This window comes from Ruegeria sp. N7 (assembly GCF_056531345.1).
Genome location: NZ_JBQFLR010000002.1, coordinates 1 through 56,122, shown reverse-complemented (window position 1 = coordinate 56,122; position 56,122 = coordinate 1). Strand labels below are relative to the sequence as shown.

The window sequence follows — 56,122 nt, the reverse complement described above, 5'->3', positions numbered from 1 at the left end:
GGCGATCAGGAATGGCTGGGCAAGGCCGCTATCATGGGCGCGTTGAACCTGTACCTAGACTTCATCAACCTGTTCATGTTCCTGCTGCAATTCTTGGGTAACCGCGAGTAACTGCAAACCAACGTAAGGGAAAGGCCGGTCATCAGACCGGCCTTTTTTCGTTTAGAACCAACTGATGATCGCGCTTGCCCGGTACATGAATCCTGGCGGACAAGGCGACGACGTCCGCGTACCCCGCAAAGAAAAAGCCCCCGCTAGATCAGCGAGGGCTTGATACATCAGAAGGTGTAAGACTTAGCTGCAATTCAACGGTACAGCAAAGCCCGAACTACGCTCGGACGTGCCTTTGCGGAACACATCACCGGCAGGCAGACACCCGGTGAAACGCTCAGCCTCTTGCGCGAAACCAACGCCGACCGAGTTGTCGACCTTTACGCTGTTCGTCGGCGTGCGAAGGACACCATACAAGGTTCCGTTGACGCTGACGGTGCTCAGGAACAGATTCGTATCGCTGCCCTGTAGCTGCACCGCATTGTCCGGCGTCCGCCCGCCATTGTCGATAGCAACGGCTGCCACCTTGGAGGGGTCCACTTCATCAGCCAAGAGAGTAACGGTCTGAAGTTCTGCCAGCTCGGCCGGGACATTCGTTTCAGGCGGCAGAAATGCGACGGCTCCGGGAACGTCGGAAATCGTGCGGGGTTCGCCATCGATTCCGGTAAACCCAACACCTTTGCGGTTAAACGGGTCTTCACAGGCCGCCAAAGTCAGAACGGCAATTGTGGATAACAAGATTTTTTTCATGGCGGTCAACATTTTGTGGCGGTTTGCTCAAGCGTACTTGCAGGTCGGCACAAAAAGCAAGCCACAGGCCATGCGATTGCATCGGTGGCTGATGCGCTCCTGCAACGGCCCCAGGTGGGCATGCTGACATTCTTGGCAACAAACCACCGGAACTCAACACAAAAAAAGGCTCTGCCAAGCAGAGCCCTTTTGGAAAGTCCAAATGGAACGGCAAGATTACTTGATCTTGCCTTCCTTGTACTCGACATGCTTGCGAACGACCGGATCGTATTTACGAATGGTCATTTTCTCGGTCATGGTGCGTGCGTTCTTTTTGGTCACGTAGAAGTGGCCCGTGCCCGCGGTCGAGTTCAGACGGATCTTGATTGTCGTCGGCTTCGCCATGGTTATCTCCTGCGTCCGGAAAGGCAGGGGCCTTTCGGTTGAATTCCTATGAGCGTGCGCTTTTACGCGCTACGCCGTGCATGTCAAGGCCAATCGGACGATCCCGGCCTAGGAATCGGGCACAGGTTCAACCCGGTAACGTTGGCGCACCCATATAGCTGTGAATCTGGTCCCTTTCACTGTCCGAAAGACCCAGCGCAGTGGACAATTGCCGCAAATATGCGGCCTCACGATCATTGTCCAACCGTATTGCCGCCAGAGATGTCGCATAAATCTGCGTTCTGAGCGGTGCCCCAGAATCAGCTGCCAGACCCATGACGTCGACAGGTGCGTTCAGTTGTTCCTGCACGAATGCGCGTTCCTCGTCACTGATGTCATCGCCCAACTCTCCGAGGATCGTTTCTTTCTCGTGCTCGTCCAGCTCGCCGTCTGCCTTTGCCGCCTGGATCATCGCCCGCAACATGAGCTTGGCCTGAGCTTCCATGGCAGCCCCGGCTGGTGTTCCGCCAAACACCGTCTCCATCATGTCGGTGGTCTGCTGGCTGCCAGTTCTGGCCGCCCCCTGCATCGCATTCAAAAGCCCGCCAAGACCGGCGGCACCTGCGGCACCTGCGGCACTGCCACCCAGCCCCATCTTACCCATCATGTCCTGAAGGCCTGTCGCACCTCCGGGAAGGCCGAACTGTTCGGCCATTTTGCCAAGCTGATCCATACCAAGGCCGCCGCCTGCGCCTTGCATCATGTCCTGCAAGCCAGCCATTCCGCCCATTTTCTGGTATTTCTCCATCCCCTTCGCAGCCGCGAAACCAACTGCAACGGACGCAAGTGTCTTCATAAAGCTCATGACAATCCTCCCGGTTTTTCAAAATACGCCCCAGTTCTATCAAAGGAATGCAAAGGCGAATACCACGTTCAACCCCCACGGGATTCCGGACTGAATTTCCAAGCCGATGAGGACCAAAAGACAGTGAGTAAGTTTGTACATATCACGATATCGTGATAGGTTTGCCGCAACTGATACGTCCAAGAGGCCAACTTCAGGCTCGACGACCAAGGCAGTGTGAACAGGTAATGCCCGCGCGGAGCAGTGTTGTTTTACGCAGCTTTTCTTGGGGGGCTATCATGACAGAATGGGTTATTCAGGGCGAAGAACTGGCCAATTGTAATTGCAATTTCGGCTGTCCCTGCCAATTCAGCGTTCTTCCATCACACGGAAATTGCGAGGCTGTTGTCGTTTTCGACATCGAAAGCGGGCATTATGGCGATACTGATCTGGCCGGTTTGCGGGCAGCAGGTGTTTATCACTGGCCGGGACCGATCCACGAAGGCAATGGTCAGATGCAACTGATCATTGACGAAAGTGCTACAGCCGAACAGCGCGCAGCATTGCAGGCCATCATGACCGGCGAAGACACCGATGAAATGGCGACCATGTGGTACGTTTACAGTGCGATGGCCCCGACGAAATATGATACGCTTTTTGTCCCAATCGAATTGAACTGGAACCGCGATGATCGTAGCGGCTACGCCAATGTTCCGGGGGTCTTCGACGTCGAGGTCAGCCCGATTCCACATATCGTATCGGGCGCCGCGCACAGGGCATCGATCCAGTTGCCGAACGGCTTTGAGTACCGCCACGCAGAGGCTGCCTCGGGGTCGGCCAAAACAACGGGCGGCGAAATCAGCCTTACCTTTGATGCCACGCACGCCCATCTCGCACATCTGAACCTCTCGGGTCACGGTGTTCAGGGCGCGTAGCCGGAGACTCTTTCATGACCAGACAGAGTGCGACAGCCCCTGCCGGGGCGATTGAGCGGCTGTTGAAGCAGGACAATGCAATCGTGTTGGGCAGCGTCCTTCTGATCATTCTTGCTGCCACCTGGTACACAGTTGCCGGCGTCGGGATGAAAATGTCTGCGGTCGAAATGACCCGCATGGCAGGGCCGGTTGGGGAGCCCATGCAGATGGGTTCCGCAACCGCCTGGAGCTTCGGTTACACTCTGCTCATCTTCCTGATGTGGTGGATCATGATGATTGCCATGATGACCCCAAGTGCCGCGCCAGCCGTGCTTTTGTTTGCAGCGACAAAGCGCATGGGCCCTGAGAAAGACCGCGCCGCAACGTTCAGCCTGTGTTTCCTGTTGGGCTATCTGGTGACCTGGGGTGCGTTCAGCCTGACTGCAACGGCATTGCAGTGGGGACTGGAACATATCGGGCTGTCGAGCGGGCCGATGATGACAATCCGCTCTGGCCCCTTCGCGGGAAGTGTTCTGCTGGCTGCCGGGTTCTATCAGTTTTCAAGTTTGAAGAATGCGTGCCTTCGTTACTGCCAAAGCCCCGCAAGGTTTCTGGCCGGTCACAACCGGCCCGGACCCTTCGGCGCGCTCAGAACCGGAGCCCTGCACGGCACGTATTGCCTGGGATGCTGCTGGGCGTTGATGCTGCTGCTGTTCGTCGGAGGGATCATGAACCTCTACTGGATCGTTGGCATTGCCGCCTATGTCGCGCTGGAAAAGCTTCTGCCGACAGCCCGGTGGCTGGCGCCGGTGTCAGGTGTGGCGCTTATCGGAGCAGGTCTTTGGCACATCGCGGCACCGTTGATCTCCGGTATCTGACGCAAGACGGCCCCCGGGGCGGCTGACTGAAAGGCCCTGTGATTTCTCGTTAAAAAGGAGGTACCAATGCCTGTTTTCATTACCTACGCAACTTATTCGCACGCTGGTGTCAAAGGCATGCTGCAAAAGCCCGAGAACCGTACCGGCCCAGTGAAAGCATTGCTGGAGAAAGTCGGCGGTCGACTGCTATCCTTCTACATGACAACCGGCAGCAACGACGTGGTCGTGATCAGCGAAGCGCCGGACGGAACAGATGCTGTGGCGGTCGGCATGGCGGTCGCGGCATCGGGTGCGGTCACGAACATAGAAACGGTTCGGGCCTGGACTGCGGACGAGTTCGTTTCGGTCACTGAGAAAGCCGCAAGATTGGCGGGGACCTACACGCCGCCCGGAGGATAAGTAGATACGCGCGGAGGGCCTGTAAGCCGGATCTTGTTCCGGGGTTGCCCCCTTCGATGACCATTCCTCTAGGCCGTGCATTGCTGCACGGCTCAAGCTGCCAACCCGGTCCCTCTCGGCCAAGACGCGCTTAGCGGCGGTATCGGCTTGCGCCGACCGGCCCGCGCGGGGACCCTATTTGGCATTGCTCCCGGTGGGGCTTGCCGTGCCGCCACTGTTGCCAGCGGCGCGGTGGGCTCTTACCCCACCGTTTCACCCTTACCCGCGGCCGAGGCTCTGGGCGGTCTGATTTCTGTGGCGCTTTCCGTCGGGTTGCCCCGCCCGGGCGTTACCCGGCACCGTTGTCTTGTGGAGTCCGGACTTTCCTCTCGGGCATACGCCCCAGCGGCCATCCGGCCCTCCGCGCCCGGGCTGGGTAAGCTTTGCGGTCTGCGGCGTCAAGAGCTGACAGACCCGAGAAGGGGCCAGCCCCTTCTTGGCCTGCGGCCAATTCAACCCCGGGATATTTTTGGCCAGATGAAGAGCGGATCAGGTTGTTGTGTCCGACGGGGTGACCGCATTCATATCCGCCATGTCCAGCGGACCTTTCGCCCAGGGGCGAAATCGCAACCGGACAGCGGCCAGCAGTTTTGCATCGTCCACGGGGGCGGTGAAACCTGCCATCCGAGCAGAGGCGCGAAATGCTTCTGCATCGGGTGACATCGGATCAACTCCTGTGCCGCGCGGTTTGGCCAGCGCTTGCTTTTCGAGCCTGTTCCAGTCGAAGCGCGGCCCAGGATCGCATTTACGGCCGGGCGCCATATCGGAATGCCCAATGACCCCGGACGACGCAATGGACCAGCGGGTCATGATCAGGGGCAACAACTGTTCCAGCACCGCCATTTGCGGCTGCGAGAACGGATGTTTGCCGGTGTTATCCAGTTCAATCCCAACCGAGCGCGAGTTGATGTCGTCCTTGCCGTCCCATTCCCCTGCGCCGGCATGCCAGGCGCGATCTTCTTCACGCACCATTTGCCACAGGGTGCCATCACCCCCGATCAGGTAATGAGCCGAAACTTCGGAAGCCGGGTCGCATAGGCGATCCAGAGCCGCCTGCGCACCGTCCATGGCCGTATAGTGGATCACGATCAAGGATGGCACCATCCCGCCCCGGCGCTTGCCGAAATTCGGAGACGGATGCCAGATCGGCGTTAAGGCGTCAGTTGTTAACGGCACTGCGGAACGGGCTGGGGTCCCAGCCACAGGCATAGCCGTCGCCATCCGGGTCCAGACCCTTGCGGTCACGTTGCGGACCGCCATTGGACAGGAATTCGATCTGAGCCTGATCCGGTGACGGGAATTGCGCGCAGTTCCGCTGTGACTTGGCTTGCAGGTTGAAACCGGAACGGCTGTAGAGTTGTGTGCCCACCGGATTGGAGGTGCTCAGCGCATATTGTACGATATTCGGTTGGCCGCTCGCCGTGCGCTCAGGCACGGCGGTTGGAGCGACGACTTTGTAGGTCTGGCGGTTTTGCTCAATCCGGGCGGCATCGGATTGGATGCTGCGCCTCTCGGACACGGCTGCGAAGTCCTGCTCGTCAGAGATTGCGCTGCTGTTGGAGCCGGAAGACGGCGACGCGGAGACCGAGGATTGCCCGGACGTGCTGGCCAACGCTGCGGCGGTCTGGTTGGCGATGTCCGCATTCTCACCTGTTGCAAAGGTCGATGATCCCGGTGTGCCCAGTGGTTGCTGGGAAACATCGACCGGAGCCAGCAGCGGATTGACCGCCCCGCCCTGGCCCGCCAATTGAGCCTCGCGCTGCGCCTGATATTCAGGCGTGTTGAAACCCGTGCTGGTCAACGGCGCGACATTGGTGCAGGCCGCAGCCAGTGTCAGGGCCGGGACCAAAAGCAAAACACGCATTGTTTGGCTCCGTCTTCAGTAATTCACTTGCCCGAAGGCTTACCACCATTTGCCGGGCTTGGCCACAAAACCGGCTGCGGTTTCCAGCGCATAAGCGGTGTTGAGCAAGTCACCTTCTTCCCACGGGCGCCCGATCAGCTGCAACCCCAAGGGAAGACCTTGTGCATCCAGCCCTGCGGGGACCGAGATACCGGGCAAGCCAGCGAGGTTCACGGTAACCGTAAAGACGTCGTTCAAATACATTTGAACAGGGTCCGCCTCGGTCATTTCCCCCAGACCGAAAGCCGCCGAAGGGGTTGCCGGTGTCAGAATGGCATCGATGCCTGCGGCGAACACGTCTTCGAAGTCTTTCTTGATCAGGGTCCGGACCCGGCGCGCGCGATTGTAATAGGCGTCATAGAAACCTGCGGACAGCACATATGTGCCGACCATCACGCGGCGCTGCACCTCGGGGCCAAAACCTTCGGCGCGGGTCTTTTCGTACATCTCGGTGATGCCATCGCCCTGCGCGAGCTGTGCACGGCGACCATAGCGAACACCGTCATAGCGGGCGAGGTTCGAAGATGCCTCGGCCGGGGCAATCACGTAATAGGCGGGCAGCGCGTATTTGGTGTGCGGAAGCGAGATATCGACAATCTCGGCCCCCGCGGCTTTCAGCATCGCAGCGCCATCGGCCCAGAGTTTTTCGATCTCGGCGGGCATACCCTCCATACGGTACTCTTTCGGGATACCGATCTTCTTGCCCTTGATGTCACCGGTCAGCATGGCCTCGAAATTTGGGACCGCCAGTTCGGCACTGGTCGAATCCTTGGGGTCATGCCCGCACATGGTTTCCAGCATGATCGCTGCATCACGCACGTTCTTGGTCATTGGTCCTGCCTGATCCAGCGAGGACGCAAAGGCGACGATACCCCACCGCGAGCAACGACCATAGGTGGGTTTGATGCCCGTGATGCCAACGAAGGCCGCAGGCTGGCGGATCGAGCCTCCGGTGTCGGTACCTGTCGCAGCCAGGCACAAATCAGCAGCCACGGCAGACGCAGACCCGCCAGACGAGCCGCCCGGTGTCAGTTGCGCATCATCGTTGCCACGGCGCCACGGGCTGACCGCATTGCCATAGGTCGATGTTTCATTGGACGATCCCATGGCGAATTCGTCCATGTTCAGTTTTCCCAGCATCACCGCGCCTGCGTCGGCCAGTTGCTGAGAAACGGTGGATTCGTATTCCGGCTTGAACCCTTCCAGGATTTTCGACGCCGCCTGCGACGGCACACCCTTGGTGCAAAACAGATCCTTGATGCCGATCGGCAGGCCACACATCGACGGTGCGTCGCCACGCTGGATCCGCTCATCCGCAGCCTTGGCGCGCTCCATTGCAAGTTCGGGTGTCTTGTGGACAAAGGCGTTCAGCGCATCTGCCTCGTCAATGGCTTTCAGGCAGGCGTCGGTCAGCTCGACAGAAGTGACGTCACCTGAGCGCAGCGCATCGCGCGCCTCGGCCAGACCCAGTTTGTTCAGCTCGCTCATGTCTTACTCCACCACTTTGGGAACTGCGAAGAACCCTTCGCGGGCGTCAGGGGCGTTGGCCAGCACCTTGCCCTGCTGGTTGCCGTCGGTTACCTCGTCCTTACGGCGTTTCAGCCGCATCGGCGTGACCGAGACCATCGGCTCGACACCTTCGACATCCACTTCGTTCAGCTGTTCGATGAACCCGAGGATGGTGTTGAACTCGGATGCCAGCGCCGGCAGCGCGTCATCCTCGACCTTGATCCGGGCCAGTTTGGCCACTTTGGCGGCGGTGCTTTGGTCAATCGACATCGGCTTCCCTCATCTACGTTATGGGGCGTTTACCTGTCTGTTGCGGCAGTCGCAAGACCACTGCGCCATGGGCCGTCCCGAGTTTGAGATCCACCGCATGACACCCGCCATTCAAAACTGAATGAGTGGTATGCAAAAAAGTAAACTAATTAGTTCAATATTGTCCTTGAAAACTGAACTGTACTGTTCATTTCTAGTTGTGCGACACAACGCAAACCGGAGAAAAACATGAAACCCCTGATGATTGCCGCAGTCTTGTCCGCCACCTTTTTGGCCGCACCGGCCATGGCCTTGGGTATCGACACAAGCAACCTGACACGCACTTTGACCTTCCCCTCGCCCGTGACGGAACCGGTCACTCAGGACAAGGTTAAACCTGCAAAGTGATGCGCAGGTTCCGGCTGGGTCGGATTTCCCCTCTCCGACCCGGCCAAAACGCATATTCGAGGGTGCACAGCCCAAAGCGAGTCGTTAGCATTGCTGCAAATACCAAAAGGGAACTGCATAAGGCACTTGCGGTTCTGACAAGCAAGTGGAGCAGCTGATGAACACGCAAAAACAAGCGGTCCTGGATGCCATCGATGCGGCGAATGCAAATGACCCCAACCGCGATGATGGCCGCCCCGAAGCGCAGCTTTACGGCGAGCGCATGAGCGCAGAGCTTGACCGCCTGTTTCCGGGCGCGTCCGACGCCTTGCAGATTGCGGCGCGTGGTCAACATGTGGAGCGGTGGAAACTTGCCCGCAATGAATTCCCGGAAGGTCGGGCGGGTTATCTGGCCTGGCGCAAGGCGCAAGGTGTACACCACGCGGACGTGGTGATGAGTTTGATGACCCAAGAAGGCTATGACACTGAGCAGGCCGAAGCCGCGGGTCGCATGTTGCGCAAGCAAGGCATCAAACGCGATGCAGAGGTGCAGGCGCTGGAAGATGTGATCTGCTTTGTGTTTCTGAAATGGTATTTCCAGCCCTTTGCGGCGAAACACTCAGCCGAGAAAATCCAGAGCATTGTTGAAAAGACTGCCCGCAAGATGTCGCCCGAGGGCCGCGCACGGGTTTTAAGCGAATTCGACCTGCCGGATCATCTGGCCGCAGCCTTTCAAGACTGAGAAAAGGCCAACGCCGTTTCATCGACCGAATAATAAACCTGAAGGATGGTCACGACAGGCCTCCGTGCCATATGCTCATGATCCACGAGTTTGGGTGACGCGGCCCCTGATGAGAGCCGCACGATACACTTCGATCATCCAGCCCAGCATAATGGCATTCAGGATATGCCACATGAAATGTGTCCCCACCGGCCATTGGCCGCAGAAACGCATATCGAGGGCACGGAAGGTAATCGACAAGATCAGGATCAACGCCCCGATTATCAGTCCTTTGGCCAGAATCGGATCACGGCCGCGCAAAAGAACAGCATAGATCAGGATCAGCAAAGGGACCGGCGCATAAACCGCCGACCCTCCAAGCCCCGGAACCTGTTGGAACAGTGGGACAGCAGCCGTCGCATAGGGAAGAAAAAGAAGCATTCCCCCGAGCGCCACCCCCAAAGGCATCCTCCAGATGTCTTTATTCACCGCGAAAATATAGACCAATATGAACAACAGTATGGGCGCGACATCCGCCAAAGCCGCCCATACCTGCGCATGCGTGTGGAACAGGTAACTGCCAAACCCGATGATCGCCAGAAGCGCCACCAAAACCTTGGCCAGCGGCATGTTCTGATTGCGCACCCGCCGCCACATGACCCATGCGCAAATCAGAAAAGCAGCGTTTGTGACCGCGTTAACGGGCTCGGCCCAGTAGGCTGGAGACAGCCGCTCGCAGTACCCGTCTATTTCACGAAACCAATCCATGGAAATTTACTTATCCGATGTTAGGCTGCCGCCAACAGAATGATTGGGAGGAAATAATTATGAACATTATCTGGTTGGGCCATGGAAGTTTCCGTATCGAAACCCAGGGACAGGTGCTGCTAATCGACCCCTGGCTGACCGGCAACCCGGTCTTGCCCGAGGAACAGCATGACGCCGCCGTTGATGGCGCCACCCACATCCTTCTGACCCATACGCATTTTGACCATGTCGTCGACGTTCTGCCTTTGGCCAAACACCTGAAGATTCCGGTTGTGGGACAATATGACCTGATGGGGTACTGGGCCGAAGCCGAAAGCATCGAGACCATTGGTTTCAACAAGGGCGGCACGGTCAACCTGAACGGGGTCAAGGTAACAATGGTCCCGGCCTCTCACAGCTCGACCTTTTCGACACCGGACGGCCTGCGCACAGGCGGCAGCGAGGTCGGCTTCATGATCAGTGCCGAGGGGCGCATGCTTTATGTTTCAGGTGATACCGACATCATGGCCGACATGGACTGGATGGGGGATTACTACAAACCCGATATTGGAATCCTGTCAGCGGGCGGGCATTTCACCATGGATATGAAAGCTGCCGCCTACGCCGCCAAAAGATACTTCAACTTCAAGACGGTAATTCCCTGCCACTACAAGACCTTCCCGATTCTTGAGCAATCCGCTCAGGCGCTGGCAGGTGCTTTGCCGGGTGTAGACGTCATCGAACCGCAAGTTATGCAGGCGATAAAGCTGTAGGGATGATATGACCAGCGACATTGTCCCTTCACCGGAACTGATCGCAGTTGTACGGCGATGGAATCAGGCCGTTCATGACAAGGATCGGGCTGCGCTGGTCAATATGCTGTCATCCTCGGAACACCTGCGGTATCAGGGCTCGGCGGATGAAGAGGCATGGTCCGGGCAGGTGTTTCGGCGTGGCTTCGCCGATCACACCAACGAAATCCCGGACTATGACTGGCAGGAACATTCGCTGGAAGCGTTTGAATGTGGGGATGTAGGCTGGGCATTTTGCGAAGCGACGCTGACCTTTCATTCGAACGGCAATTCAGCCTGGCACCGCTTTACATTTGTTCTGCATCTGGAAGACGGCGTCTGGAAAATGGTGCAGCTGCATGTGTCTAACCCGACCTCGAACATGGAAAAGATCGGCATCGAGCATTCGGTGTTGAATGCACTGATCGAAGCCGCAAAACAGGAGTTCACACAGGATCAGACCGAGGGAACCGCTTCGGTCATGTTCACTGACATTGTCGGGTCGTCAGATATCACCTGGCACTTGGGTGACAAAAAATGGGCCCAGCTTATTTCCGGCCATTTTGATCTGGCTGAACACCTTATCCAAACCCATCAGGGACGGCTGGTCAAATCCCTTGGGGATGGCACGATGTCGATCTTCCCGACGGTCCAGGATGCGATTCAGGCAGCAATCGAGCTGCAAAGAAAGAACGCATTGGCAAATTCCGAAACACCTCTGGGTCTGCGGATTGGAATTCATACCGGCGACGTCATACAGAAAGATGAGGATTTCTTCGGGTCCGTCGTCAATAAGGCCGCGCGCGTGACAGACGTAAGTGGCCCGAATGAAATTCATGTCACCGACGTGACCAGATTGCTGGTCAGCCCGGAGGGCGGTCTGAGGTTCAGCTCGCCAAAATCGGTCGCACTGAAAGGGTTCGGCGGGCAGCAGACAGTGTATCGCCTGGACTGGAACTGACAGTGGCCGTCCTGTCAGATCACGGTCATTTTTCTATTCGTTTTTCCGCGAAAAAATCCAGCAGCAGGTTTTCACATTCTTTGGCGGCTATGCCGTCATAGACCTCGGGCTTGTGATGTGCTTGCGGGTGGGAAAAAACCCGCGCGCCATGGGCCACGCCGCCGGATTTGGGATCGGACGCCCCATAGTAAACGCGCCGGATGCGCGCGGCCGCCAGTGCCGCTGCACACATGGCGCAGGGTTCCAGTGTCACATAGATATCATATCCGGGCAGTCTTTCAGATCCGGCATAGGCACAGGCCGCGCGCAAAGCCAAGATTTCTGCATGCGCAGTAGGATCGTTCAACTCACGCGTCCGGTTTCCTGCCTGCGCCACAACAGAGCCATCCGGCCCGACAATGACCGCGCCAACGGGCACTTCGCCGCGATCCGCTGCTGCGCGCGCCTCACGCAGCGCCTGTTCCATATGCGATTTGAATACCATGCCCCTGACTGCATCAGAAACCTGCCTTTCGCAAGCGCGCGGGATAGGGTATGGCCCAGACATGAACAAGACCCCTCCTCCCGGCGACCGGATCGCCAAAGTCCTGGCCCGCGCTGGCGTCGCGTCGCGGCGCGAGGCCGAGCGCATGATCGAAGCTGGCCGCGTGGCTGTGAATGGCAAGACCATCGACAGCCCCGCCCTGAACGTGACGGCAAAAGACAAGATCATTGTCGACGGCAAACCGGTCTCGGAACCGGAACCCTCGCGTTTGTGGCTGTATCACAAGCCTGCTGGGCTGGTTACGACAACCCGCGACGAAAAAGGGCGCGATACGATTTTCGACAAGCTGCCCGAAGACATGCCGCGGGTGATGAGTGTTGGTCGGCTTGACCTGAATTCCGAAGGTCTGCTGCTGCTGACTAATGACGGTGCTATCAAGCGCAAGCTCGAACTGCCCGCGACCGGCTGGTTGCGCAAATACCGTGTGCGGGTAAACGGCCGCCCGAAAGACGAAGATTTCGAACCGCTGCGCAAAGGGCTGGTGATTGAGGGAGAGCGGTTCCAGCCGATGACCGTCACGCTGGATCGCCAGCAAGGGGCCAATGCCTGGCTGACCATCGGTCTGCGCGAAGGAAAGAACCGAGAAATCCGTCGGGCCATGGAAGATATCGGTTTTAATGTGAACCGTTTGTTGCGGGTTTCTTACGGCCCGTTCCAATTGGGCAATCTGAAGCCGGGAGAAGTCGAAGAAATCCGCCGCCGCGTTATGCGCGATCAACTTGGGCTGGATTCGGATGCCAAACCCGAAGCGCCCCCCAAACGCCCGACGCGACCACAAAGAAAACGCCCGCCCATCGGCAAGAATCCCCGCAAGTGATGCAGGTTCAGCAACCTTCCCCCTAGCGCCAAGCCTGCGTATCCCCTAAATTTTCTGTGATTGCTGCTAATTGGGGAGCGTGATGTCCGGAAGCGGAGTGCAAAAATTCGCCTACGCCGTATTGCTGGTGCTCTTGTTTGGCGTGTGCACAGGCGTGCTTGGGGGCTTGTAACGCATGGCAAAGCGATTTGGCGGCAAATACAGCCCTCAGGATGATACGTCCGGCGACACTCTTCAGCCCCGTGGGCAATTCGATGGCGCGCGGGCCGAACCTGCGGGCGCGCGTGCCAATGTCCTGTTCATACCGGCCATCCCATTGGTGTTTCTGTCGCTGAACGACGGCGCGATAGGCATGACCATTGGTCTGATCGCAGCTGGCCTGCTGACGGCAGCTGCGTTTTTGCTGCGGGAAGGTCTGCGGGCCGAAGCCGCGTTTAACGCCCGTAAGGCTGCCCGCCGGCCTGCGTTTCCCCGTAAAATCTTTGCCAGCCTTCTGACAGGTCTGGGCGCCGCTCTTGCGTCCTACCGGACAGAGTTTCTGAATGCGGAAACGGCATCGCAAGTAAGCCTGCTTGCCCCTGTCTTGTTCGGCGCTGCAGCAACCGTGCTGCATTCGGCCTCCTTCGGGTTTGACCCGATGAAGGACAAGGGCATGGAAGGAATTGACACCTTTCAGCAGGATCGCGTTGCCCGGGTCGTTGAAGATGCGGAAAACCGTCTTTCCGAGATGACGGACGCCATCAAACGCGCGGGTGATCGCCGGATCGAGGCCCGTTTGGAACGGTTTCAGGACACCGCACGTGACCTTTTCCGAACGGTCGAGGAAGACCCCCGCGATCTGGCGGGCGCGCGGAAATACATGACGGTTTATCTTCAGGGCGCGCGTGATGCGACCGTCAAGTTCGCCGATGTCTATGCCCGGACCCGCGATGCGCAGGCGATGACAGACTACATCGCGCTACTGGATGATCTGGAACAGAATTTCTCCGCGCGTACGCGGAAAATGCTATTGGATGACCGCAGTGATCTGACGGTCGAAATCGACGTGCTGCGCGAAAGGCTGCAGCGCGAAGGCGTACGGTTGGACTGACCGGCCATTATTTGAGCGAGGAACATCCCCATGTCCGATGAGATCAAGAACAAGGCGGCTCAGGCCGAAACACTGGTGCAGGAAGTCACCGCAGTTGCCCTGCCCGAACCAAAGGCCGAGGTAATCTCGCTTGAAGAAGCCGATGAACCCGTGAGTGCCGAGATCCGCAAGCGCATGGACGAGATCGACATGGGCAACACCAATTCGATTGTTGCTTTCGGGTCTTCCGCTCAGGCCGAATTGCAGGAAATCAGTCAGGCCATGCTGGCGGATGTGCGCAACAAGGATGTTGGCCCGGCAGGTGACAGCCTGCGCAATATCGTGACCACGATCCGCGGATTTTCGGTCAGTGAGCTGGACGTGCGCCGCGAGCGTAGCTGGTGGGAAAGGCTGCTGGGCAGGGCCGCGCCATTTGCGAAATTTACCGCTCAGTTCGAAGAAGTTCAGGGGCAGATCGACCGCATTACTGACGATCTTCTAGGACATGAACATACACTGCTCAAGGACATCAAATCGCTGGACTTGCTGTACGAGAAAACTCTGGGTTTCTACGATGAACTGGCGCTGTATATCGCGGCGGGTGAAGAAAAGCTGACCGAGTTGGACAGCCATGACATCCCCGAAAGGGAAGCCGCCGTTCAGGCCGCGCCAGAAGAAGAACAGGTGATGAAAGCGCAGGAACTGCGTGACATGCGCGCCGCGCGTGACGATCTGGAGCGCCGCGTGCATGATCTGAAACTGACGCGTCAGGTCACGATGCAGTCGCTGCCGTCGATCCGGCTGGTGCAGGAGAACGACAAGTCGCTGGTCACAAAGATCAACTCGACGCTGGTGAACACCGTGCCGCTATGGGAAACGCAACTGGCACAGGCCGTCACCATTCAGCGCAGCGCCGAAGCTGCCGCCGCGGTGCGCGACGCCAACGATTTGACCAACGAGCTTTTGACTTCGAATGCTGCCAATCTGCGCCAGTCGAACAAGATGATCCGCGAGGAAATGGAACGCGGCGTGTTCGATATCGAAGCTGTCAAAAAGGCCAACGCAGACCTGATCGGCACCATCAACGAAAGCCTTGCCATTGCGGATGAAGGAAAAGCCAAACGTGCTGCCGCCGAGGCCGAGTTGCAGAAGATGGAAGCGGAACTGCGCGACACTCTGGCGTCCGCCAAGGCGCGACGAGACGGGACCGGCGACAACGCTGGAACCGCTGTCCCCGGCTGAGGCTGAACTGGGCGTGCGGGATATTACATATCTGAAACTGGGGTTGGGGATGGCGGCGTTTTTGGCTTTGGCCAATTGCGAAGAAACACTGACATCCTCGATTGCACCACAAGCGCGCCCGGCGCCTGTTTCTGTTGCGGCGAATGCCTATGTACCGCCATCTGCCGCAAGTCAGGATCTGGCGCGGTTTTACCAGCGTGTCGAACGCGACCTTCTGGTCCGGGGGTTATTGCGGACAGACGGGGGCGGCCCCGATACGCCTTATGACGCCCAGGATCTGGCGCGAAATTTCGAAGCGATTGCGTTCTACAGCGAATATCCGACCCAAAACGTTTCCATCGGGTCCCGCCAGACAGACGGGCAACTCAGCCGGTGGTCGGGGCCGGTGCGCATCCAGACTGAGTTTGGGCCTTCCGTGCTGCCCGCTGTTCGGGAACAGGATGCGGAACGGGTTCAATCCTTTGCCACGCGCCTGGCGAGGCTGACGGATCATCCGATTTCCGTGGTCTCCCGAAACGCTAACTTCCACGTCTTTTTCGCGGGCAAGGACGACAGCACCTATGTCGTGTCACGACTGAAACAGCTGATCCCGAATATCAGTCAGGCTTCGCTTGATTTGGTCGCAAATCCGAGATCGAATTTCGATTGTTTTGTTTTTGCCTCGGCGACAACGGCGTCTCCGTACAAATATGTGCGCGCCGTTGCGTTGATCCGGGCCGAGCTGACCGATCTGGTCCGCCGCAGCTGTATCCACGAAGAAATCGCACAGGGGCTGGGATTGTCGAACGACAGCCCGGCAGCGCGCCCATCGATCTTCAATGATGATGACGAGTTTGCCCTGCTGACGAGCCATGACGAAAAACTGCTGACAATGCTTTATGACAAGCGGTTGGAGCCCGGCGTGACAGTCGATCAGGCCCGTCCCATCGTGCATGTCATTGCCCGGGAAATGATGGGGCAACCGCTCTGACACCAAGGACAGGAGAACCCAAATGGGAATATTCGATTTTCTGACCGGAGAATTCATTGACGTCATCCATTGGGTTGACGACACTCGCGACACCATGGTCTGGCGGTTCGAGCGTGAAGGCCATGAAATCAAATACGGTGCCAAGCTGACGGTGCGCGAAGGTCAGGCGGCTGTATTTGTGCACGAAGGGCAATTGGCAGATGTGTTCACGCCAGGTCTCTATATGCTTGAGACCAACAACATGCCGATCCTGACCACATTGCAGCACTGGGATCATGGCTTTCAGTCGCCGTTCAAGTCCGAGATCTACTTCGTCAACACGACCCGGTTCAACGACCTGAAATGGGGGACCAAGAACCCGATCATGCTGCGCGACCCCGAGTTCGGGCCGACCCGCATACGCGCCTATGGTACCTATACCGTTCGGGTCAAAGACCCGGCCAGATTCCTTGTGGAAATCGTCGGAACTGACGGCGAATTCACCATGAGCGAGATCAGCTTTCAGGTGCGCAACATCATTGTGCAGGAGTTCAGCCGCGTTATTTCGGGATCTGGCATTCCTGTATTGGACATGGCAGCGAACACGGCTGATCTGGGCAAATTGATCGCGGCCGAAGTTTCCCCAGTGCTGGATGCTTATGGGCTGGAGATGCCGGAATTCTACATCGAGAATATTTCGCTTCCGCCGGCGGTCGAGGCCGCATTGGACAAGCGGACCTCGATGGGATTGGCCGGAGATCTGGGCAAGTTCACACAGTATTCCGCAGCAGAGGCAATGACGGCTGCGGCCAGCAACCCCAGCCAAGGCGGTGGCATGGGCGCAGGTCTTGGCATGGGAATGGGCATGGCGATGGCACAGCAGATGTCAAACATGGCAGCGGGCCAGCCAAGCGGCCCGTGGGGATCGCCCGCCCCCGCTGCCCCACGACCGTCAACTCATGCGGCCCCGCCGCCGCCGCCGGTCGAGCATGTTTGGCATATCGCCGTGGATGGGCAGACCAGCGGCCCATACTCCAAAGCCAGGATGGGCCGAATGGCCAGCGAGGGCGATCTGACGCGCGACACTTATGTCTGGACCGCGGGCCAGGACGGCTGGAAAAAGGCCGGTGACGTGCAGGAACTGGCGCAACTGTTCACCATTCTGCCGCCACCGCCGCCGGGGGCCTGACCGAAACGCGATACTCCTCCATCTGACCTGACACTATTGGGTAACGTATGACACACGCCCCTGACCTTGCAGAGCACCGCTTTCCCTGCCAGCAATGCGGTGCGGATTATCGGTTCAGCCCTAGCAATGGTACGCTGACATGTGATCATTGTGGTCATTCGGAACCAATCGGATCGGGCCCTTGGCAAGGTGCCAGCCTGCGCGAACTGGATTTTGACGCGGCCATTGCGGACCGTCTGCCTGACAGCGAGCTGGAACAGACGCGCGTTCTGTCCTGCCCGAACTGCGCGGCGCAGGTTGAATTCGACCCCAACACGCACGCTGCGGAATGCCCGTTCTGTGCCACGCCGGTGGTAACTGACACCGGCGTGAACCGGCATATCAAGCCAAAGGGTGTTCTGCCTTTTGCTTTCGACGAGCGCGAGGCGCACAAGGCGATGAGCGATTGGCTGGGTCGGTTATGGTTCGCGCCAAACGGGTTGAAGGACTATGCCCGCAAGGGCCGCAAGATGCAGGGCATCTATGTTCCGTACTGGACCTTTGATGCCGACACCAAGTCCGCCTACCGTGGTGAGCGCGGCGTGATCTATTATGAAACCCACACAGTGATGCGGGACGGTAAACGGGTTCAGCAGCAGGTGCCAAAGGTGCGCTGGTCGCCCAAATCGGGTCGTGTTGCGCGGTTTTTTGATGACGTCCTGGTGCTGGCCTCGCAGTCGCTGCCCAAGGCTTACACCGACGCGCTGCAGCCTTGGGATCTGCCTGCGCTGGAGCCTTACCAGCCAGAATACCTCGCCGGGTTTCGCGCCGAAGCGTATACGGTCGAATTGAAAGAGGGCTACAGCGAGGCCCGCGCGCACATGGCGCGCGTGATCGAACGGGATGTTCGTTTCGATATTGGGGGCGACAAGCAGCGTATCCACACGGTAGACACCGAGGTACGAGACGTCACGTTCAAGCATATTCTGCTACCGATCTGGCTGGCGGCATACAAATATCGCGGGCAAACCTATCGATTTGTGGTGAACGGCCGAACCGGGCGGGTTCAGGGGGAACGCCCCTGGTCAGCCATCAAGATCACGATTGCCGTTATTCTGGGCCTGCTCGTCGCCGGGGTTGTCGGGTATCTGGCAGCCAACGGGCAGCAATAGCGGTCTCTTGTACATCTGGCGTGGCATGATCATCCTAAGTGTCGAGACGTAGAAACGAGGCGCCTGTGTCATTTGCAGAACTGAATAACCTTCTGAAAAATCGCCATTCCTGCCGGGCCTTCCTGCCCGACCCTGTACCAAACGAGCAGATCGAACAAATCGTGGCCAGCGCGGCCCGGGTCCCAAGCTGGTGTAACGCGCAGCCGTGGCAATTGGTAATCACAAGCGGCGCAGAGACCGACAGGTTTCGTGCTGCGATGCAAAACGAAGCTGAAACAGGCGTACCGGCCCCCGATCTTCCGTTTCCCGCGTCATACTCCGGCGTCTATCAAGACCGCCGCCGCGCGTGCGGTTGGGCGCTTTATGAAGCAGTCGGTGTGGAACGCGGGGACCGGGCAGGATCGGCCCGACAAATGATGCGCAATTTCGCTCTGTTCGATGCACCGCATTGCGCCATCGTCTCAAGCCCGGCGGAACTTGGGCCATATGGCGCAATGGATTGCGGAGGGTTTGTTACGGCTTTTTCGTTGGCAGCGCAGGCGTTGGGTGTGGCAACCATTCCTCAGGCCGCATTAGCCGCGTATGGCCCGTTCCTGCACAGATATTTTCGGATCCCGGAAGACCGCCTGATCCTGTGCGCGATTTCCTTTGGGTATTCGGACGGAAAGCACCCCGCAAATAACTTTCGTACAGATCGTGCCGTGCTGGGTGACTTTGTCGACTGGCGCGGCTAAACCTTCGCTCAGGCAAGATAATCGCCAAGGGGGGAAACACGTGCGCGCTCTGCTTCAAAGAGTATCGCAAGCCAAAGTATCGGTCGATAGCAACGTCATTGGCGCGTCCGGTCCGGGGCTTTTGATTCTTGTCTGCGCCATGCAGGGGGACAATGAAGCCCAGGCTGAAAAACTTGCGCGGAAAACCGCCAGACTCAGGATATTCAAAGACGACGCGGGCAAGATGAACCGCTCTCTTCTGGATGTAAAAGGGTCGGCTTTGGTGATCAGCCAGTTCACACTGGCGGCAGATACAACAAGCGGAAACAGGCCGGGGTTTTCAACGGCGGCACCGCCCGAGCTGGGTGAGCATCTGTATAGCACCTTCGCAAACCACCTTGCCGCGCAGGGTGTAGCGGTGGAAACTGGACAATTTGGGGCCGACATGGCCGTTGAACTCGTCAACGACGGGCCGGTCACAATCTGGGTGGAAACTTGATGGATACTAAAAAGCAAGCCGTTCAACTTTGGCACGCCGGAGTTGAGGCTGTTGACGGATACACCGCCACCGAGGCCGCCCTGCACGACATCCCGAAACCGGATCGTATTCTGGCCGTAGGCAAGCCCGCCGCCGCCATGGCACGGGCAGCCTTGGCGCGGTTCGGCGCGATTCCCACGCTTGTTGTGACCAAGGACGATCACGGTCGGGACTTGCCGGACACTGTCGAGGTGATCGAAGCCTCGCACCCGGTTCCGGACAACCGCAGCCTTGCGGGTGGGCGCGCTCTGCGTACGGCGATGGAACAGATGGAACCCGGATCACATGTGCTGCTTCTGGTTTCGGGTGGCGCGTCTTCGTTGGCCGAGGACCTTTTGCCCGGAAAATCACTGAGCGATCTCGAAGCATTGAACCGCAGGTTGCTGTCAGAAGGGATGGATATCGGCGCGATGAATGCTGAGCGGCGCAAACTGTCCCGCATCAAAGGCGGGGGGTTGCTGTCGCACTTTGCGGGCGCGCGCGCGACTGTTCTGGCCATCTCGGACGTACCGGGCGACGACCTCAATGTCATTGGATCGGGTATCGGCGCTTTGCCTTCCAGCCACACATTTGAGGCCACCACGCGGATCGTGGCCTCAAACGCCCATGCCCGCAATGTGGTTGTACAAGCCGCCGAAGCGGCTGGGCTAAAGGTTTGGGCCAATGAAGAGGCGCTGCATGATGACTATCTGAAGGTTGCCGCACATCTTGGCCAACTGCTACGCGGCATGGAGAAGGGCGTGATGGTCTTCGGTGGGGAACCGACTGTGGTCTTGCCGGATCACCCTGGGCGCGGTGGACGAAACCAGGCACTGGCACTTGCACTGGCGCGGGAAATCTCCGGGCAATCAAACCTGACAGTTGTTGTCGGCGGCACAGACGGCACAGACGGACCGACCAATGCGGCAGGGGGAATCATTACCGGTGCAACATGGAACGACAGCGGGATGACTGCGCTTATAAATGCTGACAGCGGGTCGTTTTTGGACAAAGCCCAAGCCTTGCTGACAACCGGGCCAACTGGCACCAATGTCATGGACTTGGTTGTCGCAATACGTGGATGAACTGACGCATATCACACCACCCCAGACCGTAAAGGCCCGGAAACTGGCCTGAAACAGAACTGTATCATAATATTCTTGTGGAAAGGGCATCGCGCCAAACAAAGTTACTTGCGCTTCGGCCTTCGGCATCAAGGAGAAATATCCTTGCCCGGTCCGCCGAAATAAGTCAACGTTGACTCATGCGTCAACAAAAACCCGAAAAGGGTTAAAACCACTCGATAGGGAGAATAATCGATGAACGAACTAATCACGCATATGGCCGGTCAGGTCACAGCCGGAAAAATGACCCGCCGCGAATTCATGGGGAAAGCCGCGGCTCTGGGTGTTTCAGCTGCGATGGCCAGCACAATGTTCGCGGACGCCGCTCGGGCTGCTGGACCGAAAAAGGGCGGTGATTTGAAATTTGGTCTTCAGGGTGGTGAATCCACTAACTCTCTGGACCCAGCGACCTACGCAAGCTCGGTTCCCTTTCAGAACGGCAAACAGTTTGGTGACCAGCTTGTTGAAGTTGCACCAGACGGCTCGATCGAGCCGCGTCTGGCGGAAAGCGTTGAAGGCAGCGCCGACGCTAAGGTTTGGACTTTCAAGCTGCGTCAGGGTGTCGAATTCCACAACGGCAAGACTATGACCAGCGAAGACGTGCTGAAAACCATGCAGCGCCACTCGAACGAAGACTCCAAGTCCGGTGCCCTGGGCATCATGAAGGGCATTGAGTCAATGAAAGCTGACGGCGACAACTTCCAGGTCACCCTGACCGAGCCAAACGCCGACCTGCCCTATCTGATGGCCGATTACCACCTGATCATTCAGCCTGATGGCGGTATGGATAATCCGGGGGCAGGTATCGGGACTGGACCGTACAAATTGGAAGTTGACGAACCCGGTGTGCGTCACTTGTTTACAAAGAACGAAAACCACTGGAACAGCGATTACGGCAATTTCGACAGTGTCGAAGTCATCGTCATCAACGACGCAACTGCGCGTACCGCTGCCCTGCAATCCGGACAGGTCCACGCGGTCAACCGCGTGGAACCCAAAGTTGCCGACCTGTTGGGCCGCGCACCCAACCTGACCGTACATTCTACCGCTGGTCGCGGTCACTATGTCTTCATCATGCATTGCGACACGGCACCGTTTGATAACAATGAACTGCGCACCGCGCTGAAATACGCCATCAATCGGGCTGACCTGGTAGACAAGGTTCTGCGAGGCTACGGTTCGATCGGTAATGATATGCCGATCAACGCGGCCTACCCACTGTTTGACGAAACAATCGAGCAGCGCGAGTTCAGTGTCGAAAAGGCGGCCGAGCACTACAAAAAGTCTGGCCATGATGGCTCGCCGATTATCCTGCGTGTTGCAGATGGTGCCTTCCCAGGTGCTGTCGACGCCGCAGCTCTGTTCCAGCAGACGGCCGCTCAGGCTGGTATCCCGCTGGAAATCAAACGTGAGCCCAACGATGGCTACTGGTCCGAAGTCTGGAACGTCCAGCCCTTCTGTGCGTCGTACTGGGGTGGTCGCCCTGTACAAGACCAGATGTATACTACCGCTTACCTGTCAACTGCGGATTGGAACGACACTCGTTTCAAAGTTCAGGCCTTTGACGATCTGTTGTTTTCGGCGCGTGCAGAACTGGATGCAGAAAAGCGCAAAGGCATCTATAGCCAGATGGGCCGTTTGGTCCGCGACGAAGGCGGCTTGATCTGCCCGATGTTCAACAACTTTGTTGAAGGCGTCAGTAATCAGCTGGATGGTTGGGAATCAGATCCGAACCAAGAGATGATGAACGGCAATATGTCCCGCAAAATGTGGTTCGTCTAAAACGGGCCACGGATCATGCATCCTATCATCAAACTGGTTTCCCAGCGCCTCGCGCTGGGACTCCTATTGCTGTTTGGCGCTTCGGCCCTGATTTTTGGCCTGACCGAAGCCCTTCCCGGAGACGCAGCGCAAGCCGTCCTGGGGCAGTCCGCAACTCCAGAGGCCCTTGCAAACCTGCGCGAAGAAATGGGCCTGAACCGGCCTGCCCTGACCCGCTATTTCGAGTGGCTGGGCGGTATCGTTCAGGGTGATCTGGGTCAGTCCCTGACCAACAAGCTGGACATTGCGGAAAGCATTGGCAAACGGTTGGGCAACACGTTGTTTCTGGCATGCGCCGCAGCCGTGGTTTCGGTTCCGCTTGCCATCTTCCTGGGCTTGCTGGCAGTTCGCTACCGCAACCGCTGGCCGGACAAGCTGATCTCTGCCATCACGCTTACGACAGTGTCGATACCAGAGTTTCTGATCGGCTACGTGGTGATCTACTATGTCTCGGTAAAGCTGGGCTGGTTTTCCTCGCTTGCGATGATCAACGACTCGATGTCATTCGGGCAAAAACTCAATGCGATCGCGTTGCCCGCTTTCGTGCTGACGCTGGTGGTCTTGGCGCAGATGATGCGCATGACCCGCGCGGCGATCCTCAACCTGATGCAGTCAGCCTATATCGAAACGGCGGAACTGAAGGGGTTGTCAAACTTTCAGGTCATTGCGCGACACGCCTTTCCGAACGCGATCTCGCCCATTGTAAACGTGGTGATGCTGAACCTGGCCTATCTGGTCGTGGGCGTTGTCGTGGTCGAAGTGGTGTTCGTTTATCCCGGCATGGGGCAATACCTGGTGGACTCGGTAACCAAACGTGACGTGCCGGTCGTGCTGGCGTGTGGTGTGGTCTTTGCCGCCGTCTATATCGGGCTGAACATGGTGGCCGATATCGTATCGATCCTGGCCAACCCAAGACTGAGGCATCCGAAATGATGAAAAATATTCCAATTTCGGCAATGATCGGTCTGTTGTTCACAGGTCTCTATTTCTTTGTCGCCTTGGCTGCACCGCTTATTGCGCCCTACGGTATGGCCGAAGTGGTTGGCGATGTGTGGGAGCCATCAAGCGCAGAACATCTGTTGGGCACAGACAATATTGGACGGGATCTGCTCACACGCATGATCTACGGCGGGCGCACGACGATCTTCATTGCGGCTGCGGCTACGATCCTCAGCTTTGTAACCGGCACGTCGCTGGGTTTGCTGGCTGCGGTTCTGGGCGGTTGGGCTGATCAGGTTCTCAGCCGGGCGGTTGACCTGGTCATGTCGATCCCGACGCTGATCCTGGCACTTGTCATTCTGGCCATCGTCCCGGTGACGGTCCCGATCCTGATCTTGGTGATGGGCCTTCTGGACGCGACACGCCCGTATCGTCTGTCGCGATCGGTTGCTGTCGACATCAACGTGATGGATTATGTCGAGGCCGCCAAATTGCGCGGCGAAGGCCGTGCCTGGATCATCTTCCGTGAAATCCTGCCGAACGCCCTGTCACCGCTGGTGGCCGAGTTTGGGCTGCGGTTCATCTTTATGGTCCTCTTCATCTCGACCCTTTCGTTTCTGGGGCTGGGCGTTCAGCCACCGCTGGCCGACTGGGGCGGCATCGTGAAGGAAAACAAGGACGGCATCGTGTATGGCATCGGCGCAGCTTTGTACCCGGCTGTGGCCATCGCGACGCTGGCGATCTCGGTCAACCTTGTTGCTGACTGGGTCCTGAACAGAACCACATCGCTGAAAGGAGGCCGGGGATGAGTGATACCCTTCTCAAGGTCCGTGACCTCAAGATCGGTGCAACCGTTTACCCACCGGGTGAAAAACCCCATGACATCGAAATCGTGCACGGGGTCAGTTTTGACCTCGAACGCGGCAAGGTGCTGGGGCTGATCGGAGAATCCGGTGCCGGTAAGTCCACCATCGGCCTCGCTTCCATGGCCTATGGCCGGGGTGGTGTTGAAATCACCGGCGGCGAGGTTTGGGTAAATGGGCGCGATATCCTGAAATCGTCACATGGCGATATCCGCAATCTGCGCGGGGGTGAGGTTGCGTATGTGTCGCAATCCGCTGCCGCGTCGTTCAACCCGGCCAAGAAGATCATGGATCAGGTTGTCGAAGCTGCGGTCGAGCACAAGAAGTTTTCGCGAAGAGAGGCCGAAGGCCGCGCGCGGGAACTTTTCGCCAAACTAGGCCTACCCGACCCGGATAATATCGGTGACCGCTACCCGCACCAGGTTTCAGGCGGACAGTTGCAGCGATGCATGACTGCGCTGGCGCTGTGCCCCGAACCCGATCTGGTTGTGTTCGATGAACCTACCACGGCGCTGGACGTGACCACGCAGATCGACGTGCTGATGGCGATCAAAGAAGCCATTCGCGATACCGGTGTTGCTGCTCTTTACATCACGCACGACCTTGCGGTCGTGGCGCAGGTCAGCGACGAAATCATGGTTCTGCGGATGGGAAATACGGTTGAATACGGGTCAACCGATCAGATCATCAACAACCCGCAGGAAGAGTACACGCAAGCTCTGGTCTCGGTCCGTTCGATCGAGCACGAGGAAAAACAGCCCACAGCGGAACCGCTGCTGAGCGTTGACGGTATCACCGCGCGCTACAAGGGATTGAATTTCGACGTGCTGCACAACGTCAATGTCGAGCTTCATCCGGGGCAGACGCTGGCAGTTGTGGGCGAATCCGGTTCTGGTAAGTCGACACTCGCCCGGGTGATCACCGGCCTGTTGCCGCCGCGCGATGGCGAGATTACGTTTGCCGGACGCAAGCTTTCGCCTGATCTTGCCGGACGATCCCGCGAGGACCTGCGCGAGTTGCAGATGATCTATCAGATGGCTGACGTGGCAATGAACCCGCGCCAGACCGTCGGCACGATCATCGGGCGCCCGCTGGAGTTCTACTTCAACATGCGCGGTGCCGAAAAACGCAAACGGGTTGTCGAGTTGCTGGACGAGATCGAGTTGGGCGAGAAGTTCATCGACCGTTACCCAGCCGAGTTGTCCGGTGGCCAGAAGCAACGCGTGTGTATCGCGCGGTCTTTGGCGGCCAAGCCCAAGATGATCATTTGTGACGAGGTGACATCGGCACTCGACCCGCTTGTGGCGGACGGTATCCTCAAGCTGCTGCTGGATTTGCAGAAGATCGAGGATGTGGCCTACCTGTTTATCACCCACGATCTGGCGACGGTTCGGGCGATCAGCGACAGCATTGCGGTGATGTATCAGGGACGCGTGGCGCGCTATGGCCCAAAGAGCCAGGTGCTCAGCCCGCCATTCGACGACTATACAGACCTTCTGCTGAGCTCGGTGCCCGAGATGCATCTGGGCTGGCTGGAAGAGGTCGTTGCCCATCGCAAAATGGAAAGCGCGGGGAACTGATCTCTGCGCCTGTAACATCACTTTGAAGAAATGGATTCCCGGCGTTTTGCATCTTGGTTGACGTCGGGAATTTATTATTTGGGACGCGATTTGGCAGGCGCATGGTTTCAACTCGCGTATCGTCCGCATGAAATACTCAGATCAAAAGGCCGAACCATGGACCGTAAACTACTATTGATCATCCTGGACGGAGTACCATACCGGAATTTCCGCCGCCTGTTCGGCAACCTCGAAGGCTGGGTCGACAGCGGCGAAGCTCGGGTGTGGAAGCACCGCGCGGTGCTGCCTTCAACTTCGGCCAGTTGCTATGCATCGATCCATACGGGCGTAACCCCGCAAGAACACGGCTGCACCGGAAACGGCAACGTTTTTCGCCTGAGCCACAAGGATATCTTTAGCCAGGTACGTGAGGCCGGCGGCGTGACAGGGGCAGTAACGCACAGTTTTTGGTCGCAGTTCTTCAACCGCCACCCGTTCGACTATGTCCGCGACGTCGAATATGACGAGCCAGAGAGCCAGACCATCAATCACGGTCGCTTTCACAGCATGACCGGTTACGGCAAAGACAATCAGATGACCCCGTCCGACGTCGATCTGTTTGCGACCCTGACCAATCTGTGTCTGCGCTTTGGGTTGGACTATGGCATCCTGCACACCTGCACACTGGACAGCATGGGTCACCGTTTCTATCACGACTGCGAGGAAATGGATCATGCCTGTTTTGTTGCAGACGAGATGCTGGCCCCGTTCATCCCACGCTGGCGCCAACTAGGGTATGAGGTGATCGTCACCGCCGATCACGGTCAGGACGAGCGCGGACACCACGGTGGGCGCAGCCCACTGCAACAGGAAACCGCGCTGTATTACTTCGGTGATGCCGACGGGCCTGACGCTGAAACCGTGATAGATCAGGTCCAATTGGCCCCGACCATTCTGAACCGTTTGGGTGCGCCCCTCGCAGAGACGATGAAGGCTAAGCCTTTCCTGAAGTAACTGGCTGGCGTCAGTCGTAGGGCCAGATTTCTTGCCCAAGCGCTTCGATTGCGATCGAAATCCGTTCGAAACTGTCTGCTGCGCGCTTTACCGAGGTTCGCGCGCGCAGGTACCCATGGACAAGGCCAGGTTCGTTGATCCAATGGGCCAGACCACCAGCTGCACTGATCCGCTCGCAATAGACCTTCCCGTCATCACGGAGCGGATCACAATCAGCGGTAATCACAACAGTAGGCGGCAGTTCCGAGAAATCATTGTCCTGTAAGGGCGCGTAAGTCGGATCGCCCTGAGGCGGGGTACCTGCGTATCGGACGGTTTCGTAGAATTTAATATCGTCCAGTGTCAGTAAAGGAGCATGGGCGTGGTCAAGATATGAACCGCGCGATTGGTCTCCGCCAAAACCGGGGTAGATCAGCACCTGCCCCAGTATATTGTCCAGCCGCCCGCGCGCATGGTGGGCGATAGCTGCTGCCAGATTTCCTCCCGCACTATCCCCGGCCAGGACAAGCGGGTCGCCATACTCAGCCACCGCCCATTTCACAGCCGTCCAGCAATCTCGGAACTGCGCCGGATGCACATGTTCAGGGCACAGCCTGTAGTCAACTGAAACGACGCGGTATCCCGTTTGGGCACAGAACTCGGCACAGACATCATCATGGCTGTCCAGCCCGCCAACAACAAACCCGCCGCCGTGGAAATAGACGATCGTTCGGGTCGGTTGCCCGGATGTATAATGGCGGACCGGCACCCCATCGGCGAACAGGTCCTGAGTTTCGACACCGGCAGGGCGCGGTTGGCGAAATTTCTTGCACATCGCGTCATAGACGCGACGCTGGTCCTCGATGGACAAATCGACCGCATCATCGGGATAGCTTTCAGCCGTGCGGCGTATGAACGCCCAGGTTTCTTCGTCGATCAGGCGTTCATAGTCCATTGTTCCTCCAACTTATTCGGACCACTCCCAGGGTCGGGTATATGCGCCCAGGGCTTTCGCGACATCGTCTTCCGAAGATCCGTTCGCGTCAAGCTGCGCGACAAGGCCACGCTTCTTATCGTCGATCACCAGAACAACCCGCGAAGCGAGGCCCGCAGCTTCAAGAGCGCCATTGTATATGCGGGTGATGGCCTGTTTGCGCAGGTCCGGCTTGAACACCTTGCCGACGGCTGTTTTCGGCAACTCATCAAGAATGGTAATGTGCTTGGGTTGCGCGGCACGCTCATGCACGTGAACCTTGCAATATTCCAGCAGCTCATTTTCAGTGACCGACGCCCCATCGACCAATTCGACATAGGCGCAGGGCACTTCGCCCGAATGCGCGTCCGGCTGGCCGATCGCCCCCGCGAAGGCAACCGCATTGTGACCCAGCAGCGCCTCTTCGATTTCGGCAGGATCGATATTGTGACCACCGCGAATGATCAGGTCCTTGGCGCGACCAGTGATCCAAAGGTAGCCGTCTTCGTCAAACCGTCCCAGATCGCCCGTACGCAGGTATTTGTCAAAGTGATAAAGACCAATGTTCTTGTCGGCCTCAGTATACGTGTTGCCTGCGTACACACCGGGGTTCGAGATGCAGATCTCACCAATCTGATCAGTGCCGCACTCTGTCGGCCCATCCGGCCCATCCAGCAGGATTTTGACATCCGTATAGGGGAACGGAATACCGATCGAACCGATCTTTTTCTCGCCATCCACGGGGTTGCACGAGACCAGACAGGTGGCCTCGGTCAGGCCGTAGCCTTCGACGATGGTGACGCCCGTCGCCTCTTCGAAGCGGCGGAACAACTCCACCGGCAGCGGCGCCGAACCCGAAAAGGCGGTTTTCACACTTGAGATATCTGCGTCCACCGGGCGTTGCATCTTGGCTGATATCGCGGTTGGAACAGTGATGATAAAGCTCACCTTCCAGCGCTCGATCAGCTTCCAGAAATTGTCGAATACACCGTCACCGCGATAACCTGCAGGTGTCGGGAATATCACATGCGCACCCGACGACACGGCGGCCATAACGATCACATGCACTGCAAAGACGTGGAACATCGGCAGCGGGCACATGATGACGTCATTCTCGTCAAACAACAGTGTTTTGCCCAGCCAGCCGTTGTAGATCAGGCCCGAGTATTTATGCTGCGCCACCTTGGGCATCCCGGTGGTCCCACCAGTGTGGAAGAAACAAGCAACGCGATCGTCCTTGCTGTCCTCGAATGTCAGCGTCGTTGGTTGCTTAGCGAGTTCCTTGTTGAAACTCTTGTAGTCCGCATGTGCCAGTTTTTCCTTTTCGCCCATCTTGGGGCGCAGGAAGGGAACCAGCCACGATTTGGGCGGCGTCAGGTACCGATTCAGGTCAATTTCCAGAATGGTGTTGACCTTGGGCGCGTGGCGCACCGCCTCTTCCACCTTCTGGGCAACATCCGTTTTCGGGAAAGACTTCAATGTAACAACCACTTTGGCGCCTGTCTCACGCAGGATCGCCGCAATCTGCTCGGGCTCCAGCAGCGGATTGATCGGGTTCACAATCCCCGCAACTGCACCGCCCATCATGGTAATCAGTGTTTCGTTACAGTTTGGCAGCACATAGGCCACCACGTCTTTTTCACCCACACCCAGCGAACGAAACAGGTTTGCCGCCTGATTGACCTTGCCCAGGAGTTCAGACCAGGTCAGGGTTTCGGCTTTGTCATTGGGGCCAGAAAAAAGCTGAAAACTGATGGCATTGTGGTTCGGGAACTTCCCCGCCGTGCGCGACAGGAGCTGATGGAAGGTGACAGGCAGATCCCGATCCTCCCACGACATTTCCTGTTCCATGCGCGTCTTGTCTTCCAATCCCACAAAGGCCATGTGGTTCCTCCCGTTTTTCTCCCGTGTTTTTGCACGAGCTTGTTGTTCGCAACCAAGATGGAAGCAAAACAACCCTCGCGCAAGCGAGGCCTTAGCCTTCAAAGGGGGTAAAATGTAGAATGACGCTACGGCGAATTGACAAATGCCCGCGCGTCACTCCTATTCTGCCGCAACGCCATCTGTGAACTGCAGTCGTGCAAGGCGTGCATATAGCCCATCTTGGGACACCAGATCATCATGACTGCCCTGCGCCACGATACGGCCTTCTTCCAGCACGACAATACGGTCGGCTTTCTTTACGGTCGCCAATCTGTGCGCAACAATCAGGGTCGTGCGGCCGGCACGCATCTGATCCACGGCGCCCTGCACCGCACGTTCACTCTCCGCATCAAGGGCCGAGGTCGCCTCGTCCAGCAGCAGCACGGGTGCGTCGCGTAAAATGGCGCGGGCGATTGCGATACGCTGTTTTTGCCCACCCGACAGCATGACACCGCGTTCGCCGACAAAACTGTCATACCCATCGGGCAAGGCGGCAATGAAATCATGTGCGATGGCGGCACGGGCTGCGGCTTCTACTTCGGCATCCGTTGCGTCCAGACGACCGAAGCGAATGTTTTCGCGGGCTGAGGCGGCAAAGATCACCGGATCCTGCGGCACCAAAGACATATACTTCCGGAAATCTGTGCGATCCAATTCCCGCAGATCATGGCCATCCAACATCACCCGGCCTGAGTTCGGGTCATAAAACCGTTGAATCAATTGAATGATCGTCGTCTTTCCCGCCCCTGACGGCCCGACAAAGGCAACGGTCTCGCCCGGGTTTACCTGAAGCGACAAGTGATCCAGCGCGATTGTATCAGGGCGCGCGGGATAGCGAAAACTGACATCTTCGAACCGGATTTCGCCTCGGACGTCCTTTGGCAAAGGAGCGGGGTTAACGGGGTCCGAAACCGTATCTTCGGCATTCAGCAATTCGACAAGACGCTCGGTGGCTCCGGCTGCGCGCTGAAGCTCGCTCCAAATCTCGGACAGGGCCGCAACAGAACCCGCCATGATGATCGAGTAGATCACGAATTGAATCAAAACGCCTTCGGTCATCACACCGTTGCGCACGTCATTTGCACCCATCCACAGAACGCCGACGATACCTGAAAATACCAGAAAGATCACAATCACCGTCAGCACTGCACGGGTCTGAATCCGACGCAGTGAAACAGTATAGGACATCTCGGTCATCTCATCGAATTGCTGGCGGCTGGCTTGTTCGTGGGTAAAGGCCTGCACGGTCTGCACCGCCCCCAATGCCTCGCCCGCGTTTCCGGATGACGCAGCGATCCAATCCTGGTTTTCACGGCTGATAACGCGCAAACGCCGGCCCAGAATCAATATCGGCACCACCACCACGGGGATAAGCAGCAAGACAAGCCCGGTCAGCTTGGCCGAGGTCAACAGCATCAGAACCAGCCCGCCGATAAACATCAGCATATTGCGCAGCGCGATGGAAACGGATGAGCCAAGAACCGATTGGATGAGTGTCGTGTCGGTGGTGATCCTGCTCAACACTTCACCGGTCATGATGCGTTCGTAGAATTCGGGGCTCATGCCGATCACACGATCAAATACAGCCTTGCGGATGTCAGCAACCACACGTTCCCCCAACCGTGTGACCAACGCATATCTGATGCCGGTTCCCGCAGCCAGAACAGCGGCAATGCCCAACGCTGCCAAAAAGTACCAGTCCAGCAATTCACCGTCCTGAATGCGGAAATTGTCGACAACGCGTCGCACGGCCAATGGCAGGGTCAGCGTCATGCTGGCTGTCAGGATCAGCGCCAGTGTCGCCCCGATCATCAATAGCCTGTAGGGTTTCATGAAAGGCCAGAGCGACCGCAGCACCCCGATCTTCCTTGAGCGGGCCCGCTCTTCGCTAGCGCCAGGAGCCGCTGATTGTGCTGGTTTATTGGCGGTCTGTCTTGCCATGTCCGGCCCTTGTGTATTGAACGCTACAAAGTGAACGCTTTCTTGGCCCCAGCCGCCGTTCCGGTCAAGCATTCCTGCCAGAAACAGCCAACCATAAGGGCCATTTGACGCAGAAATCAGTGGGGATTGGAGCGGGTAGACGGAATCGAACCGACATAGCCTGCTTGGAAGGCAGGGGCTTTACCATTAAGCTATACCCGCAAATGGTTTGCGCTGGTTAAGTCATGCGCCGGGGCGCGTCAAGCGGGAAGTGTGAAAATTCGCGCGACCAAAACCGTGATATTTCCCGGTGGATGTACGGCCTTCAATCGTGACTGCGGAATATCCGCGTCGAGGAGAAAAACCGCTCAAGTTCCTCGATGCGTTCCTTGCTTTCTTCCCACCGTGCCTCTTGCACTTCAGCGATCAGGGTTTCCGATATCAGCTGTAGCGCTATTGTTGAATCCCAGCTGGATGGCGCCTCGACCAGTGCGTGAAAGGTGTAGTTGGCGGTCTTGCCTATCGGTGATCCCCATTGGTCGGTGAACAGGATAACCGTCACACCGCGGCTTGATGCGACCTGCGCCAATTTCTCGAGATAGGCCTCGTATCGGCGGATATCAAAAATCACCAGAACCGAGGTTTCATCCATATCAAGCAGGTACTGCGGCCAAACGTTTGCCGAATTGCCCAGCATCGTCACATTGGGTCGAATAATCTGCATGTGATTGAACAGATAGTCCGCATTTGAACGCGTGATACGCCCGCCCACGACGTAAAGATGGCGATCCGTATTTGCCAGAAGCTGGGCAACGGTGTCGAACATCTCTTTGTCCAGACGTTCCAGCGTGTGGCGCATATTTGTCCAAACAGCCTGCGCAAACCGCGTTGTGGGATGCTCCGCCGCGTCATCCACAACCCAGGCATCCCGTTTCGAGATCGGCTTTTTGATCTGTGCCGCCACCTCTTCTCGCAGGGCGTCCTGCAGGGCGGGAAAACCGTCGAAACCCAGCTTGCGTGCCATACGTATGACCGTCGGGGTCGAGACCTGCGCGGCAGCGGCCAGCTTGGTGATCGATTGCAAGCCGGTCATTGGATAATCCTGCAAAAGTACCGAGGCCAGCTGCCGTTCTGACCGTGTCAGATCGTCAAGCTCTTCCTGTATCCGCTGTTTGACAAGTTTCGCAACGGTGGCCATCGGCACCTTCATTTCTCAAATTTTTTACAGGATATGATTGTTTGTAATTTTGTCTACAGTAATTTTCTTGACAGGTCTGAGGTTGCTGTAACAAATGCTTCTTATGCACCACGATTCCGAGACACCAATGCTACTACCAACCGAAGCTCCAGCAGCCCGCGCGCAGAATGCCAACGGCCGGGCGCAGTGCGTTTTGGTATGCGAACATGCTAGCCGATTCATCCCAGCGTCATTGAACGGATTGGGCCTGACTGAGGACGCAGCATTGTCTCATGCAGCATGGGATATTGGCGCATTGGCGCTTTCGGTCGAACTGACGAAGGCCTTGGACGCGCCGCTGGTTCATTCCTGCATCAGCCGACTTGTTTACGACTGCAACCGCTCACCTGAACGTGCAGATGCAATGCCGCAGGTAAGCGAAGTGTTTTCCATCCCCGGCAACGAAAGCCTGACGGACGCTCAACGTGCCCAAAGGATCCGCGAGGTTTATGAGCCGTTCAAACAATTGTTGTCGTCTACTCTGGACGCGCGGGATCGGCCGCCTGTCGTTGTCACGATGCACAGTTTCACGCCCGTCTACAACGGTAAGACCCGATCAGTCGAATTGGGCATTCTTCATGACGAAGACGACAGGGCGGCCCAACTTATGCTGCAATGCGCCAAGAACTCGGGTCTGAAAGCCGCGTTGAACGAACCTTACTCTGCCACGGATGGCGTCACGCATACGTTGCAGGAACATGCGATCAGTCGGGGGCTTCCGAATGTCATGGTCGAGGTTCGAAACGATCTCATCGACACTCCAACGGGAGTAGACCGCATTGCCGGGATCCTGACGCCGATCCTGCAAACGGTCATTAATGCGTATTCGCACACAGAGGCGAAACAATGAGAGTTGAGGTAACGAGATGAAGTTCTTGCGGGGCTACGTGGCGGTCATTGACCGAACGAACCGCTGGATCGGGCGCGTCGTCATGTACGGCATATTCGTCATGATGGGTATTCTGTTCTGGTCTTCGGTCTCGAAAACTTTTTTCGTGCCGTCGCTCTGGACGCTCGAGATGGCTCAGTTCGCCATGGTGGCCTACTACATGCTTGGTGGCCCTTATTCGATCCAGATGGGGTCGAACGTGCGAATGGACCTGCTTTATGGTGAATGGTCTCATCGCCGCAAGGCCTGGACGGATGCCTTCACGGTTGTATTCCTGATCATTTATCTGCTCATCTTGCTGTGGGGTGGATGGGACAGCCTGATGTATTCATTCCAATATGGTGGAGAGCGCAGCGCGACGATCTGGCGGCCCTACCTGTGGCCGGTCAAGCTGATCATGGTTATCGGCATCTTCCTGATGTTGCTGCAGGCCGTTTCCGAGTTGTTCAAGGATATCTTGCGCCTGTGCGGCGACGATATCCCGCGCGAGGTAATCTGATGTCATACGAGATGATTGCCTTGCTGATGTTCGCATCAATGATGCTTATGATGCTGACCGGCCAGCGCGTCTTTGGTGCAATCGGCTGTGTCGCTGTGGTTTCGGCCTTGTTCCTATGGGGGGATAGGGGCGGCTACGACTTGGGTTTTGCCGCTGCGATCAAAGTCATGAAGTGGTACCCGCTGCTGACACTGCCCATGTTCATCTTCATGGGATACATCCTTTCCGAAAGTCGGATCGCAGACGACCTTTACAAGATGTTCCATGTCTGGATGGGCGGCTTGTCCGGTGGTCTGGCTGTCGGAACCATCGGGCTGATGGTTTTGATCTCGGCAATGAACGGGCTGTCCGTTGCAGGAATGGCAATCGGCGCTACGATCGCCTTGCCGGAATTGCTGCGCCGGAACTATGACAAGCGCATGGTGACCGGCGTCATTCAGGCCGGATCATCCCTTGGGATTCTGGTGCCACCATCCGTTGTTCTGGTTCTTTATGCCATGATCGCGCGGCAACCCGTTGGCCAGCTATGGCTTGCCGGAGTGATACCCGGGCTGATGATGGCGGCCATGTTCATCATCTACATTGTCATCCGTTGCCGCATCAACCCGTCGCTCGGCCCGGTCCTGCCCGCGGAAGACCGCGACATTCCGTTGCGAGAAAAGCTGCTGCTGTTGCAAGCCGGATTGTTACCCTTGGGCATTTTCATGGTGATGATGGTCCCTTTTGTTAACGGCTGGACTTCGTTGGTGGAATCCTCCGCCATCGGCGCCACCACGGCCATGCTGGCTGCCTTTCTGAAAGGACGGCTGACACGCACGGTTTTCGAGAATTCAATTCGGCACACCCTCGGCATCTCGTGTATGTTCATGTGGATCATTCTAGCGGCTCTGGCTTTTGGCGCTGTCTTCGACGGGTTGGGTGCGGTCAAGGCAATCGAAAGCCTGTTCACCGAAAAACTGGGTCTTTCCCCGTGGATGATCCTGGTTCTCATGCAGCTCAGCTTTATCCTGATGGGTACGTTTCTGGACGATACTGCCATGCTGGTTATCGTCGCGCCGCTTTACGTTCCGTTGGTGGGTGCGCTTGGTTTTGATCTTATCTGGTACGGCGTGCTTTATACGATCACCACGCAGATCGCATACATGACGCCGCCATTCGGCTATAACCTGTTCCTGATGCGCGCGATGGCCCCCCCGGAGATTTCGCTGCGCGATATCTACAGTTCGATCGTTCCTTTTGTTCTGGTGATGGTCTGCGCCTTGGCCATAATCATCATCTTTCCTGAAATCGCGCTTTGGCTGCCGAATTATGTCTATGGAAATTAAGTCACAAGACCCCGGCAAGGGGCGAAGTTCAGCAAGACTAAACAGAGGAGAAAGACAATGACTACAAGACGCAGATTTCTAAGTTCCGCCGGTCTGGCGGGGGCCGCCACACTGGCATCTCCTGCGATCGTCAAAGCGCAATCCGCCATCAAGTGGCGGTTCCAGACCTATGCCGGTGGCGCATTGGGCGAACATGTGACCAAGCCAGCCATCGATTACATCAACGCCAATGCCAATGGCGAACTTGAGATCGAACTGTTCTATGCGGACCAGATCGTTCCGACAGGTGAACTGTTCCAGGCCCTGCAACGCGGCACGATTGACGGTGTGCATTCAGACGACGATTCCATGGCTTCGCCTACTCCGCTGCGTCAGTTCGGTGGTTATTTCCCCTTCGCCACCAAGCATATTCTGGACGTTCCGGTGCTGTTCAACCAGTACGGTCTGGCTGATATCTGGCGCTCGGAATATGAGAAGGTTGGCGTGACGTGGCTGTCGGCAGCGGGTCAGGACCCCTGCAACTTCAACACCAAAAAGGAAATCAAGAGCCTTGGCGACCTGGATGGGCTGAAGCTCTATACCTTCCCGACGGCCGGGCGTTTCCTGGCCAAGTTTGGTGTTGTGCCGGTCAATATCCCTTACGAAGACGCGGAAGTGGCGGTACAAACCGGTGAGTTGGACGGAATGGCCTGGTCGGGCATCACTGAAGATTACACTGTTGGCTGGGCCAATGTGACCGACTATTTCCTGACCAACAACATCTCAGGCGCGTGGATCGGGTCCTGGTTTGCAAACCAGGAACGCTGGGCCGAGTTGCCTGACCACCTGAAATCGGTTGTGATGGCAGGTGTCGAAGCAGGCCACACCTATCGTAACCAGTGGTATTGGGGCGGCGAAGCGGCCTTGCGCGCGAATGGTGACAAACTGCAGCTGCGACAGGTTCCGGCGGCAGAATGGAAAGAAGTGGAAAATGCCGCTATCGAATTCTGGGACGAGGTCGCACAGGAAGGCGAAATTCACCAGAAGATCGTTGGCATCTTCCGTGAGTACAACTCGGTCATCAACCAGGCCGGCGCTCCTTACACATTCGATTGATATCAAAACAGGGGCGCTGTCATGCGGCGCCCCTACTCAACGCATGAGGTTTGTTTCATGACCGCAACTCTGACTTTCGAAACCCTGAAATCGCTTGTCGCAGACGGCGCGATCGACACTGTATTGGTTTGCATGGTTGACATGCAGGGTCGGTTGATGGGCAAGCGTTTTCATGCAGGTCATTTTGTGGCTGGCGCGTGGGAAGAGACCCATTGCTGTAATTACCTGCTGGCCACGGATCTCGAGATGGCGACGCCGGATGGGTATGCCTCGACCAGTTGGGAGCGGGGTTATGGCGACTATGTGATGAAGCCAGACCTGAGCACATTGCGCCCGGTGCCCTGGCTGGAGGGCACCGCGATGGTGATGTGCGATATGCTGGATCACCACACCCATGAGGAAGTGCCACATGCGCCGCGCTCGATCCTGAAAAAGCAGGTGAACCGCCTGAAGGCGATGGGGTATGAGGCGATGTGCGCCACCGAGCTGGAATTCTTCCTGTTCGCGAAAAGCTTTGATGCGATCCGCAAGGAAGGGTTCCGCGATTTGGAGCCGATCTCGGGGTATAACGAAGATTATCACATTCTGCAGACCACCAAGGAAGAGCATGTGATGCGTCCGATCCGGAACCACCTGTGGGATGCGGGTATTCCGGTCGAGAACACCAAAGGTGAAGCCGAGGCCGGACAGGAAGAACTGAATATCAAATACGCGCCTGCGATGGACACGGCAGAGTATCACTCGATCGCCAAGAACGCGGTGAAAGAGATCGCCTGGCAGCAGGGTCATGCGGCGACCTTCCTGCCGAAATGGCATCATGAAAGGGTTGGCAGCTCGTCGCACGTGCATCAGTCGCTTTGGGCGGATGGCAAACCTGCCTTCTATGATGCCGGGGATGAACTGGGCATGTCGGCGCTGATGAAAAGCTATATGGCCGGCCTGCTGAAATACGCCGCTGATTACACGTATTTCATGGCGCCGTACATCAACAGCTACAAGCGGTTCATGAAGGGCACCTTTGCGCCGACGCGGATCATCTGGTCGGTAGACAACCGTACGGCAGGGTACCGCCTGTGCGGGGATGGCACCAAGGCGATACGGGTCGAGTGCCGTATTCCGGGATCGGACATGAACCCTTATCTGGCGATTGCAGGGATGCTGGCGGCCGGGATCGCGGGGATCGAAGAAGGGCTGGAGTTGCAGCCGCCGACCAAAGGCGATGTCTATCAGGGAGAGACGGGAAAGATCCCGGGTACTTTGAAGGATGCACGCAACGCTTTGCACGGATCACAGATGCTGCGCGCGGCCATGGGCGATGACGTTGTCGATCACTATACCCGCGCGGCTGAGGTCGAAATCGAGGAATTCGAACGCGTGGTAACCGATTGGGAAATTGCCCGCGGGTTTGAGCGGGCTTGAGATGGAGGAAGCGAGGGGCCGGCCCCTCGCGCACCCCGGGATATTTATGGCCAGATGAAGCAGGGATCCTGCTCTCTTTAGAGATGGAGTGACTATGGGGCAGATGTTGCAATGTGTCTCGCCGATCGATGGATCGGTATTTGCCGAACGAGAAGTACTGTCTCGGGATGCTGCGTTTGAAATTGCTGACCGTGCGCGGGCGGCGCAGGCCGGATGGGCAGCGCGTCCGTTGCAGGAGCGGATTGATCTGGTGATGGCGGGCGTCGCGGCGGTCGGCGCGATGAATGATGAGATTGTTCCGGAACTGGCCCATATGATGGGCCGCCCGGTGCGCTATGGCGGCGAGTTTGGGGGATTCAACGAACGCGCCAGCCATATGGCAAAGATCGCCGAGACGTCACTGGCAGATATTGCCGTGGGCGAGGATGAAACCTTCAAACGCTATATCAAGCGCATTCCGCATGGGGTGGTCTTTGTAGTTGCGCCCTGGAACTACCCCTACATGACGGCGATCAACACGGTGGCCCCCGCTTTGATCGCGGGCAACACCGTTGTTCTGAAACACGCGACCCAGACCTTGGTGGTTGGTGAGCGGATGGCGCAGGCGTTCCATTCGGCGGGTGTGCCTGAAGACGTGTTCCAGAACGTGTTCCTCAGCCACGACGTGACCAATGATCTGATCGCGGGCAACGCGTTCGACTTTGTGAACTTCACCGGTTCGGTTGGTGGCGGTCAGGCCATGGAGCGTGCGGCGGCGGGGACTTTTACGGGCGTCGGAACTGAACTGGGCGGCAAGGATCCGGGTTATGTTATGGACGACGCCGATCTGGACGCGGCGGTTGACACGCTGATCGACGGCGCAATGTTCAATTCAGGCCAATGCTGCTGTGGGATCGAGCGTATTTACGTTCACGAAAGCCTTTATGACGACTTTGTCGCCAAGGCCGTAGACATCGTGAAGGGATACAAGCTGGGCAATCCGCTGGACACCGAAACCACGATAGGCCCAATGGCAAATGTGCGTTTCGCTGACGAGGTGCGCGCACAAATTGCCGAAGCGGTTGAGGCCGGCGCGGTCGCACATATCGACCCCTTCCCCGAGGATGATGGCGGCGCGTATCTGACGCCGCAGATCCTGACCAATGTCACCCATGATATGCGGTTGATGCGGGACGAAAGCTTTGGCCCGGTGGTGGGCATCATGAAAGTGTCCTCGGATGCCGAGGCCATCGCGCTGATGAATGACAGCGAATTTGGCCTGACTGCCAGCCTTTGGACCCGCGATGTGGACCGAGCGGCGCGTGTGGGCGACCAGATCGAGACCGGCACCGTCTTCATGAACCGGGCCGACTATCTGGATCCTGGCCTGTGCTGGACCGGTTGCAAGAATACCGGACGCGGCGGTGGTCTTTCGGTCATCGGCTATCACAATCTCACCCGTCCAAAATCCTACCACCTGAAGAAGGTCACGGGCTAAGGACGACGGCCTGCTCGGGTCTGACCCCCTCGCCCGAGCAGGTCTCAAATCACAAAGGAAACCTGACATGTCACTTGTTGGAAACTGGTCCTATCCGACCGCAATCAAATTTGGTGCCGGGCGCATCAAGGAAATGCCCGCAGCCTGTGCCGCAGCCGGGATGAAGAAACCCCTGCTGGTCACGGACAAAGGGTTGGCCGATCTGCCGATCACATCGGCGACGCTGGATATCATGGAGGCGGCCGGTCTGGGCCGCGGTGTATTCAGTGATGTGGACCCAAACCCAAATGAGAAAAACCTCGACGCGGGCGTTGCGGCATACAAGGCCGGTGGGCACGATGGTGTGATTGCCTTTGGCGGCGGCTCGGGGCTGGATCTGGGCAAGATGGTCGCCTTCATGTGCGGCCAGACGCGCCCGGTATGGGACTTTGAGGATATCGGTGACTGGTGGACCCGCGCCGACGCGGATGCAATCGCGCCGATCATTGCGGTTCCAACGACTGCGGGGACCGGGTCCGAGGTTGGTCGTGCCAGTGTCATCACCAATTCCGAGACCCACGCCAAGAAGATCATCTTCCACCCCAAGGTCCTGCCAACGGTGGTGATCTGCGATCCTGAACTGACGGTTGGGATGCCCAAATTCATCACCGCAGGCACCGGCCTGGACGCCTTCGCGCATTGTGTCGAAGCCTATTCGAGCCCGCATTATCACCCGATGAGCCAGGGCATCGCACTGGAAGGCATGCGTTTGGTGAAAGACTATCTTCCGCGCGCCTACGCAGATGGCAGCGACATTGAGGCCCGCGCCCAGATGATGAGCGCGGCGGCCATGGGCGCGACCGCGTTCCAGAAGGGACTGGGTGCGATCCACGCCATGAGCCACCCGGTTGGCGCGCACTTTAACACCCATCACGGCACCACAAACGCGGTCTGTATGCCTGCCGTGCTGGACTTTAACGCCCCCGCCATCGCCGACCGGTTCCAGAACGCTGCCGCCTATCTGGGCATCAACGGAGGGTTCGATGGCTTCCGCGCCTTTGTGCAGGAATTCAACGACAGCCTTGGTATCCCGCGAAAGCTGGCAGACCTCGGCGTGACCGAAACCTCAGTCCCAACCCTCGTCGAAGGCGCAATCATCGACCCTTCATGCGGCGGGAACCCGATTGAGTTGACCAAAGAAAACCTGACACAGCTGTTCAAAGCAGCACTGTAAAAAAACAAGCGCCCGGCAAGGAACCTGCCGGGCGCTTTAAGAACTGTTCTACTGGTGCCGGATCAATGCCCGGTCAGTACCAGAGTGTTGACCGGCATCAGGATCAGGCGCAAACGCAAACCTGCCGCATGGACCACGCCAATTGTGTCAACCACATGCAGGAAAGCAGCTTGCCAAAAGCCCAAATCCTCGTGTTCCAGACGGTCATGGTTGTCGGTGTAGACATTGGCCAGACAGTTGCTGCCTGGAGGAATGTCATCGGCCATACCTTTATACAGCGGCTCCATAAAGACCAGAATTGATCCGGGATTAGTATTGTTCTGTACATCCCGCAATTCATCTGATGGACGGATCTGGCCGGACGGTATGACATCCTGCACCTCGACCACCACAGTGGGGATAACGGTGAAAGGCTTGGTCATGCAGCCCAACTCACCGATCATACCTGGCTTGATCACCTGAGCAGACAGTTGGTTGAAAGCCGCCTGAAAACGGTCATGTCCGGTATGCGATGGAACGAGGATGCCAGCAGGGCGCAACAAGGGGCTCACGTAATCACCGACTTGCAGGCTAAACTGCTCGACCCGTCCGGTAACACCGGCGACAATCAGTGTTTTGTCCAACTCGGTCTGCGCGGCGTCCAGCTGTGCAATGGCACTGGCCAGTTGCGCGGGGATCAGCTCCTCGATCTGCTGTTCAACTGCCGCACGTCTGGATTCGGCCGCAACAACCTGCGCCTCACGCTCGGCAACAAGGTTTTCCAACCGCTCAATCTCGGTCAGTCGGACAGCGCTTGAACCTTGGTCGCGCAGGGTCGTATTTCTTTCAAGATCGTCCAAGGACTGCGCCAAAGCCGCCTTGGCACCGGCAATACCGGCATCAGCCTCGGCCAGATCAGTTTCAGCCACGCGCAGCGAGGCCTGAACCTGTGCAATCTGTGCATTTGCCGCCTGAACCTGCGCTGCCTGGCTGAAATCTTCGATCCTGAAAATCGGCTGACCAGCGGTTACCAACTCGTTATTCTTGACGAATATTTCCGAAACGCGCCCGCCAAGTTGCGGCAGGATCGTCACGGTTCGAAAATAGGACGCTGCGGTTTTACTGGCTGGGTGAAAATAGAACAGCGTGGTGATTACCGTCAGCGCCAGAATGGCACAGGTCGTAAGGCCCCAGCGCAATTCGTACCACATGGTGAAAAGGGTGATCTCGTGACCGATACGTTTGCCCTGAACAAACCGGCGGAACAGATAATCGGGCAGCACCGTGATCAGGGCGCAAAGCAGAGTCTCAATCATGTGTTTTGCTCCTGCACGTCGGTGACTTCTGAAACGCCAGGGGTTGGAGCAGGTGCCTCGGGCACCGGTTCCGGAGCAATTGCACCTCCAAGAGAACGAATGGCATCGGCGATGTTTCTAAGTGGGGAGGCGAAATCCGGAAACTGGAATCCTGCGACCAGTACAGCGGCAATCCAGAATATCCCGTTATGTGTAAACAGGGCCAGCAGTGCCAGAATGCCCACCAACTGAAATTGCGGATGGTTGTTCTCGTGCGCCATTTTTTCCGGAACCGAATGAAGCGTCAGGTACCCAACACCGATCAGCACCACGAGAATGACAAAGAAGACGACCATAGCCGAAAAAAGGTAATCGCTTCCGTCAGCTGCGACGACGTATCGGGGAATGTGCCCAGTGGCCATTGGATGAAGATCTGCTGCGGTCACCTTGCCCTCCTGTTCGTTTTGATACTTCTTTGAACGGGTTGAAGCCCAAATTCAAGGCTGCATATATTTTGGAGATTCTTCGAAATGCCAAGTGCTTGACCCAGAGAGCTAAATGAAACCCAGAAAACTTGTGGCGAACCTGCTGCGGAAGGAACACAAATAATGATCGATTTCCTCGTCATCGGGGGCGGAATTGCCGGGTTGAGTGCGGGCGCGCGCTTGTCGGAACATGGAACCGTGATGGTTTTGGAGGCCGAAGACGCCTTGGGGTATCACGCGTCGGGTCGCTCGGCAGCCCTGTTTGAGCAAAGCTATGGTCCGCCATCCGTGGTGGCGCTGAACACGGCTGGGGCCGCGTTCCTGCACACACAGAACGGTGGGTACCTGACACGGCGCGGACTGATGTTGATCGGTTCGTTTGACCAAAGCGAGGTTTTCGAAGCCGACCGCAAGGATCTGAACATGGAAAGAATTCCCATCGATCAGGCGGTTTCGAGCGTTCCGATCCTGAACCCGGCCAAGGTGGGTTTCGCGGCTATCAGTGAAGCTGCGTTTGACATCGATACCGATCGCCTGTTGCAGGATTTCGCGCGGGCCATTCGCCAGAACGGAGGAACCGTTGCAACGAAAAGCAAAGTAACTGGTATTCGAAAAGAGCGGCATTGGCTAGTCGAGGCCGGGCAAATCTTCGAAGCCCGCAATTTGGTGAATGCGACCGGTGCATGGGTGGACGAGATCGCCATGCTTGCCGGGATACCACCTATCGGCATCACTCCTCGCCGCCGATCCATGGCGCGGCTGCCCGCCCCCGGGGGCCATGATGTATCCGGATGGCCCATGATGCTGGGCACGGGTGAAACATGGTACGCCAAACCGGACGCGGGCAAGCTGCTTGTTTCGCCTGCTGAAGCCGACCCGGTACCACCTCAGGACGCCTATGCCGACGATATGGTGCTGGCCGAAGGTCTGGCGCGCTATGAAGAATTGATGACCGAACCAGTAACACGCGTCGAAACAAACTGGGCAGGATTGCGCAGTTTCGCACCAGATGGAACCTTGGTGCTTGGGCCTGACCCGATTGACCCATCGTTCATCTGGTCTGCGGGTCAAGGCGGGTATGGTTTCCAAACAGCACCGGCAGCTTCGCAGTTGTTGTGTGATCTGGTGGTTGGAAACACGCCGGTGCTGGATCCAGACAGTGTTAAGTCGCTGACCCCAAACAGGTTGAACAGATGATAAAACGCAATCTACCGCCCTCTGCGAGTGTCGCCAACGCGGGTGAGGATGGAAAACTGGTGGCCCCGGCAGCGACGCGAAACTTGGATGCGCTTTGTGCGTTGCTACAAGACTGGGCACCGCGCCGCGGGCACGCGCTGGAGATTGCAAGCGGAACCGGTCAGCATGTCTGTGGATTTGCTGATTTGCTGCCCGATCTGACGTGGCATCCCACCGAACCTGACCCTGAGCGCCGCAATAGCATCGACGCCTATGCCAGCGCCTTACCCAACGTGGCAGGCGCCGAACATCTGGACGCAACGAATTCGGGCTGGCATACCCGCTTTCCTTCGCAGGACCTGATCGTCTTGATCAACCTGATACATTTGATCAGTTGGCAGGACACCAGAACCATTTTCGCCGAAATCGCTCAGTCCCTGACTGAAAATGGGAGGTTCGTTTTGTACGGCCCATTCAAACGCTCGGGCCAATTGACAAGCGACGGGGACAAAAGGTTTCACGAGGCTCTGATCGGGCAAGATCCAGACATTGGATACAAGAACGACGAAGATATGCTTGGCCTGTTTCAGGACGTAGGGTTGCGCGTGCTGAAAACCATCGACATGCCCGCAAATAACCTTGCATTTGTTTCCGAGCGCCCGGCCAACTGATCGAGATCAAAGTCAAATTACCACTGCCTGCACATATTCCCGTTATCTTATATGAAAAAGGCACTCAATATGGCTTGGCAAGAAAAGCTCTCGGCGACGCGCACCAGTTTGCGCAACCTCAACGGGGCCATTCCCGACACTTCGCGCGCATTCGGCGCGCTTGGGAAGGCTGTGAAGGAAGGCGGAACGCTCGACTATAAAACCAAGGAATTTATCGCGTTGGGCATGTCGGTGTCGCTCCGCTGCGAGCCCTGCATTACCCTGCACACCGATGCGCTGGTCAAAGCGGGCGCAACGCGCGAAGAGGTGTCCGACGTTTTGGGTATGGCTATTCAGATGGGTGGTGGACCAGCCATGATGTATGCTGCCAAGGCGTTGGAATGTTTCGACGAACTATCCGCGTAACCAACAGAAAAGGCCCCGGAAATTCCGGGGCCTTAGATTGATCAGCCGTCCTTGCGGATGGTTTCGTTTTTCGGATCATAGGGGCTGTCGCATGTCACGACAGCATCCCACAACTTGTCCTGCATCTTGACCTTCAGCTTGGTGCCTTCGACCGCCAGATCAGGCCTCACATAGCCCATGCCGATCGACTTCTCGAACGCGACAGAATAGCCGCCCGAGGTCAGTCGACCTACACGCTCGCCTTCCGGCGTATACAGCGCCTCGCGGCCCCACGGGTCAGCATCCGCTGGACCGTCGATCAGCAAGGTGCAGCACTTGACGCGCACACCGGTCTCTTCCAGCTTGGCCTTGCCGTGGAAGTCCTTGGACAGGTCGACAAAGCGCGGCAGGTCGGCTTCCAGCGGGGTCGCATCGCGGCCCAGTTCGGTGCCAAAGGCGCGATAGGATTTCTCCTGACGCAGCCAGTTCTGGGCACGGGCACCGACCAGTTTCATGCCGTGCTTTTCACCGGCTTTTTCCAGCAAATCGAACAGGTAGTTCTGCATCTCGATCGGATGGTGCAGTTCCCAGCCCAGCTCACCGGTATAGGCCACGCGGATCGCGTTCACGGGGCACATGCCCAGTTCGATCTGACGGGCCGACAACCACGGGAAGCGCTTGTTGGACAGCGCGGTTTCCGGATCGGCGTCCTTGATGACTTCTTTCAGAACGTCACGCGACTTGGGTCCGGCGATGGCGAAAACGCCCCATTGCGTAGTCACGTCCTGGATTTCGATGTAACCGAACTCCTCCATCTTGTCCTCGGCCGCTTTACGCAGGTAGTCGGCGTCGTACTCGGTCCATGCACCGGCAGAGACGATGTAGTAGTTGTTCTCGCCATTGCGGACGATGGTGTATTCGGTGCGGGTGGTGCCATTCGAGGTCAGCGCGTAGGTCAGGTTGATACGACCGACCTTGGGCAGCTTGTTGCAGGTGAACCAATCCAGGAACTGCGTGGCACCGGGGCCTTTGACGACATGCTTGGTGAAGGCCGATGCGTCGATCAGGCCAACGCCTTCGCGGATCGCCTTGGCCTCTTCGACGGCATATTGCCACCAGCCGCCACGGCGGAACGAGCGTGCTTCCTTGTCGAAATTCTCGGGCGCGTCCAGCGGGCCGAAATAGTTCGGGCGTTCCCAGCCATTGACCCAGCCGAATTGAGCACCGCGGGCTTTCTGGCGATCATAGGCCGGAACGGTCCGTAGCGGACGGCAGGCTTCACGCTCTTCATCCGGGTGGTGCAGGATGTAGACATGCTCGTAGCATTCTTCATTCTTGCGTGCCGCGAACTCGGTGGTCATCCAGTTGCTGCTGTAACGTTTAGGGTCCAGCGATGCCATGTCGATCTCGGCTTCGCCATCGACCATCATCTGTGCCAGATAATAGCCGGTGCCACCCGCAGCGGTGATGCCAAAGCTGAAACCCTCGGCCAGCCACATGTTGCGCAAACCCGGAGCCGGACCAACCAGCGGGTTGCCATCCGGTGTATAGCAGATCGGGCCGTTGAAATCGTCCTTCAGGCCGGATTCGGCACAGGACGGCACGCGCTCGGCCATTGCCATATACTGTTCGGCGATCCGGTCCAGATCCAGCGGGAACAGGTCGGCGCGGAAGCTGTCCGGAACGCCGAATTCGAACTGCGCAGGGGCGCCGTGTTCGTAGATACCAAGAATCCAGCCACCGCGTTCTTCACGTGCATAGGATTCGTTGTCGGCATCGCGGACAACGGGGTGCTCTGGGTTGCCTGCTTCGCGCCATTTGACCAACTCGGGGTCTTTGTCCATGACGATAAAGGTGTGTTCGACCGGGATTGCAGGCATTTTGATGCCCAGCATCTTGGCGGTGCGCTGCGCGTGGTTGCCCGACGCGGTCACAACATGTTCGGCGGTGATTACGACCTGCTCGTCGGAAGGCACAAGGTTGCCGCCCTTTTCGACCATCTTGGTGCAGGTCACTTCCCAGTGCGTGCCGTTCCAATGGAAGGCGTCAGCCTGCATCTTGCGCACGATTTCGACGCCACGCTGACGGGCCCCCTTGGCCATCGCCTGAGTCACGTCGGCAGGGTTAATATAACCGTCCTCGGTGTGATAGATCGCGCCCTTCAGATCCGATGTCTCGATCAGCGGCCAGCGTTCCTTGATCTGGTCCGGGGTCAGCCATTCGTATTTCACATCACAGGTTTCGGCGGTCGAGGCATAGAGCATGTATTCGTCCATACGCTCTTGCGTCTGTGCCATGCGCAGGTTGCCCACAACCGCGAAGCCTGCATTCAGGCCGGTTTCTTCCTCAAGCGTCTTGTAGAAATCCACCGAATACTTGTGGATATGGGTCGTCGCATAGGACATGTTGAACAGCGGCAACAGGCCCGCGGCGTGCCAGGTGGACCCGGACGTCAGTTCGTCCCGTTCGATCAACATCACATCGTCCCAGCCCGCTTTGGCCAGATGATAGGCAATCGAGGTCCCGACGGCGCCGCCGCCTACGACCAATGCTTTGACTTGGGTTTTCATAACCGGGCGTCTCCCCTTGAAATCAGTTGACACCATATGGCGCACTTAAGGGGGAAAGCGCGACATTCATCCGACCAGTGATATGAAAAAAACGACCCGAATATCGAAAGCGGGTCGCAATTCATTCGTTGGACCGCTGCCCTCAACCACCGGAACGGCAACGTTTGCTTGTTCCGACCGAGACGCAAACTAATTTGCCACTCTCTTCCGAGGGATTCTTCACCGCCGGTTCCTGTGATGGCGAAGGCTGCGCCTCTGCCGTGAACCAGCCGTCAGAAAGACCGACACGCGAGGAGACCGAGGCAAGATATTCTTTCACGCCCAAACCACTTTCCGATGCTTTGGCTTGCTGAACATAGTCCAGCCCTACAACGGCCAACCCGCAGATGGCTACAAACCCCGCCAGATATTTTACGCTCATGTCGACCATCCTCTGTCATCAACCCTTTGAAACCATGACATGTGGACGTTTTGAGGGCGCAAATACGGACCAGGGGGTGAATATGGCTACGTGTCATCCGACAAGATCTTGCCGGGATTCATGATATTGTCTGGGTCCAGCGCGGCCTTGATCGCAGCCATGTATCGCGTGGCGGCGCCCAGTTCCCTGGTCAGATACGGTCTCTTTCCCTGCCCGATGCCATGTTCACCGGTACACGTGCCTTCCATGGATATCGCCATGTCGTTCAGCCAGCCGACAAACGCCTCGGTCTTGGCAACTTCTTCAACGTTTTCCATGTCGATCAGCAGCAGCGTATGGAAATTGCCGTCCCCCACATGGCCCACGATGGGCGCCAACAAGCCGAGGCCGGCAGCTTTTTTCTGCGTTTCGGTCACACATTCGGCCAGACGCGAGATCGGTACGCAGACATCGGTCGAGATGCCCCGCGCACCGGGGCGCAGTTGCAGACACGCCCAATACATATCGTGCCGCGCCTGCCACAGTTTGTTCCGTTCTTCAGTGGTCGACGTTGCCGCGAAGTCTGTGCCACCAAATTCTTCGGCGATCTGACCAAAGGTTTCAGCCTGCTCTACGGCACCACTTTCCGAGCCGTGAAATTCCAGCAACAACAATGGTGTATCCGGCAGACTCAGCCCGGAATAGGCGTTGGCGGCCTGAACCGACAACTCGTCCAGCAACTCGATCCGGGCAACCGGGATGCCGTACTGAATGGTCATCATCACCGCACGGCACGCGGCATCGACTGTCGGAAAGGAACACCGCGCCGAACTGATGGATTCGGGGATACCCTGCAACCGCAATGTCAGCTCGGTGATGATTCCCAGCGTGCCTTCCGCCCCGATCAGAAGACGGGCCAGGTCATAGCCGGCCGAAGATTTCTTGGCCCGGTGCCCGGTACGGATGATCTGACCGTCTGGCATCACGGCTTCAAGGCTGAGAACGTTGTCCTTCATCGTCCCATAGCGCACCGCATTGGTGCCCGACGCACGAGTGGCAGCCATCCCACCCAGCGACGCATTCGCCCCGGGATCAATCGGAAAGAACAGGCCCAGATCGCGCAGATGGGTATTCAACGCTTCGCGCGTGACACCGGGCTGCACGACGCAATCCAGATCCTCGGCATGAACTGCAAGCACACGATCCATTTGCGTCAGATCGACCGAGATGCCCCCCGCTGGCGCATTTACATGCCCTTCCAGAGATGTTCCCGTTCCGAACGGGATCACTGGCACCCGGTGCGCTGCGCAGGTTTTGACGATGTCCGAAACATCCTGCGTGGAATGCGGGAAAACCACGGCATCGGGGCTTTGGTTCTCGATCCAGGTCGTGGTGTGCCCATGTTGTTCACGGACAGCGGCACCCGTTTGCAACCTGTCGCCAAAGCGCTGCTTGAGAATGCTTATGACGGTTTCAATACCAGCTTCATTCCTTGGCAATGCGGTTGCCTGCACCATTGTCATCCTCCCCTGCCCCAAAGCACTTCAGGCCTTTCAGCCTATGACTAAAAGGCCCGTTGAAAGCAGGCAATCCCCACTAATACCGAGGGTCTATTCGCCCAGCGCAATTCCTTCGCGGCGCGGGTCGGCACCACCGCTCAGCCCGTCACCGATTTCGATGGCGTGCAGCCCCGAAGTCAGGTCGCGTGCGTTGACTTCAAAACCCAGCTGAGCAAGCGCGTCTGTAAATCCTTCCGCCGAAGTCGCTGCCTCGACATCATATGTTCCGAACCGGTTGACCAGATGAGGCAGGGAAATCGCCTGCTGCACGTCCATTCCCCAATCGGCCCAGGCGATGATGGACTTGGCGACATAGCCGATAATCCGGCTGCCGCCCGGAGACCCGATAGCCAGAACCGGCTCGCCATCCTGCAACACGATGGTCGGGCTCATGGATGAGCGCGGACGCTTGCCCGGCTCCAGCCGGTTGGCAATCGGCACGCCGTCGCTGTGTGTCTTGAACGAGAAATCAGTAAGCTCGTTGTTCAGCAGGAACCCGTTTGTCATCAGGCGTGACCCAAAACCATTCTCGATTGTCGTCGTCATCGACAACACATTGCCATAGCTGTCCACGATCGAGATATGCGAGGTTGACGGCAGCTCCAGCGACACGTCGTCCGCCCAAATCAAAGCATGGTCAAATTCCGGTTGGCCCGGTGCGACCTCGGACAAGGCCACTTCGCTTTCCAGCAAGGCTGCCCGCTGGGTCAAATAACCCGGTTCAACCAGCCCTTTGGTGGGCATGGGTATGAAATCGCTATCGGCCATGTACCGCCCACGATCCGCAAAGGCGAGGCGCGAAGCATCGCCGATCAGGCGCCATGCCTCGACGCTCTCAGCGCCCATTGCTGCAAGATCATAGCTGTTCAGCATCCCCAGAATCTGCCCGACGGTCAGGGCACCCGACGACGGCGGGCCCATGCCGCAAACCTCGTAGGCGCGGTATTCGGCACAGACCGGTTCACGTTCGATCACCTGGTAGAGCGCCAAATCCACCCCTGCAAGAACGCCGGGATTTCCTGGGGCATTGCGAACAGTTCGCACGATATCCGCAGCGATCTCACCTCCGTAAAAACCGGCAGCGCCATCGCTGGCCAGCACGCGCAATGTTTCGGCATAATCCGGGTTCATCAACCGCTGCCCCTGCTGCAACGGCTGACCGTCAGGCAGGAAATATGCGGCTGTTTCGGGAAAGCGCGACAGGCGGTCAGCATCGTTTTCTACAAGGCTGGCCAGACGCGGGGAAACCAGAAACCCTTCATCCGCCAATCGGATTCCGTCGGCAAACAGTCCGGGCCAAGACGCGCGCCCCCATCTTCGATGCGCCTCTTCCAGCAGTGCAGGCGTACCCGGTGTACCCACCGACAATCCGCCCACCACCGCATCGAAGAATTTCAGCGGCTCGCCGTTTTCATCCTGAAACAGCGTCGGGGTAGCGGCAAGGGGGGCCGTTTCGCGCCCGTCCAGCGTTGTCATCTGCCCGCTGGCCGCGTCGTACCAAACCAGAAACGCACCCCCGCCCAGACCAGAAGATTGCGGCTCGACCAGCCCCAGCACGACCTGCACGGCAACCATCGCATCCGCGGCAGACCCGCCCGCGCGCAGCACTTTGGCCCCGGCCTCGACCGCCAGCGGATTGGCCGCAGCTATCATCCAGTTTTCGGATGTGACCGGGACTCCCTCAAGCTTGGCTTCGAGGGCCGCAATAACCTCGTCGGTCATCGCCTGAACCTGCCCTTCTGTCGCGGCTTCGGGTGCAACGGCATCGGCTGTTTCCTGCGCGAACCCCGGTGTCGAAATAGCAAGTGCGGTAGTAAGCAGCAGTGCTGAAACATGTCTCATCTGTTCTAACCCTCCAATACAATCTTTATTTTCAATCCTGTAAGGATTTTGCCCCCTCTGCAACGATCAGGCATGGCAGCGTGTTATCACAGCGAAGTTTCGCCATTTCCCCTACGGTTCGGTTTCTTCGGCGCGACGATCCTGATCATAGCGGGTTGTCTCGGCAAATTCGGGTAGCCACGCCTCGCGCCGTTTGGTCCAGCATTCATATGTCGGTATGAATTGGTCAGGCGCGTCAAGACAGCCCAGATGCACTTCGACTTCGGCACCGCTTCGGGCAAATACCGGAGATCCGCAATCAGGGCAAAAGTACCGGTCAGAATAACCTTTCACATTTCCGGTGATCTTAACCGCATCCGCCGGAAAAATAGCCACCGCATAAAACAACGCGCCGTGGTGTTTGCGGCAGTCCAGACAATGGCAAATCCCGACGCGAAGAGGACAACCCGAAGCCGTGACGCGCAGTTTTCCACAACGGCATCCCCCTTCAAACACGTCCATCCATGATCCTTTCCGACGCGTCAGAGCATCGCAGGCACAACCTGATCCGGTGGGCGGTGGCCATCTTCGAAGGTTTTGATGTTGATGATGACTTTTTCACCCATCTCAACCCGGCCCTCCAGCGTGGCCGACCCCATATGCGGCAGTAGAACCACGTTCGGCAACTGCCGCAAGCGCGGGTTCACACCGGTTCCCTGTTCGTAGACATCCAGCCCCGCGCCCGCAATTTCCCCCGCACGGATCATCCGGGTCAAAGCGTTCTCGTCAATAACCTCACCCCGCGAAGTATTCACGATCACTGCCGAGGGTTTCATCAGCTTTAGGCGGCGCGCGTTCATCAGGTGGAAGGTAGACGGTGTCGATGGGCAGTTGATAGATATCACATCCATACGCGCCACCATCTGATCCAGGCTTTCCCAATAGGTCGCCTCTAGTTCTTGCTCAATCTCTGGGCGCAATCTGCGGCGGTTGTGATAATGGATCTGCATACCAAACGCCTTGGCGCGGCGGGCCACAGCCTGTCCGATCCGGCCCATGCCCAGAATACCCAAACGCCGCCCGCCAATGCGACCACCCAGAAACGCGGTGGGGGCCCACCCGGTCCAGTCGCCTTGCTGCATGACGCTCAACCCTTCGGGAATGCGCCGTGTGACAGCGAGAATCAGGGCCATGGTCATATCTGCCGTGTCGTCGGTCAGCACACCGGGCGTGTTGGACACCAATATGCCGCGCTGCCGCGCCGTCGCCACATCGATATTGTCGACACCGGCCCCGTAATTGGCGATCAGCCGCAGTTTTTCACCTGCCTGACCCAATAGCCCGCCATCAATGGTATCGGTCACCGTAGGCACCAGAACATCGGCATCCTGCACCGCTGCTACTAATTCTTCACGCGTCATTGGGGTGTCGTCGTCGCGCAGGCGCACGTCAAACAATTCGCTTAACCGGGTTTCTACTGCCTCAGGCAACCGTCGCGTAACGACAACACTTAAACGTTCTCTTGGCACCTCGGCTCTCCCACTGCTTTGCAAACGGACGCGCGCCATGGCATCGTGGCGCAGGATAAGGCGGGGCACAAGAACCCCAATGGCATTGAGTCGACCTTTTTTCAAAACCGGATCAACAGGCATAAGAGCGGGCAGTCAGTGAGTGGTATTCGACCGGTAAAACGCCGATTTCTGGCGGTAGTTTCCGCATTTCTGGTCATGTTCGGTGCCTACGCCGCACATGCCGAAGTCAAACGCGGATCGGTCACCAACCTGCCCCTGCCCCGATATGTGTCGATGAAGGCAGCCGAAGGGAACGTGCGGCGCGGACCATCCCTAACCCACCGAATCGATTGGGTATTCAAAAGGCGTGGCATGCCGCTGCAGGTCACTGCCGAATACGGCAACTGGCGCAAGGTCCAAGACCGCGACGGCGCGGGTGGCTGGGTTCACTATGCCTTGTTGTCTGGCGTCCGAACGGTGCTGATCGAATCCGAGATGCTGCCTGTTTATGCCCGCCCCGACCCGACCTCGCCCGTGAATGCCCATTTCGAGACCGGAGTGGTGGCGCGCCTTGGAGCCTGTTCGCTGGACTGGTGCAGGATCACCGCCGGCGGATACCGTGGCTGGACACTGAAATCGAACCTTTGGGGCGTCGATTCTTCCGAAATTCGGGAATAGGCGAAAGACAATTTCCGGTATCCGCGGTTGCGCATCGCCCCGAAAAAGCGCGACAAGCTGTTTGAGTTACCGGCCCAATCGCCGCTTAACTCGACCTAAACGGAGGACCCTATGCGCGCAGTCACCTATTCAGCCTTCGGAGACGCTGTCGATGTCTTGCGCATACAGGATATTCCCCCAGTTCCGCCTGGACCGGGTGAAGTCACGGTCGAGTTGTCTTATTCCGGCGTAAATCCCTCGGACGTCAAGGCCCGCGCGGGAACCCGACCGGGTGTCACAGAACCTCCGTTTCCGCTGATCGTTCCGCACAGCGACGGGGCTGGAGTCATCACAGCGGTTGGCGATGGCGTACCCGCGACGCGGATTGGTCAGCGCGTGTGGATTTGGAACGGGCAATGGCAACGCGCGTTCGGTACAGCTGCCAGCCACATCACCCTGCCTGAATCTCAGGCTGTAGAACTGCCCGAGACGGTGTCACTTGAAACCGGGGCAATTCTTGGAATTCCCGGCCTAACCGCATGCCATGCGGTGTTTTCGGGCGGCACGCCGCGCGGGCAAACCGTTTTGATCCATGGCGGGGCGGGAACTGTCGGTTACCTGGCTGTGCAACTTGCCAAATGGGCCGGAGCCAAAGTGATCGCAACGGCCAGCGCCCGCAGTTTTGACCGGGTCAAGGCAGTTGGTGCAGATGTCGTTCTCGACTACACCGGTGAACACCTTTCGGATCAGATCCTCGACGCAAATGATGGACGTGCAATTGGTCGAATCGTCGATGTCGAATTTGGACGGAACCTTGCCACCAACATTGCCGTCATCGCCGAGAACGGCCGTATCAACGCATATGGATCTGCCCGGAATATGACGCCCGTCTTTCCCTTTGGACCTATGATGTTCAAGGCCGTGACACTCGAGGCGGTCCTGATCTACCTGCTGCCTGCGGACTTGCGCGCCGTCGCAATAAAGACATTACACAAGGCACTGATTGATGGCGCATTGATCTGCCCCGTACATAAGGTCTTTACACTGGAAGAATGCGCTGCCGCCCATGCGATGGTACAGGAAGGCAACCGTACCGGAGCGGTGTTGATCGACACCAAATGAGAGGCCCTCAAAAAAATTTTACGGCGCTCGTTTTTTTTGCAAAACGCTCTTGAACCCTGCCATCAACAATCGTAGATAGCCGCTCACCGTTGGGGTGTAGCCAAGTGGTAAGGCAGCGGTTTTTGGTACCGTGTATCGTAGGTTCGAATCCTACCACCCCAGCCATGATTTTCCCTAATGCGAATTACCCATAAGCGTGCAAATTTCACTCGGTTCGTGCAAATCGATGTCAATAAGTTTGTCTACTCACACCGTTTGGAAGATTCACCATCATCTGTGCATTTCTATTGAAAGCGGAGAATACTAGTTTTCCTTAGGAAATTGCTGCTGGCTTTTAGTATTGAGCCTCGGGTGATTGATGCAAAGGTCGTTTCTAGGGTTCGCTCCAGATTTGTTGATTCCGTTCCCAGATCTTCTCGCCAATCAGGCAGTCATAGTCTGAGGGTGAGATGTATTGCGCCTTCATAACCTCTCCTATTGCTGGCGCTGATCCAATTTCCAGAACCAATTTTCGTCGTACGGCCTCCGCAAAGCCTTTCCAGTCAAGCACCGGGATTACGAATGAACCAAGTCCGCCCGTCACACAGTTCCGGTAGTAGGCGTCAAGATCGTCGAGGTGCCACTGACTCCCCATACCCTCACGGGTCATCAGCGGTAACCCATTTATGGTGATCGACTTCGACAATACTGCCTCACGGGCTTGCAAAACCGGGCGACCCTGATTGTTAGGCCCGTCGCCAGAAACGTCGATAACTTTACGTAGACCTTCGAATTCGTTCCGTTCGATCATCGATGCCCCGAAGATCAGGGCCTCAGAGATTGAAGTGCGGCGCAAGGCGGGATCGAAACGCGTGGTCAAAACACCCGCAAACTCATCCAGATCAGCGCGTGTTTCTAACAGCATCCAGTCAACAATAACGTCTTGTGTTCCCGCCCACTCGACGTATGTCAAAGCCACCCGTTGCAAAGGGCCCGACTGAACAGCGGCGAAAACTTCATCCGACATCAAGGCTGCGGCGTAACCCTGCCGCTGAATCTCGAGTTCTCGCTCAGTCATCGACCTTGAAACATCTACAAGAAGGGCCAGTTCCAGGTCGACTTCAATTTTCTCAGACGCGACAGGAGTTGCCGAGAGAGAGGCAATCGCGACAATTGTCAGGAGCAAGTTACGTAGCATCAGTTAACGGATGGCGCGATGCGCTGTTAAGTCAAGCTTCAAGTGGTTGATCAAGCTTTTGGCGACAAATAACTCTAAAACATGACGGCTTGGTTCAATCGTTGAGGATACGAATGTCACTTAAGCGAAGTCACTATTTTCAGCCCGAAGCGGACATGCTCGACCTTAACGCAGAGCGGGACCGGTTATACGCTACGAGATTGAAAACGGTTGGTGGCTACGAGTAGAGCGGGCACTCATGATGAGATCGGGGTCAATGTGGACCTGTCCCGTTTTTGTGCCGCCCCAAGTGCTCGTTTAAGCCACTTTCCTTTCGAATGCGACAGGGCTTTTCCAGCCCAATGCTGAG

Annotated in this window: 56 protein-coding genes, 2 tRNA genes and 1 other RNA gene (1 of these 59 cut by a window edge); 35 read left to right on the top strand and 24 right to left on the bottom strand. The window is 57.5% G+C overall.

Annotated elements, in window-relative coordinates:
• Positions 1–111: the 3' portion of a Bax inhibitor-1/YccA family protein gene (locus ACR0ES_RS04875; RefSeq protein WP_209504618.1), read on the top strand. It extends 666 nt beyond the left edge of the window; the window shows 111 of its 777 coding nt (coding positions 667–777); its start codon lies beyond the left edge, outside the window; it ends in the stop codon at positions 109–111.
• A gap of 183 nt (positions 112–294) precedes the next feature.
• On the opposite strand, the gene ACR0ES_RS04870 is transcribed toward ACR0ES_RS04875, so the two are convergent.
• The 3 genes from ACR0ES_RS04870 to ACR0ES_RS04860 form a co-directional block, all read right to left on the bottom strand.
• Positions 295–801 carry a hypothetical protein gene (locus ACR0ES_RS04870; protein ID WP_480486391.1) on the bottom strand — a complete coding sequence of 169 codons (507 nt, stop codon included), beginning with the start codon at positions 799–801 and terminating at the stop codon, positions 295–297.
• Between the two features lie 216 nt (positions 802–1,017).
• A complete protein-coding gene (rpmG, locus tag ACR0ES_RS04865; RefSeq protein WP_037309480.1) occupies positions 1,018–1,185 on the bottom strand; it encodes a 50S ribosomal protein L33 in 168 nt (55 codons plus the stop codon).
• Positions 1,186–1,312: 127 nt separating this feature from the next.
• Complete coding sequence (locus tag ACR0ES_RS04860; RefSeq protein ID WP_480486393.1) at positions 1,313–2,029, bottom strand: DUF533 domain-containing protein; 717 nt, start codon at positions 2,027–2,029, stop codon at positions 1,313–1,315.
• Between the two features lie 278 nt (positions 2,030–2,307).
• Between ACR0ES_RS04860 and ACR0ES_RS04855 the strand changes: the two genes are divergently transcribed.
• The 3 genes from ACR0ES_RS04855 to ACR0ES_RS04845 all read left to right on the top strand — a co-directional run bounded on the left by ACR0ES_RS04855 (position 2,308) and on the right by ACR0ES_RS04845 (position 4,199).
• The gene (locus tag ACR0ES_RS04855; RefSeq protein ID WP_480773147.1) at positions 2,308–2,943 is read left to right on the top strand and encodes a DUF1326 domain-containing protein; all 636 of its coding nucleotides are present in this window, start codon (positions 2,308–2,310) and stop codon (positions 2,941–2,943) included.
• A 14-nt stretch (positions 2,944–2,957) separates the two neighbouring features.
• Entirely contained in the window at positions 2,958–3,800 is an 843-nt protein-coding gene (locus ACR0ES_RS04850) for a DUF2182 domain-containing protein (protein ID WP_480773146.1), read from the top strand.
• Between the two features lie 66 nt (positions 3,801–3,866).
• Positions 3,867–4,199 carry a GYD domain-containing protein gene (locus ACR0ES_RS04845; RefSeq protein WP_480869740.1) on the top strand — a complete coding sequence of 111 codons (333 nt, stop codon included), beginning with the start codon at positions 3,867–3,869 and terminating at the stop codon, positions 4,197–4,199.
• A 6-nt stretch (positions 4,200–4,205) separates the two neighbouring features.
• Here the strand turns inward: ACR0ES_RS04845 and rnpB are convergent.
• The 5 genes from rnpB to gatC form a co-directional block, all read right to left on the bottom strand.
• Positions 4,206–4,603, bottom strand: an RNA gene (rnpB, locus tag ACR0ES_RS04840) — RNase P RNA component class A.
• A 124-nt stretch (positions 4,604–4,727) separates the two neighbouring features.
• Complete coding sequence (locus tag ACR0ES_RS04835) at positions 4,728–5,447, bottom strand: N-acetylmuramoyl-L-alanine amidase (protein WP_480492639.1); 720 nt, start codon at positions 5,445–5,447, stop codon at positions 4,728–4,730.
• Complete coding sequence (locus tag ACR0ES_RS04830) at positions 5,398–6,102, bottom strand: hypothetical protein (protein ID WP_480486396.1); 705 nt, start codon at positions 6,100–6,102, stop codon at positions 5,398–5,400. The genes ACR0ES_RS04835 and ACR0ES_RS04830 overlap by 50 nt, the downstream gene beginning before the upstream one ends.
• 39 nt (positions 6,103–6,141) lie before the next feature.
• Positions 6,142–7,629, bottom strand: coding sequence for an Asp-tRNA(Asn)/Glu-tRNA(Gln) amidotransferase subunit GatA (gene gatA, locus ACR0ES_RS04825; RefSeq protein WP_480773145.1), 1,488 nt, complete (start codon positions 7,627–7,629; stop codon positions 6,142–6,144).
• A 3-nt stretch (positions 7,630–7,632) separates the two neighbouring features.
• Positions 7,633–7,920 carry an Asp-tRNA(Asn)/Glu-tRNA(Gln) amidotransferase subunit GatC gene (gene gatC, locus ACR0ES_RS04820; RefSeq protein ID WP_267365979.1) on the bottom strand — a complete coding sequence of 96 codons (288 nt, stop codon included), beginning with the start codon at positions 7,918–7,920 and terminating at the stop codon, positions 7,633–7,635.
• 228 nt (positions 7,921–8,148) lie between these two features.
• On the opposite strand from gatC, the gene ACR0ES_RS04815 reads away from it, so the two are divergent.
• Together ACR0ES_RS04815 and ACR0ES_RS04810 are read left to right on the top strand one after the other, a co-directional pair.
• Positions 8,149–8,307: a hypothetical protein gene (locus ACR0ES_RS04815; protein ID WP_209504628.1), complete on the top strand. Its 159-nt coding sequence runs from the start codon at positions 8,149–8,151 to the stop codon at positions 8,305–8,307.
• A gap of 157 nt (positions 8,308–8,464) precedes the next feature.
• Positions 8,465–9,028 (top strand): DUF4202 domain-containing protein, encoded by a 564-nt coding sequence (locus ACR0ES_RS04810; RefSeq protein ID WP_480869738.1) that lies wholly within the window; start codon positions 8,465–8,467, stop codon positions 9,026–9,028.
• Positions 9,029–9,103: 75 nt separating this feature from the next.
• Here ACR0ES_RS04810 and ACR0ES_RS04805 read toward each other — a convergent pair whose 3' ends face one another.
• Positions 9,104–9,775, bottom strand: a complete 672-nt coding sequence (locus ACR0ES_RS04805) for a ceramidase domain-containing protein (protein WP_480486402.1) — start codon at positions 9,773–9,775, stop codon at positions 9,104–9,106.
• Positions 9,776–9,834: 59 nt separating this feature from the next.
• Between ACR0ES_RS04805 and ACR0ES_RS04800 the strand changes: the two genes are divergently transcribed.
• The gene (locus ACR0ES_RS04800) at positions 9,835–10,527 is read left to right on the top strand and encodes a metal-dependent hydrolase (protein ID WP_480486404.1); all 693 of its coding nucleotides are present in this window, start codon (positions 9,835–9,837) and stop codon (positions 10,525–10,527) included.
• Positions 10,528–10,534: 7 nt separating this feature from the next.
• Entirely contained in the window at positions 10,535–11,506 is a 972-nt protein-coding gene (locus ACR0ES_RS04795) for an adenylate/guanylate cyclase domain-containing protein (RefSeq protein WP_480557669.1), read from the top strand.
• 25 nt (positions 11,507–11,531) lie between these two features.
• On the opposite strand, the gene ACR0ES_RS04790 is transcribed toward ACR0ES_RS04795, so the two are convergent.
• The gene (locus tag ACR0ES_RS04790) at positions 11,532–11,990 is read right to left on the bottom strand and encodes a nucleoside deaminase (protein WP_480869736.1); all 459 of its coding nucleotides are present in this window, start codon (positions 11,988–11,990) and stop codon (positions 11,532–11,534) included.
• Between the two features lie 61 nt (positions 11,991–12,051).
• On the opposite strand from ACR0ES_RS04790, the gene ACR0ES_RS04785 reads away from it, so the two are divergent.
• The 14 genes from ACR0ES_RS04785 to ACR0ES_RS04720 all read left to right on the top strand — a co-directional run bounded on the left by ACR0ES_RS04785 (position 12,052) and on the right by ACR0ES_RS04720 (position 27,017).
• Positions 12,052–12,867 (top strand): pseudouridine synthase, encoded by an 816-nt coding sequence (locus tag ACR0ES_RS04785; RefSeq protein WP_480869735.1) that lies wholly within the window; start codon positions 12,052–12,054, stop codon positions 12,865–12,867.
• A gap of 175 nt (positions 12,868–13,042) precedes the next feature.
• Positions 13,043–13,957, top strand: coding sequence for a 5-bromo-4-chloroindolyl phosphate hydrolysis family protein (locus tag ACR0ES_RS04780; RefSeq protein ID WP_480869733.1), 915 nt, complete (start codon positions 13,043–13,045; stop codon positions 13,955–13,957).
• A 30-nt stretch (positions 13,958–13,987) separates the two neighbouring features.
• Positions 13,988–15,178 (top strand): toxic anion resistance protein, encoded by a 1,191-nt coding sequence (locus tag ACR0ES_RS04775; protein ID WP_267365964.1) that lies wholly within the window; start codon positions 13,988–13,990, stop codon positions 15,176–15,178.
• Between the two features lie 13 nt (positions 15,179–15,191).
• The gene (locus ACR0ES_RS04770) at positions 15,192–16,148 is read left to right on the top strand and encodes a DUF2927 domain-containing protein (RefSeq protein WP_480869731.1); all 957 of its coding nucleotides are present in this window, start codon (positions 15,192–15,194) and stop codon (positions 16,146–16,148) included.
• A 22-nt stretch (positions 16,149–16,170) separates the two neighbouring features.
• A complete protein-coding gene (locus tag ACR0ES_RS04765) occupies positions 16,171–17,316 on the top strand; it encodes an SPFH domain-containing protein (protein WP_480869729.1) in 1,146 nt (381 codons plus the stop codon).
• A gap of 47 nt (positions 17,317–17,363) precedes the next feature.
• Entirely contained in the window at positions 17,364–18,467 is a 1,104-nt protein-coding gene (locus ACR0ES_RS04760; RefSeq protein WP_480869727.1) for a TFIIB-type zinc finger domain-containing protein, read from the top strand.
• 65 nt (positions 18,468–18,532) lie between these two features.
• A complete protein-coding gene (locus tag ACR0ES_RS04755; RefSeq protein ID WP_480869725.1) occupies positions 18,533–19,201 on the top strand; it encodes a nitroreductase in 669 nt (222 codons plus the stop codon).
• A gap of 40 nt (positions 19,202–19,241) precedes the next feature.
• Positions 19,242–19,679 carry a D-aminoacyl-tRNA deacylase gene (gene dtd / locus ACR0ES_RS04750; protein ID WP_480869722.1) on the top strand — a complete coding sequence of 146 codons (438 nt, stop codon included), beginning with the start codon at positions 19,242–19,244 and terminating at the stop codon, positions 19,677–19,679.
• Positions 19,679–20,782: a glycerate kinase type-2 family protein gene (locus ACR0ES_RS04745; protein WP_480869720.1), complete on the top strand. Its 1,104-nt coding sequence runs from the start codon at positions 19,679–19,681 to the stop codon at positions 20,780–20,782. The genes dtd and ACR0ES_RS04745 overlap by 1 nt, the downstream gene beginning before the upstream one ends.
• Before the next feature lie 234 nt (positions 20,783–21,016).
• Positions 21,017–22,603, top strand: coding sequence for an ABC transporter substrate-binding protein (locus ACR0ES_RS04740; RefSeq protein ID WP_480869718.1), 1,587 nt, complete (start codon positions 21,017–21,019; stop codon positions 22,601–22,603).
• A gap of 15 nt (positions 22,604–22,618) precedes the next feature.
• Complete coding sequence (locus tag ACR0ES_RS04735) at positions 22,619–23,575, top strand: ABC transporter permease (protein WP_209504642.1); 957 nt, start codon at positions 22,619–22,621, stop codon at positions 23,573–23,575.
• Positions 23,575–24,390 carry an ABC transporter permease gene (locus ACR0ES_RS04730; RefSeq protein ID WP_480831456.1) on the top strand — a complete coding sequence of 272 codons (816 nt, stop codon included), beginning with the start codon at positions 23,575–23,577 and terminating at the stop codon, positions 24,388–24,390. Before ACR0ES_RS04735 ends, ACR0ES_RS04730 begins: the two co-directional genes overlap by 1 nt.
• The gene (locus ACR0ES_RS04725) at positions 24,387–26,024 is read left to right on the top strand and encodes an ABC transporter ATP-binding protein (protein ID WP_480506186.1); all 1,638 of its coding nucleotides are present in this window, start codon (positions 24,387–24,389) and stop codon (positions 26,022–26,024) included. Before ACR0ES_RS04730 ends, ACR0ES_RS04725 begins: the two co-directional genes overlap by 4 nt.
• A 156-nt stretch (positions 26,025–26,180) precedes the next feature.
• Positions 26,181–27,017, top strand: coding sequence for an alkaline phosphatase family protein (locus ACR0ES_RS04720; RefSeq protein ID WP_267364868.1), 837 nt, complete (start codon positions 26,181–26,183; stop codon positions 27,015–27,017).
• A 10-nt stretch (positions 27,018–27,027) separates the two neighbouring features.
• On the opposite strand, the gene ACR0ES_RS04715 is transcribed toward ACR0ES_RS04720, so the two are convergent.
• From ACR0ES_RS04715 to ACR0ES_RS04695, 5 genes are all read right to left on the bottom strand, one after another.
• Positions 27,028–27,951 carry an alpha/beta hydrolase gene (locus tag ACR0ES_RS04715; RefSeq protein WP_480773137.1) on the bottom strand — a complete coding sequence of 308 codons (924 nt, stop codon included), beginning with the start codon at positions 27,949–27,951 and terminating at the stop codon, positions 27,028–27,030.
• A gap of 12 nt (positions 27,952–27,963) precedes the next feature.
• Positions 27,964–29,853 carry an acyl-CoA synthetase gene (locus tag ACR0ES_RS04710; RefSeq protein ID WP_480869716.1) on the bottom strand — a complete coding sequence of 630 codons (1,890 nt, stop codon included), beginning with the start codon at positions 29,851–29,853 and terminating at the stop codon, positions 27,964–27,966.
• A 159-nt stretch (positions 29,854–30,012) separates the two neighbouring features.
• Positions 30,013–31,833: an ABC transporter transmembrane domain-containing protein gene (locus ACR0ES_RS04705; protein WP_480869714.1), complete on the bottom strand. Its 1,821-nt coding sequence runs from the start codon at positions 31,831–31,833 to the stop codon at positions 30,013–30,015.
• A 127-nt stretch (positions 31,834–31,960) separates the two neighbouring features.
• Positions 31,961–32,034, bottom strand: a tRNA-Gly gene (locus ACR0ES_RS04700).
• 103 nt (positions 32,035–32,137) lie between these two features.
• Complete coding sequence (locus tag ACR0ES_RS04695; protein ID WP_480482048.1) at positions 32,138–33,010, bottom strand: MurR/RpiR family transcriptional regulator; 873 nt, start codon at positions 33,008–33,010, stop codon at positions 32,138–32,140.
• A gap of 94 nt (positions 33,011–33,104) precedes the next feature.
• Between ACR0ES_RS04695 and ACR0ES_RS04690 the strand changes: the two genes are divergently transcribed.
• The 7 genes from ACR0ES_RS04690 (at position 33,105) to ACR0ES_RS04660 (ending at position 40,966) form a co-directional block, all read left to right on the top strand.
• Positions 33,105–33,899 carry an N-formylglutamate amidohydrolase gene (locus ACR0ES_RS04690; RefSeq protein WP_480869712.1) on the top strand — a complete coding sequence of 265 codons (795 nt, stop codon included), beginning with the start codon at positions 33,105–33,107 and terminating at the stop codon, positions 33,897–33,899.
• A gap of 16 nt (positions 33,900–33,915) precedes the next feature.
• Complete coding sequence (locus tag ACR0ES_RS04685; protein ID WP_480475706.1) at positions 33,916–34,437, top strand: TRAP transporter small permease subunit; 522 nt, start codon at positions 33,916–33,918, stop codon at positions 34,435–34,437.
• Positions 34,437–35,762 carry a TRAP transporter large permease gene (locus ACR0ES_RS04680; protein ID WP_267367377.1) on the top strand — a complete coding sequence of 442 codons (1,326 nt, stop codon included), beginning with the start codon at positions 34,437–34,439 and terminating at the stop codon, positions 35,760–35,762. The genes ACR0ES_RS04685 and ACR0ES_RS04680 overlap by 1 nt, the downstream gene beginning before the upstream one ends.
• Positions 35,763–35,819: 57 nt before the next feature.
• Complete coding sequence (locus tag ACR0ES_RS04675) at positions 35,820–36,857, top strand: TRAP transporter substrate-binding protein (protein ID WP_209504652.1); 1,038 nt, start codon at positions 35,820–35,822, stop codon at positions 36,855–36,857.
• A gap of 57 nt (positions 36,858–36,914) precedes the next feature.
• The gene (locus ACR0ES_RS04670) at positions 36,915–38,276 is read left to right on the top strand and encodes a glutamine synthetase family protein (protein WP_267364712.1); all 1,362 of its coding nucleotides are present in this window, start codon (positions 36,915–36,917) and stop codon (positions 38,274–38,276) included.
• 94 nt (positions 38,277–38,370) lie between these two features.
• A complete protein-coding gene (locus ACR0ES_RS04665; RefSeq protein ID WP_480869710.1) occupies positions 38,371–39,753 on the top strand; it encodes an aldehyde dehydrogenase family protein in 1,383 nt (460 codons plus the stop codon).
• A 67-nt stretch (positions 39,754–39,820) separates the two neighbouring features.
• Positions 39,821–40,966, top strand: a complete 1,146-nt coding sequence (locus ACR0ES_RS04660) for an iron-containing alcohol dehydrogenase (protein ID WP_480773132.1) — start codon at positions 39,821–39,823, stop codon at positions 40,964–40,966.
• 62 nt (positions 40,967–41,028) lie between these two features.
• Here ACR0ES_RS04660 and ACR0ES_RS04655 read toward each other — a convergent pair whose 3' ends face one another.
• Complete coding sequence (locus ACR0ES_RS04655) at positions 41,029–42,261, bottom strand: HlyD family secretion protein (RefSeq protein WP_480506169.1); 1,233 nt, start codon at positions 42,259–42,261, stop codon at positions 41,029–41,031.
• Positions 42,258–42,662 carry a hypothetical protein gene (locus ACR0ES_RS04650; RefSeq protein WP_480773258.1) on the bottom strand — a complete coding sequence of 135 codons (405 nt, stop codon included), beginning with the start codon at positions 42,660–42,662 and terminating at the stop codon, positions 42,258–42,260. Before ACR0ES_RS04650 ends, ACR0ES_RS04655 begins: the two co-directional genes overlap by 4 nt.
• A gap of 186 nt (positions 42,663–42,848) precedes the next feature.
• Between ACR0ES_RS04650 and ACR0ES_RS04645 the strand changes: the two genes are divergently transcribed.
• The 3 genes from ACR0ES_RS04645 (at position 42,849) to ACR0ES_RS04635 (ending at position 44,977) form a co-directional block, all read left to right on the top strand.
• Positions 42,849–43,922: an NAD(P)/FAD-dependent oxidoreductase gene (locus ACR0ES_RS04645; RefSeq protein WP_480869708.1), complete on the top strand. Its 1,074-nt coding sequence runs from the start codon at positions 42,849–42,851 to the stop codon at positions 43,920–43,922.
• Positions 43,919–44,572 (top strand): DUF938 domain-containing protein, encoded by a 654-nt coding sequence (locus tag ACR0ES_RS04640; RefSeq protein ID WP_480773130.1) that lies wholly within the window; start codon positions 43,919–43,921, stop codon positions 44,570–44,572. The genes ACR0ES_RS04645 and ACR0ES_RS04640 overlap by 4 nt, the downstream gene beginning before the upstream one ends.
• 69 nt (positions 44,573–44,641) lie before the next feature.
• Entirely contained in the window at positions 44,642–44,977 is a 336-nt protein-coding gene (locus tag ACR0ES_RS04635; RefSeq protein ID WP_209504659.1) for a carboxymuconolactone decarboxylase family protein, read from the top strand.
• A gap of 41 nt (positions 44,978–45,018) precedes the next feature.
• On the opposite strand, the gene ACR0ES_RS04630 is transcribed toward ACR0ES_RS04635, so the two are convergent.
• The 6 genes from ACR0ES_RS04630 to ACR0ES_RS04605 form a co-directional block, all read right to left on the bottom strand.
• On the bottom strand, positions 45,019–47,526 hold the full coding sequence (locus ACR0ES_RS04630) for a GcvT family protein (RefSeq protein ID WP_480869706.1): 2,508 nt from the start codon (positions 47,524–47,526) through the stop codon (positions 45,019–45,021).
• Positions 47,527–47,668: 142 nt separating this feature from the next.
• Entirely contained in the window at positions 47,669–47,947 is a 279-nt protein-coding gene (locus tag ACR0ES_RS04625) for a hypothetical protein (protein ID WP_480482071.1), read from the bottom strand.
• An 86-nt stretch (positions 47,948–48,033) separates the two neighbouring features.
• Complete coding sequence (locus ACR0ES_RS04620) at positions 48,034–49,443, bottom strand: FAD-binding oxidoreductase (RefSeq protein WP_480869704.1); 1,410 nt, start codon at positions 49,441–49,443, stop codon at positions 48,034–48,036.
• Positions 49,444–49,536: 93 nt separating this feature from the next.
• Positions 49,537–51,327, bottom strand: coding sequence for a gamma-glutamyltransferase (gene ggt / locus ACR0ES_RS04615; protein WP_480869702.1), 1,791 nt, complete (start codon positions 51,325–51,327; stop codon positions 49,537–49,539).
• A 111-nt stretch (positions 51,328–51,438) separates the two neighbouring features.
• Entirely contained in the window at positions 51,439–51,828 is a 390-nt protein-coding gene (locus tag ACR0ES_RS04610; RefSeq protein ID WP_480773126.1) for a GFA family protein, read from the bottom strand.
• 20 nt (positions 51,829–51,848) lie between these two features.
• Positions 51,849–52,835, bottom strand: a complete 987-nt coding sequence (locus ACR0ES_RS04605) for a 2-hydroxyacid dehydrogenase (protein WP_480482079.1) — start codon at positions 52,833–52,835, stop codon at positions 51,849–51,851.
• A 198-nt stretch (positions 52,836–53,033) separates the two neighbouring features.
• Here ACR0ES_RS04605 and ACR0ES_RS04600 point away from each other — a divergent pair, with 198 nt between their 5' ends.
• The 3 genes from ACR0ES_RS04600 to ACR0ES_RS04590 all read left to right on the top strand — a co-directional run bounded on the left by ACR0ES_RS04600 (position 53,034) and on the right by ACR0ES_RS04590 (position 54,761).
• Positions 53,034–53,495: an SH3 domain-containing protein gene (locus tag ACR0ES_RS04600; RefSeq protein ID WP_480486491.1), complete on the top strand. Its 462-nt coding sequence runs from the start codon at positions 53,034–53,036 to the stop codon at positions 53,493–53,495.
• A gap of 111 nt (positions 53,496–53,606) precedes the next feature.
• Entirely contained in the window at positions 53,607–54,596 is a 990-nt protein-coding gene (locus tag ACR0ES_RS04595) for an NADPH:quinone reductase (protein ID WP_480869700.1), read from the top strand.
• Between the two features lie 90 nt (positions 54,597–54,686).
• Positions 54,687–54,761, top strand: a tRNA-Gln gene (locus ACR0ES_RS04590).
• 208 nt (positions 54,762–54,969) lie between these two features.
• Here ACR0ES_RS04590 and ACR0ES_RS04585 read toward each other — a convergent pair.
• Complete coding sequence (locus tag ACR0ES_RS04585; RefSeq protein ID WP_170352253.1) at positions 54,970–55,773, bottom strand: DUF1194 domain-containing protein; 804 nt, start codon at positions 55,771–55,773, stop codon at positions 54,970–54,972.
• Between the last annotated feature and the right edge of the window lie 349 nt (positions 55,774–56,122).

Excerpts from the sequence above, each read along its gene's own strand:
- ACR0ES_RS04870 (WP_480486391.1), bottom strand. The coding sequence starts at position 801 with ATGAAAAAAATCTTGTTATCCACAATTGCCGTTCTGACTTTGGCGGCC.
- rpmG (WP_037309480.1), bottom strand. The coding sequence starts at position 1,185 with ATGGCGAAGCCGACGACAATCAAGATCCGTCTGAACTCGACCGCGGGC.
- ACR0ES_RS04860 (WP_480486393.1), bottom strand. The coding sequence starts at position 2,029 with ATGAGCTTTATGAAGACACTTGCGTCCGTTGCAGTTGGTTTCGCGGCT.
- ACR0ES_RS04855 (WP_480773147.1), top strand. The coding sequence starts at position 2,308 with ATGACAGAATGGGTTATTCAGGGCGAAGAACTGGCCAATTGTAATTGC.
- ACR0ES_RS04850 (WP_480773146.1), top strand. The coding sequence starts at position 2,958 with ATGACCAGACAGAGTGCGACAGCCCCTGCCGGGGCGATTGAGCGGCTG.
- ACR0ES_RS04845 (WP_480869740.1), top strand. The coding sequence starts at position 3,867 with ATGCCTGTTTTCATTACCTACGCAACTTATTCGCACGCTGGTGTCAAA.
- ACR0ES_RS04835 (WP_480492639.1), bottom strand. The coding sequence starts at position 5,447 with ATGCCTGTGGCTGGGACCCCAGCCCGTTCCGCAGTGCCGTTAACAACT.
- ACR0ES_RS04830 (WP_480486396.1), bottom strand. The coding sequence starts at position 6,102 with ATGCGTGTTTTGCTTTTGGTCCCGGCCCTGACACTGGCTGCGGCCTGC.
- gatA (WP_480773145.1), bottom strand. The coding sequence starts at position 7,629 with ATGAGCGAGCTGAACAAACTGGGTCTGGCCGAGGCGCGCGATGCGCTG.
- gatC (WP_267365979.1), bottom strand. The coding sequence starts at position 7,920 with ATGTCGATTGACCAAAGCACCGCCGCCAAAGTGGCCAAACTGGCCCGG.
- ACR0ES_RS04815 (WP_209504628.1), top strand. The coding sequence starts at position 8,149 with ATGAAACCCCTGATGATTGCCGCAGTCTTGTCCGCCACCTTTTTGGCC.
- ACR0ES_RS04810 (WP_480869738.1), top strand. The coding sequence starts at position 8,465 with ATGAACACGCAAAAACAAGCGGTCCTGGATGCCATCGATGCGGCGAAT.
- ACR0ES_RS04805 (WP_480486402.1), bottom strand. The coding sequence starts at position 9,775 with ATGGATTGGTTTCGTGAAATAGACGGGTACTGCGAGCGGCTGTCTCCA.
- ACR0ES_RS04800 (WP_480486404.1), top strand. The coding sequence starts at position 9,835 with ATGAACATTATCTGGTTGGGCCATGGAAGTTTCCGTATCGAAACCCAG.
- ACR0ES_RS04795 (WP_480557669.1), top strand. The coding sequence starts at position 10,535 with ATGACCAGCGACATTGTCCCTTCACCGGAACTGATCGCAGTTGTACGG.
- ACR0ES_RS04790 (WP_480869736.1), bottom strand. The coding sequence starts at position 11,990 with ATGGTATTCAAATCGCATATGGAACAGGCGCTGCGTGAGGCGCGCGCA.
- ACR0ES_RS04785 (WP_480869735.1), top strand. The coding sequence starts at position 12,052 with ATGAACAAGACCCCTCCTCCCGGCGACCGGATCGCCAAAGTCCTGGCC.
- ACR0ES_RS04780 (WP_480869733.1), top strand. The coding sequence starts at position 13,043 with ATGGCAAAGCGATTTGGCGGCAAATACAGCCCTCAGGATGATACGTCC.
- ACR0ES_RS04775 (WP_267365964.1), top strand. The coding sequence starts at position 13,988 with ATGTCCGATGAGATCAAGAACAAGGCGGCTCAGGCCGAAACACTGGTG.
- ACR0ES_RS04765 (WP_480869729.1), top strand. The coding sequence starts at position 16,171 with ATGGGAATATTCGATTTTCTGACCGGAGAATTCATTGACGTCATCCAT.
- ACR0ES_RS04760 (WP_480869727.1), top strand. The coding sequence starts at position 17,364 with ATGACACACGCCCCTGACCTTGCAGAGCACCGCTTTCCCTGCCAGCAA.
- ACR0ES_RS04745 (WP_480869720.1), top strand. The coding sequence starts at position 19,679 with ATGGATACTAAAAAGCAAGCCGTTCAACTTTGGCACGCCGGAGTTGAG.
- ACR0ES_RS04740 (WP_480869718.1), top strand. The coding sequence starts at position 21,017 with ATGAACGAACTAATCACGCATATGGCCGGTCAGGTCACAGCCGGAAAA.
- ACR0ES_RS04735 (WP_209504642.1), top strand. The coding sequence starts at position 22,619 with ATGCATCCTATCATCAAACTGGTTTCCCAGCGCCTCGCGCTGGGACTC.
- ACR0ES_RS04730 (WP_480831456.1), top strand. The coding sequence starts at position 23,575 with ATGAAAAATATTCCAATTTCGGCAATGATCGGTCTGTTGTTCACAGGT.
- ACR0ES_RS04725 (WP_480506186.1), top strand. The coding sequence starts at position 24,387 with ATGAGTGATACCCTTCTCAAGGTCCGTGACCTCAAGATCGGTGCAACC.
- ACR0ES_RS04720 (WP_267364868.1), top strand. The coding sequence starts at position 26,181 with ATGGACCGTAAACTACTATTGATCATCCTGGACGGAGTACCATACCGG.
- ACR0ES_RS04715 (WP_480773137.1), bottom strand. The coding sequence starts at position 27,951 with ATGGACTATGAACGCCTGATCGACGAAGAAACCTGGGCGTTCATACGC.
- ACR0ES_RS04710 (WP_480869716.1), bottom strand. The coding sequence starts at position 29,853 with ATGGCCTTTGTGGGATTGGAAGACAAGACGCGCATGGAACAGGAAATG.
- ACR0ES_RS04705 (WP_480869714.1), bottom strand. The coding sequence starts at position 31,833 with ATGGCAAGACAGACCGCCAATAAACCAGCACAATCAGCGGCTCCTGGC.
- ACR0ES_RS04695 (WP_480482048.1), bottom strand. The coding sequence starts at position 33,010 with ATGGCCACCGTTGCGAAACTTGTCAAACAGCGGATACAGGAAGAGCTT.
- ACR0ES_RS04690 (WP_480869712.1), top strand. The coding sequence starts at position 33,105 with ATGCTTCTTATGCACCACGATTCCGAGACACCAATGCTACTACCAACC.
- ACR0ES_RS04685 (WP_480475706.1), top strand. The coding sequence starts at position 33,916 with ATGAAGTTCTTGCGGGGCTACGTGGCGGTCATTGACCGAACGAACCGC.
- ACR0ES_RS04680 (WP_267367377.1), top strand. The coding sequence starts at position 34,437 with ATGTCATACGAGATGATTGCCTTGCTGATGTTCGCATCAATGATGCTT.
- ACR0ES_RS04675 (WP_209504652.1), top strand. The coding sequence starts at position 35,820 with ATGACTACAAGACGCAGATTTCTAAGTTCCGCCGGTCTGGCGGGGGCC.
- ACR0ES_RS04670 (WP_267364712.1), top strand. The coding sequence starts at position 36,915 with ATGACCGCAACTCTGACTTTCGAAACCCTGAAATCGCTTGTCGCAGAC.
- ACR0ES_RS04665 (WP_480869710.1), top strand. The coding sequence starts at position 38,371 with ATGGGGCAGATGTTGCAATGTGTCTCGCCGATCGATGGATCGGTATTT.
- ACR0ES_RS04660 (WP_480773132.1), top strand. The coding sequence starts at position 39,821 with ATGTCACTTGTTGGAAACTGGTCCTATCCGACCGCAATCAAATTTGGT.
- ACR0ES_RS04655 (WP_480506169.1), bottom strand. The coding sequence starts at position 42,261 with ATGATTGAGACTCTGCTTTGCGCCCTGATCACGGTGCTGCCCGATTAT.
- ACR0ES_RS04650 (WP_480773258.1), bottom strand. The coding sequence starts at position 42,662 with ATGGCCACTGGGCACATTCCCCGATACGTCGTCGCAGCTGACGGAAGC.
- ACR0ES_RS04645 (WP_480869708.1), top strand. The coding sequence starts at position 42,849 with ATGATCGATTTCCTCGTCATCGGGGGCGGAATTGCCGGGTTGAGTGCG.
- ACR0ES_RS04640 (WP_480773130.1), top strand. The coding sequence starts at position 43,919 with ATGATAAAACGCAATCTACCGCCCTCTGCGAGTGTCGCCAACGCGGGT.
- ACR0ES_RS04635 (WP_209504659.1), top strand. The coding sequence starts at position 44,642 with ATGGCTTGGCAAGAAAAGCTCTCGGCGACGCGCACCAGTTTGCGCAAC.
- ACR0ES_RS04630 (WP_480869706.1), bottom strand. The coding sequence starts at position 47,526 with ATGAAAACCCAAGTCAAAGCATTGGTCGTAGGCGGCGGCGCCGTCGGG.
- ACR0ES_RS04625 (WP_480482071.1), bottom strand. The coding sequence starts at position 47,947 with ATGAGCGTAAAATATCTGGCGGGGTTTGTAGCCATCTGCGGGTTGGCC.
- ACR0ES_RS04620 (WP_480869704.1), bottom strand. The coding sequence starts at position 49,443 with ATGGTGCAGGCAACCGCATTGCCAAGGAATGAAGCTGGTATTGAAACC.
- ggt (WP_480869702.1), bottom strand. The coding sequence starts at position 51,327 with ATGAGACATGTTTCAGCACTGCTGCTTACTACCGCACTTGCTATTTCG.
- ACR0ES_RS04610 (WP_480773126.1), bottom strand. The coding sequence starts at position 51,828 with ATGGACGTGTTTGAAGGGGGATGCCGTTGTGGAAAACTGCGCGTCACG.
- ACR0ES_RS04600 (WP_480486491.1), top strand. The coding sequence starts at position 53,034 with ATGTTCGGTGCCTACGCCGCACATGCCGAAGTCAAACGCGGATCGGTC.
- ACR0ES_RS04595 (WP_480869700.1), top strand. The coding sequence starts at position 53,607 with ATGCGCGCAGTCACCTATTCAGCCTTCGGAGACGCTGTCGATGTCTTG.
- ACR0ES_RS04585 (WP_170352253.1), bottom strand. The coding sequence starts at position 55,773 with ATGCTACGTAACTTGCTCCTGACAATTGTCGCGATTGCCTCTCTCTCG.